Source organism: Bacillus sp. FG16, assembly GCF_057809515.1.
Genome location: NZ_JBMDKC010000040.1, coordinates 1 through 47,753 on the forward strand (window position 1 = coordinate 1; position 47,753 = coordinate 47,753).

Sequence of the window (47,753 nt, forward strand, 5' to 3'; positions counted from 1 at the left end):
AAAAAGAGGTTCAGACACAAAAACAGGCTGTAGAGAAGACTTTCTCCACAGCCTGGAAAAAAGAGTGCTTTTATGCACTCTTTTTTTGTGCATAAAAATATTTTCTAATTAAATACTACTTAGTATTAAGTTTGTTATTAAGGGGCTGTAAACATGAATATAAAGCAATCGTTCAAACTTGTAGCTATGTTTTTAAGTGTCTTATTTGTATTATTCCCACTTCAAAAAGCATTCGCAGAAGTTATGGACCATACAAAGTATGAAATGGATTGGAGTTATAGTAAGTCAAAGAAGAAACCAATTCGAACAGAACTTATTAAAACGGCAGATGGAAAAATTGCATTTTGCTTAAATGTAGATTTAAAATCTCCGAGTGGTCAAGATTTACCAGAAATGGGTAAAGTGGATATTAATGTGTACCGTGTACTGTTGAATGGATATCCACAAAAGAGCCCACAAGAATTAGGAGTATCTGATTGGAGAGAGGCGCATTACGCAACGCAGCTGGCAGTGTGGAATGCGTTAAAACAAATTGATGTTAATGATTTAGATTTCCGCAATAAAAATGTAGAGAAAGTAACGAAAGACATCGTTGCAAAAGCAAACGCTAGTGAAGAGTTACAAGAAATTACGATGAGTGTAACTCCTACAGAAGAACAAGAAGCAGTATTAAAAAATGATTTCTTTGAAACAGGTTTATATACAGTAGAAACAAATGCAAAAAGCGGAACATATAAAGTGCAAGCAACAGGTGCACCAGCGGGCGTGAAATTTGCAAATGAAAAAGGCGAAACAAAAACAGAATTTAATGTAGGAGAAAAGTTCCGCATTTTAATTCCGAAACAAACACCAGCTGGTGGATTTAGCTTTAAAGTATCAGGAAATTTAACGAAACTACAAGGGATTGCGCATAAAGGTACACCGACTATTCAAAATGCAGTAGTATTACTTGAGCGTAGTGAAGAAAAAACAAGTCCAGAGTTAGCGGTAAGTTGGAAAAAGGCTGAGGCTCCAAATAAACCAAATAAGCCATATACTCCAAATGAACCGCATAAACCGAATCAAAAGAGATAATGAGAAAGCATTGGCGTATGCCAATGCTTTTTGTATGTGAGGATTAAAATTATATTAAAAAAATAATAAAAGGGATAGAAATAGTGTTTTTACAGAGTAAATTATATTTGAAAATAATATAAATATAATAAAATCCTAACGTTACGATTAACAGATTAAATTCACAAAATTGTAATATTATTCTTGGGGGGAGGCTATTAAATGCAGGTAAAAGCGTGTAAAATTCATTTGGAAAAACTACCTATAGATGGTCATATATGAAGAAAATGTAAGGTTTTATTGCTATTTTTATTTTTAGATGTATAGATGACGAGACTGAAATATATCTTTTACTATTTTTCCTTTTATGTAAGAAGAGAACTCATCACAAGTAGAGAGAAGTGAGGGGGCGTAATACATAAAAAATTTTACAATATAAGAAAGCGAATATATTTAGAGAAATGCGGTAGTAATTGATATAGGTGCGAGAGGTATTAGTCTATTCATTAAATGTTTTTATAAAAATAATAGGATTTCTTATTAAATGAATATATAGGGTGGTTTGTCTAAAAAAAGGACAGGGGACACAGATTATGTCAAAGCAGAAAAAGAGTAGGGTATTGGTAGCTGGTATTTGTATATCTACATTATTATCACCAGTAGCTTTCGAAGCATCGAAAGGATATGCGGCGCCTTTGGAAGAGAATAAGGGCGGGCAGTTGGAAGAGAGTAAAGAGAATCGTTTGGAGCAGAGAACGTTTCATTTGCCTGGGAAAGGTAGTATTGAAGAAGAGCAAAAACGCTTGAAAGTACGTTATGTACTTTCAGCGAATGAACCAACTGGAATTTATGCTAGTCCAAATGAAGAAATTAAAATTGAAATAAAAGGAACGCAATCTATTAAAGCGTTCATAGGAACGAAGTCATACGATGAAAAAGGGTTTGAAGAATTTGAGTTAAAACCTGGTGAAAATAATATTTCATCTTCAAGAGGTGGAATACTGTATTTTTATAATATGAATAATGATGGCGAAGTAGCGGCTTCAGTTATTCATGGAGGAAGTCATTTTCCATTATTTATCTTAGGAAAACACACAAAAAAAGATTGGGATGCAATGTTAAAGAAGTATAAAAATCCTTATGCAGTTGAATTGAAGGGTGAGAGAAGTTTAATTACTGCAAGTCCTGAAGCAGTGGAAAACTATATGGGAGAGACGGATCCAGTAGAATTAATGAGGCTACATGATAAGATTATTCGCTTTGAAAATTCTGTAGCAGGATTATCTGAAGATGGTGTAGGGTTGTCAAAAGCTCCAAACCACTATATCCAATTTGTTGAAAAGAGAAAACCAGATAAAGATGATTGGATGTTTGCTACTCATTATCATACAGGGTATGTTCCAGAGACTATGGATAGGGTTTTAAATATAAAGAGATTACAAGGAGATGGCTGGGGACCGTGGCATGAAGTAGGGCATTTACATCAGCAAGCTCCTTGGTTTTGGTCAGGTGTAGGAGAAGTAACAGTAAATATATATTCATTATCGGTTCAAAGGATGTTAGGCAATAAATCAAGTCTAGAAGAAGATGGTCATTATAAAAAAGCTTTTGCCTACTTAGATAATCCTGATGCTCAAAAAAAGATGAAAGAATTTGAGAAACTAGTAATGTTTTGGCAACTTGATTTAGCTTATGGAGAGCATTTTTACCCTAATTTACATCAAATGTATCGCTTATTACCAGAATTTGAAATGCCTGCTTCAGATGAAGATAAAAAGCAAATGTTTATTTATATGGCATCGAAAGCGGCTGAACAAAACTTAGTGCCGTTTTTTGAGAAATGGGGATTAAGTCCAAATGATGAGGTTAGAGAAAAAATCGGAAATTTAAATTTGCCTAAATTAGAAAAAGAAATATGGAAAGCAACAGATAGTAATATTATTCGTGAAAAACAAGTGAAACCATATGGCGGGCTTCCTTATGGTGAAGCGTCTAATGTGGTACAAAATCTCATCGTTGGTGCGAATTTTAATGAAAATCTAGCGAATAGTCTTGTTCGAAATTTGGGTGAAAATGTAAAAGTAACAGGTAGAATTATGTGGCCGGATTTAGAGGTTGGAAAAAGAGCGGTATTAGTAGAAATTGAGGATGAGAAAGGACAGAGGAATTTCATTTCTGTTCCAGTTAACAGTCTTTATGGAGATACTATGGTATTTAAAGGTTACGGTGATGAGGTAAATTCTGTTATAACACTCCTTCATGATGAAAAGAAAATCAACGTTTCTTTCGTTGGTAATGAGTTCCATGAGCGCTTTAAAAATGAAAAGTATGTAGGGATTACCTTATATGATAAGGATGGAAATGAAAAGAAAAATATTTCTATAGAAGGGCAAGAAAATTCTAAAAAAGTTGCTTTGCAACTTGAAGGTGTTGAACTTCAATATGGCGATATTATGAAAGTATATCATGCAGAACCAAGTCGCTTCGATTGGTATCAAAGTAATAAACTTGTAGAGCAAGGTGGAGCTAAGAATAAAAAAGAAAAGTTCTTTAAGATTACTCCACAAGGATATGAACTAATAGACGGTATACAGGAAGTAGAAGCAGTACCACAAAAAGTGGTAATCGGGGCAGACGCTGAAAAATTAGAAGCGAAAAACTTTGTTCAAGTAAAAGGTGGAGAAGTAATTGGTTTTGTAGAAAAACCGAATACAATGAAAATCGGTGAACAAAAAGTAAAAGTGGAAACGAAAGATCGTTTTGGAAATAAGAAAGTGACGGAAGTTCCATTAGAAGTGACATATGGAGACAGTTTAGTATTTAAAGGGCTTAAATATAATACAGATATTAAATCAATTGTAACATTGCAACATAATGAGAAAAAATTTAGTGCGACAGCTGATTTAAATCCAGTGCACCACTATTTTAAAGAAGAGACGTATTTTGAATTTACATTACTAAATCAAAATGGGATTGAGAAAAAGAAAGCAACTGTAAAAGGTATTGAAAAGGCAAAAGAATTTGCGAATGCAATTAATGGGCTAGAATTCGAGTACGGTGATGTTGTTAAAGTATATCATGCAGAATCAGATCGCTTTAATTGGTATCAAAATAATGACTTTATCGGACAAGGTAAGGCGAAGGTAGAGAAAGAATTATTATTTAAAGTAACAGAAAAGGGCTTTGAGAGAATGGAAGCCCAGCAAGAAGTAACAGCAGTACCGCAAAAAGTAATAATCGGAACAGACGCTGAAAAATTAGAAGCGAAAGACTTTGTTCAGGTGAAAGATGGAGAAGTACTCGGATTTGTAGAAAAACCAGATACAACAAAAATCGGTGAACAAAAAGTAAAAGTAGAAACGAAAGATCGTTTTGGGAATAAGAAAGTGACGGAAGTACCTCTAACAGTAACGTATGGAGATAGCCTACTTGTATACGGACTAAGCTATGGCACTGACGATATGAAATCAATTATAACGTTACATCATGATACAAAGAAAATGAGTGCGACAGATACGAGTAATTTGATCCATGATTACTTTGGAGATGAGAAGTATTTTGAATTCACAATGTACAATAAAGAGGGAAAAGAGAAGAAAAATATAGAGGTAAAAGGTTTGGAGAATACAAAAGCTTTTGCCAAAGAAGTAAATGGATTAGCATTTGAGTATGGAGATGTGTTGAAAGTGTATCATGCAGAATCTTCTCGCTTACATTGGTATCAAAAAGGTGTATATGGGGGAGAAGGGAAAAATAAAGAGATAAAGGAACTGCTTTTCAAAATTACTGAAAACGGATTTGAAAGATTGGAATCTGAGCAAACAGTAACAGTAATTCCACAAAAAGTGACAATCGGAACTGATGTTGCAAAATTAGATGCAAAAAACTTTGTTCAAGTGAAAGATGGAGAAGTGGTTGGATTTGTAGAAAAACCGAATACAACAAAAATCGGTGAACAAAAAGTAAAAGTAGAAACGAAAGATCGTTTTGGGCACAAGAAAGTGACGGAAGTACCGTTAGAAGTCATTTACGGAGACAGCATTATGTTCTTCGGTACATGGGATGATGAAAGTAATATTAAGTCAGTTGTCACGTTAAAACATGAAGAAAAGAAATTCAGTACAACAGATTCAGAAAGTCCAATGCATACGTCATTTGCAGATGAGAAGTATATGGGGATGACTGTATACGATAAAGATGGAAAAGAGAAGAAAGCTCTATCAGTAAAAGCATCTGAGAATACAAAAGGATTTGCAGAACAATTCAACGGAATGGCGTTTGAATATGGGGATATGGTAAAGGTATACCAAAAAGAGTTTGATAGATTTAAAGTGTATAACAAGAATGAACTAGTGAATACAGAGTACGGTGTTCATGAAGTAATCTTTAAAGTGACAGAGCGTGGTTTCGAGAGAATGGAAGCGCAACAAGAAGTAACAGCAGCAGTACCGCAAAAAGTAGTAATCGGAACAGATGTCGAAAAATTAGAAGCGAAAAACTTTGTTCAAGTGAAGGATGGAGAAGTAGTTGGATTTGTAGAAAAACCGGATACAACAAAAATCGGTGAACAAAAAGTGAAAATAGAAACGAAAGATCGTTTTGGAAATAAGAAAGTGACGGAAGTGCCATTGGAAGTCATCTATGGCGATAGCTTAGTCTTCCAAGGTGATGGTAATAATACGCGTTCTATCGTAACTGCGGATCATAATGCGAAAAAGCTACAGGCAACATTTACGGATGCTAAAGTTCATTATCGTTTTGAGAATGAAAAATATATGGGAATCACGCTATATGATCAAAATGGAAATGAAAAGAAGGTTGCTTCGGCAGAAGGGCAAGAGAGTTCGAAAAACTTTGCAGAACAGTTAAATGGTGTAGAATTCGCTTATGGTGATGTTATTAAGGTATATCATGCAGAATCAGATCGATTGAAGTGGTATCAAAAAAATGAGTTTGTAAGTAACGGTAAAGGGAAACGAGAGTTGTACTTTAAATTAACGGAAAAAGGTTTCGAGAGAGTGGAAGCGCAGCAAGAAGTAACAGCAGTCCCACAAAAAGTAGTAATCGGAACGGACGCTGAAAAATTAGAAGCGAAAAACTTTGTTCAGGTGAAAGATGGAGAAGTACTCGGATTTGTAGAAAAGCCGGATACAACAAAGATTGGCGAACAAAAAGTGAAAGTAGAAACGAAAGATCGCTTTGGGAATAAGAAAGTGACAGAAGTATCTGTGGAAGTTACATATGGAGATAGCATAGTATATCAAGGTGTGTCTAATGTAACACGTTCAATTATTACGTTAAACTACGCTGAAAAGAAATTACATGCAACATTTACAAATGATGAGATTCATTATCGCTTTGTAAATGAACAGTATATAGGCCTTACGATTTATGATCAAAATGGAAATGAGAAAAAGCATGTAACGGCAGAAGGACAAGAGACTTCAAAGAATTTCGCTGAGCAAGTAAATGGAACGGCATTTGAGTATGGAGACGTGTTGAAAGTATACCATGCGGAACCGAGTCGTTTGAATTGGTACAAAAAGAATGAGTTAGTTAAAAAAGAGGATGCGATGAAGGGGCAAGAAATATTCTTTAAGATTACTCAAAATGGATTAGAGCAAGTGCAATAATAAGAAAAAGCTCGTAAAACATAATGTTTTACGAGCTTTTTCTATTATTCAGCTTCAGAAACTACTGTGAAGCGTTCGTTTACGTGTTTTGGGTTTTCAATTTCATCAAGTGCTGCAACTGCGAAGTCTTCGTAACTTACGTAGCTATCACCTTTTGAGTTAACAAGAAGATTGTCTTTGCCAGCTTTGTAAGAACCAGTGCGTTTTCCTAATGCAAATAGTGCAGAAGGGCTGATGAATGTCCAAGTGATATCATTTGTTTGTTGCAAGATTTCTAAGTTTTTACCTTGGTTTTGAGCTGTTGCAAGGTATTCGCCCGGGAAACCTGGTGTATCAAATACACGTGTTGTTTTTTCTTCGTCTACAAATAAGCTTCCTGCTCCGCCAACTACAAGTAATTTTGTATTTGGTGCACCTTTCACAGCTTCAATAAGTACGTTTCCTGCATCTACGTGAAGGTGTTCTTGTCCTGCTGGAGCACCGAATGCATTTACAACTACATCGAATGCTTGTAGATCGTTAGATGTAAGAGAAAATACATCTTTCTCTAAAACTTTTACGTTTTCTTCTGTAATTTTTGCAGCATTTCTTACGATTGCAGTTACTTCATGTCCGCGATCTAATGCCTCTTTTAAAATACGACTTCCAGCTTTACCAGTTGCTCCGATAATTCCAATTTTCATAATAAATCCCTCCAAAGTGTTTTGTTAAAGTGTATATCTGAAAATGAATGAATGTATTGTAATTAGGTTTGTTACAACCCGTTGTAACCATTATAGTTACAGTTATGTATTTTTGTCAATGGTGTTGTTTATGAAATTATTTTTTGTTTAGTATGCACAGCTTGTGAAAGTAAAATCACAAAAGAACAATGCATCCATTGGAAGGGACCTAATATTTGGAAGTCGCAAGATGTCGAAAAATGTTGATTTTTGAATATTTTTTGAATATAATTCGATTTATGGAGAAAAGGAGGGGTTAATTGTATGAATATTTTGGAACAATTCGTTTCGTCGACGAATACGATTCTTTGGTCATATATTCTTATTGCAATGTTAATTGGTTTAGGGCTTTATTTTTCTATTAAATTAAAATTCGTACAACTTACTCATTTAGGGGAAATGATTCGTTTAATGAGTGATGGACTAACTGGCAAGACACGTAAAAAGGGCAGCGTATCATCGTTCCAAGCGTTCTGTATGAGTTCTGCAGCTCGTATTGGTATCGGGAACTTAGCTGGTGTAGCGTTAGCTATTTCTATGGGAGGACCCGGAGCTGTATTTTGGATGTGGGTTATTGCGATTATCGGTGCGTCTTCAAGTTTCGTAGAAAGTACGCTTGCACAAATTTATAAAATAAAAGATGGCAGTGGCTTCCGTGGTGGTCCTGCTTACTATATGGAAAAAGGTTTAAATAAACGTTGGATGGGGATTTGGTTCTCTATTCTGATTACAATTAGTTACGGTTTAATTTTCAACTCAGTACAAGCAAATACAGTAACATTAGCGTTTGAAAATGCATTTGGCTTAGAGCGTTATATTGTTGGTATTGTATTAGCTGCATTAGTTGGGGTTATTATTTTTGGTGGTGTAAAAAGTATTGCACGTATGTCGGAAATGATTGTTCCGCCAATGGCGCTTATTTATATTGCGGTAGCTATTTTTGTTGTCATTAAAAACTTCTATTTAATACCAGATGTGTTTACGGAAATCTTTAAAGGTGCATTCGGATTAGATTCAGCTGTAGGTGGCGGTATCGGTGCTGCGATGAAATATGGTATTCAGCGCGGATTATTTGCGAACGAAGCAGGTATGGGTAGTGCGCCGAACGCGGCAGCAACAGCTGATGTAACGCATCCAGCGAAACAAGGTTTTATTCAAACAATTGGAGTATTAGTAGATACATTCTTAGTATGTACATCAACAGCATTTATCGTACTATGTTCTGGTGCATATAAAGCAACGAATTTAGAAGGTATTGAATTAACACAAAATGCATTAAGTTCACAAATTGGCCCATGGGCGAGCAGTTTCTTAGCGATTATTATTTTCTTATTTGCATTTAGTTCACTTCTAGGAAACTACTATTATGGTGAAACAAATATTGAATTCATTAAGCAAAGCAAAACGTGGTTAACGATTTACCGTATTGCGGTAGTTGGAATGGTATTATTCGGTTCTGTTGCGACGCTTCAAGTTGTATGGAATATGGCAGACTTATTTATGGGTCTAATGGTAATCACGAACTTAATTGCGATTACACTTCTTGGTCGATTTGCGTATGCTGCATTGGCAGACTATGTAAGGCAAAAGAAACAAGGGAAAGATCCAGTCTTCAGTGCAGATTCTATTCCTGGTTTAACGAATACAGAGTGTTGGGATAAGTCAGCGGTAACAGATAAAGAAAAAGCAGTGTAATTGAAAAGGTGAGCATCGAGGTAAATTCGATGCTCGCCTTTTTTGTTGTAGTAAATGATGAAAAGGATGAGAGGTAATTATTAATATAACGTTTTTGTTTATTTCTCTCTCGTTATTTGTAGGGAACGTACTGTTTTAAAAGTATGACTGGTCGAAGAGGATAAATGCATGTAATGGCTAGATTTTTATGTAAAAAAACACGTATGTTAATATAAGTGACATACTCATGTCACGAAACCTAACATAAAGTTCTTGATTACTTAAAGTTTTTAGAATATAATTTTCTTATTGTTAGGAAGAGGGGGCAATGCAAATATGGATTTTTTAACTAAGGTAATTGGGGATGTAAATAATGTCCTTTGGTCATATGTCATTATTGCGATGTTAATTGGGTTAGGACTCTATTTTTCATTTCGTGTGAAATTTGTCCAAGTTCGTTACTTCGGTGAAATGATTCGTTTGCTTGGGGATGGGGCAAGCTCGAAAACGAGAAAAGCGCAAAAAGAGAAGAGCGGTGTATCATCATTCCAAGCGTTTTGTATGAGTACAGCTTCTCGTGTAGGTACTGGTAACTTAGCTGGTGTAGCTATTGCGATCTCAGCAGGTGGTCCAGGAGCAGTATTTTGGATGTGGTTAATCGCGGTAATTGGGGGTGCTTCTGCATTTGTAGAGAGCACATTAGCGCAAATTTATAAAGTAAAAGATGGGAATGCATTCCGTGGGGGCCCAGCATATTATATGGAAAAGGGTTTAAAGAAACGCTGGTTAGGTGTTGTGTTCTCTGTTCTAATAACAGTAAGTTTCGGATTGATTTTTAACGCTGTACAGTCTAATACTGTAGCAGCTGCCTTTGATGGTGCATTTAAAACAGATAGCAGATTAGTAGGTCTTGTTATGGCTGGTTTACTTGCAATTATTATTTTCGGCGGAGTAAAACGAATTGCTCGCGCGGTTGAAATGATTGTTCCAGTAATGGCAATTATTTATGTAACAGTGGCATTATTCGTTGTTGTAACAAACATTACGGCAATTCCATATGTATTTAAAGAAATTTTCTTACATGCTTTCGGAATTAAAGAAGTAGTAGGCGGAGGATTAGGAGCTGCGATTTTATTAGGGGTAAAACGTGGATTATTCTCAAATGAAGCAGGTATGGGTAGTGCGCCAAACGCAGCAGCGACTGCGAACGTAACGCACCCAGTTAAACAAGGTTTCATTCAAACTTTAGGGGTATTTACAGATACATTATTAATTTGTAGTTGTACAGCATTTATCATTCTTTTATCAGACGTGCATAATGCAGCTGATTTAAATGGAATTCAATTAACGCAGCAGGCGTTAAGTCAACATATCGGTCCATGGGCTTCTATATTTGTGGCAGTGGCAATCTTCTTGTTTGCATTCAGTTCATTAGTAGGTAACTACTACTATGGTGAAACAAATATTGAGTTCTTAAATGGAAGTAAAGTGTTATTAAATGCATACCGCATTGCTGTACTTGGTATGGTTATGCTAGGGTCTGTAGCGACAATTCAAATCGTTTGGGATTTAGCAGATTTATTTATGGGAATTATGGCTGTTATTAACTTAGTAGCAATTGTATTCCTTTCTAAGTACGCTTTCGCAGCGTTATCAGATTATATTAAGCAAAAGAAACAAGGGAAAGATCCAGTCTTTTATGCGGAGTCTATTCCAGGTTTGAACAATACAGAGTGTTGGGATAAGCCAGCGGTAGCTGATAAAGAAAAAGCGGTATAATGAGGTGAGCATCAAGTGAAACTTGATGCTCATTTTTTGTTGGTTCAGCTATTTGTGTGAAGTGAAACTTCTGCTCATTAAAGTTTCGCTTTATAATGAAAAAGACGAACATTCATGAATGTTTCATAATAAAATGTATTTTTTTAAGAAAAGTGCGGATATGAGTTGTGATTTATGTTAGAATGGAAAATGCCTTTGAAATAAGAGGTTTTATGATCTTTCCTATCCGATTGAAGATTTTGGAGGAGAAATGGAAAGTTCGGATTATTTCTTGTTTTGAATGGTCAGACGTTCAACGTTAATGAAGAGTTAAATGGAGGATTTTATTAATGAAGTTTGTTATGTTCCTTGTAGGATTACTCGTTGTATTTGTACTCGGTTTTCTTATAAGTGCCGATCGAAAGAAGATTAAGTATAAACCAATCGCAATTATGCTTATTATTCAGCTAGTATTATCTTATTTCTTATTAAATACACAAGTTGGTTATATTTTAGTAAAAGGAATTTCAGATGGATTTGGCGCACTTCTTGGATATGCGGAAGCTGGAATCGTTTTCGTATTTGGTGGTCTTGTTAATAAAGGAGAGGTTTCATTCTTCTTAACAGCGTTATTACCAATCGTATTCTTTGCGGTTTTAATCGGAATTCTGCAACACTTTAAAATTTTACCGATATTTATTCGTGCTATTGGTACGTTGTTAAGTAAAGTAAATGGTCTAGGAAAACTAGAATCATATAACGCAGTAGCAGCTGCCATTGTTGGACAAGCAGAAGTATTTATTACAGTAAAAGATCAATTAAGTAAAATCCCAAAACATCGTTTATATACATTATGTGCATCTTCTATGTCGACAGTGTCGATGTCAATTGTTGGTTCTTATATGAAAATGATTGAACCGAAATATGTAGTAACAGCACTTGTATTAAATTTATTTAGTGGTTTCATTATCATTCATATTATTAACCCGTACGATATTACAGAAGAAGAAGATACACTGAAATTAGAAAATAAGAAAAAACAATCATTCTTTGAAATGCTAAGCGAGTACATTATGCTTGGTTTCACAATCGCGATTACAGTAGCAGCTATGTTACTTGGTTTCGTAGCATTAATTACAGCAATCAATAGCTTGTTTGATTCAATGTTCGGTATTACATTCCAAGCTATTTTAGGATATATTTTCTCACCATTAGCATTCGTAATGGGTATCCCGCAAGCGGAGATGGTAACAGCGGGACAAATTATGGCAACAAAATTAGTATCAAACGAGTTTGTTGCGATGCTTGATCTTGGAAAAGTAGCTGGTGATTTATCGGCTCGTACAGTTGGTATTCTTTCTGTATTCCTTGTATCATTTGCGAACTTCTCATCTATCGGAATTATCGCAGGTGCAACGAAAGGTATCGATGAAAATCAATCAAATGTTGTATCATCATTCGGTCTACGCCTTGTGTACGGTGCGACATTAGTAAGTATTCTATCAGCAATTATCGTTGGTGTTATGTTATAAAAAAGGATGGCTCTAGCTCATAGCTAGGGCTATTTTTTTATGGTAAATTTGCATGAAAAAACCAATTAATTAGGAATATATTAACATATAAAAATCTTTTAAAATTTATATTGCATTTCACCTAGATAACGCTTACAATTTGATTTGTAGGTGGTATCAATTTCAGACTTTCAAGTATGGTAGGAGAGAAGAAGCTACCTTTTATAAATTGCAATTTATGTAAACGCTTACTGATTTTAGATGACAGTTGAATAGTTTTAGGGGTTTTAAATTTTTTTAACAACAATGGTCAGACGTCATTCGTTATACGTTATACGACCAACAATTCGTGGGAGAAGTGGGGGATTCACATATGAAAATAGTAATGTTTCTAGTCGGTTTACTTGTAGTGTTTGTACTAGGTTTCCTTATCAGTTCAGATCGTAAGAAGATTAAATATAAACCAATTGCACTTATGCTTGTCATTCAATTGGTACTTGCGTATTTCTTACTAAATACAAAGGTCGGATTTGTATTAGTAAAAGGAATCGCAGATGGATTTGGTTCTATTTTAAAATTTGCGGAAGCTGGGGTTAATTTCGTATTTGGTGGTCTAGCAAACGATGGACAAGCACCATTCTTCTTAACAGTATTATTACCGATTATTTTCTTAGCAGTATTAATCGGGATCCTGCAACATATTAAAGTTTTACCGATTATCATTCGTGCAGTCGGTTTCCTATTAAGTAAAGTTAACGGTTTAGGAAAACTAGAATCATATAATGCGGTAGCAGCTGCAATCGTTGGTCAAGGGGAAGTATTCATTACAGTAAAAGATCAACTAAGCAAATTACCGAAAAATCGTTTATACACACTTTGTGCATCTTCAATGTCTACAGTATCGATGTCAATCGTCGGTTCTTATATGAAAATGATTGATCCAAAATATGTAGTAACAGCACTTGTATTAAACTTATTCAGTGGATTCATTATCGTTCATATCATTAATCCATATGAAGTAAAAGAAGAAGACGATATTTTAGAATTACAAGAAGACAAGAAACAAACATTCTTTGAAATGTTAGGCGAATATATTATGCTTGGTTTCTCTATCGCTGTAACAGTAGCGGCGATGTTAATCGGTTTCGTAGCATTAATTACAGCAATTAATGGTGTATTCGATTCAATTTTCGGAATCACATTCCAAAGCATTTTAGGATATATCTTCTCACCATTAGCATTCGTAATGGGTATTCCAACATCAGAGATGTTACAAGCAGGACAAATTATGGCAACAAAATTAGTAACGAACGAATTCGTTGCAATGCTTGACCTTGGAAAAGTAGCTGGCGATTTATCAGCTCGTACAGTAGGTATTTTATCTATCTTCCTTGTATCATTTGCGAACTTCTCATCTATCGGAATTATCGCAGGTGCAACGAAGAGTATTGATGGCAAACAAGCAAACGTTGTCTCATCATTCGGTTTAAAACTTGTATACGGTGCAACGTTAGTAAGTATATTATCAGCGATTATCGTTGGGGTTATGCTTTAATAAATTAAGAAAAGCAATGAGCGTAGGCTCATTGCTTTTTTTGTTTAACTTGCTTTATCCAAGTTTCTTTTAAAACGTGGTTTCTCTAAATAAGTTCCCAGTCTCCACACATATTCCACTGGCCCCATTCGGTATTTCTGGAGCCAATAGGTGCTAACGAATAATTGAATTGTATAAATTCCGATGGTTAAAAGAATACCGAAGAAATATCCGATTTTCCCGTATAAGCCAAATCCATATGCGTAAAAAATGGTTGTTGCGATAATAGATTGTGCTAAGTAATTACTAACGGACATTTTCCCCGTGTTCGCCATGTATGTTAGTAGACGGGTTGCTTTTTTGTAATGGAATAATAAAATGATTGTGCTTCCGTAAAAGAAGGTCATAGTTACTGGTGTAAGGCCATCTTGTAACATAATTAAAAGCGGGTGCTTTACGAACATAGCTAAGATTTTAATTGTAAAAGAGAAGAGACCGGTGGCAAACCATATTTTTTTGACAGCAGGTATATGTTTACTGACCTCAAATAGCCAGCCTTTTTTCCCTACATACATTCCGAGTAGGAACAGTGGAGACATAAAAATTATTGCGAAAACTGATATAAAAAATAATCCGAATGCACCGTCAATTCCCATGTAATCAAAAGGATTTTCAGTCAATCTAAAGTTGACGTGATCCATATAGCTTCCAGTTTGATGGACTTTATGTTCTTTTTCAGTATAAGGTGCGAAATCATTTATATTTGTAGATGGATCAGTTTGATAAGACATAAGTGTAATAAGTGCGAGTAGAATAATCGCCCAAATGAGCAAAGTTTTCGGTTTTCGATTGATGAATATCATTAAAAAAATCCCGATTATTCCGTATGCAAATAAAATATCTCCCTCCCAAACAAAAGTGCCATGAATGTAGCCGAGTAGTAAAAGAATGATAATACGTCTTATGTATGTGGGGAAGAATTTTTTTCCTTTTGCGATAATACTTTTTTGTAACAAAATAATGCTAAGTCCAAATAGAAAAGAAAATAGGGATATAAAGTTATGTGTGCCGAAAAATTGAATAAACCAATTAGCACCTTTATCAAGATCGCCAAATAGATAAGTGGGTTTTTCACTGGTGAAGAACCCAAATTGAATTAATGTCATATTGACTAGTAAAATGCCAAACAAAGCGAAACCACGAATTGCATCAACAGATTCTACACGTTGATTCATTTTTCCTCTCCTCGTATATTCGTTTTTATATTGAAAATAATACCATTTTATATCTGGCACTATGTCAAATATGAGGAAATTTAAGGTGATTTTAAGATAGAGAGCAAACAAAAAAATCACCTTAATACATGTATTAAGGTGATTGAAATATTACTCAGTTGGAGGCGTAAATGTACGTTTCTCTAATTCAGCATCTAGCATAAACAGTGCGTTTGAATCGCTTGTAATACGTTTTAGTTTTTGGATGATGCTATCGAATGAAGCTTCTTCTTCTACTTGTTCGTCAACGAACCATTTTAAAAATGTAATTGTTGCATGTTCACGCTCATCCCAAGCGATATCAGATAAGTTGTAAATACGTTTCGTTACTTCACGCTCGTGCTCAAGTGCGACTTCAAAAGCGTTTAATACAGATTCGTATTCGTTATTCGGATTATCAAATCCAGTAATAATAGCGCGCTCTCCGCGGTCATTAATATAGTTGTAAAGCTTCATTGCGTGGAAACGTTCTTCTTCAGCTTGTACAAGGAAAAAGTTAGCGAATCCATCATAGCTCTCAGCTGTACAGTAAGCAGCCATTGCCATATAAGCATGGGCAGAGTAAAATTCAAAGTTCATTTGTTCATTTAATGCGTCGTGCAATTTTTTTGATAACATAAAATCCCCCTTAGTATTGTGACAATAATATTATACCATAATTGATAATATTCTCATTTAGATGCTTCGAATCTTTTCGAAAGCTTTGTGACGTGTGCGTCCATAATGTCTTGTAAATCTAAATCATATTTTTGCGAAAGAATAATAAGGTTAGATAGTACATCGCCAAGTTCTTCTTTTAGTTCTTGTTTTAGCTCTTCTTCTGTTTTCGCATCTTCATCAGGGCGATCGCGGCCGATTTCAATAGCGCGAACGACTCGTGAAACTTCCCCAACTTCCTCAGTTAAGAAATTTAAGCGAATAAAGGCATTATACTGTGACCAGCTTCGTTTTTCGTAAAATTCCTCAACCCATCTTTGGAATGCAACGATATCCATTTCTTCCTCATCTCCTCAATATGTTGTACAATGTCAATTGTATCATAACAATATATAGTTTCGGGGTGTAGGAATGAGAAAGATTTGTGTGTTTGCAGGTTCTAATTTAGGGGAGAGACCAGAGTTTAAAGAGCAGGCAATTCAGTTAGGTAAAATGTTTGTTGAGAACGAGTATGAGCTCGTATACGGTGGTTCATGCGTTGGATTAATGGGAGAAGTAGCAAACGAAGTTCTTCGTTTAGGTGGACGTGTAACAGGTGTTATGCCACGCGGTCTATTTCGAGGAGAAATTGTACATACAGGATTAACAGAATTAATTGAAGTAGAAACAATGCACGAACGTAAAGCGAAAATGGCAGAGCTTGCAGATGCTTTTATTGCGCTTCCAGGCGGATACGGAACGTTTGAAGAACTATTTGAAGTTGTATGTTGGTCACAAATTGGTATACACAATAAGCCAGTTGGTTTATTAAACATAAAAGGTTTTTATGGACCAATTCTGCAAATGGTTGAACGTGCAGCAGAAGAAGGATTTATGAATCCATCAAATAAAGAATTGATCGTTTCAGCTGAGACGGCAGATAAACTAATTCATGCAATCCAAAATTATGAGCGTCCTGTTTTGGGAACGAAGTGGAAGCAACTATCATAGCAAATACGGAAACACATGTCGTTTTAATTGAAAAAGGCATGTGTTTTTAATTTGGTTAAATATGTTAATGTTTAGATGTAATGTTTTTGGGAAAGGAGAAATAGATGGAGGAGTTTGTGTATTTACGTCCGGTTTTTAAAAGTATTTTAGCAGCGTCTATTCTTGTTATGCTAATTGTTTCAACACAGAAGAAAGAGCTAATTAATGAATTTTCGCTTTGGTTTATTTCGATATTGTGTATCGGTGTTTCGGCGATAACGCTCTTTATGATTGGTTTTATCGTTGATGAGTATAATCTAGGTGGAGATCCACAATCGTTTTGTATGTTTATTGCGATTGGTTGTATTAGTGGTCTGAATTTCATTATTTATTACAGAAGGCAATAAAAGAGGCATTCCATATTACTTTGGAATGCCTTTATCATTTTGATTGCTTTGTTTTTTATAGATGTCTTTGGAAACACATGTAAGTTTATTTTAAAAAAGCATGTGTTTTTAATTTGGTTCAATATATTGATAATGAGATGTGGAAGCGTTTGAAGAGGGGAAGTAGATGGAGAGATGTTTTGATGAATTAAAAAAGAACATCTGAATAAAGGGTGAGTAAGGAATTATTGAGTGATATATAATTGTTCCGTTAAAGGGTCAGATTTTGGAAGATACCGAATGTTTTTATGAAGTTAGTAGAGGTTTTTTTAATCGAAATCAGAATAAATTTTATAGATGTAATCCTTTGGAAATTTTTAATCAGCTATGTATCATAATCTAATCATTAAAGTGAAAATTGGAGGAGAGATGAGCATGGGGCGTTCTGTATTAAAAATGTATAATTACCACTTATGGGCAAATGAAGTTATTTTAAATCGCTTAAAAGAACTACCGCAAGACATTTTCCATAAGGAAGTTAAGAGTGGTTTTTCTTCGGTGGCAAAAGTAATGTCTCACATATACCTCACAGATTTAGCCTGGTTTGAGATTATTTCTGGTAAAAGCATGAGTGATGCAATGGTACACACAGACCAATTGAGAGAGCAGCTGGAAACAAAAAATATTGAGGAAATGAAAACTAGTTTTTATGAATTATCTAAACGATATAAAGTACTTTTAAGTAGTCAACAAGATTATGAAAAAGTGGTTGAGGTTGATAATCCATATGCTGGGCACCTAGATACGACGGTTTCTGAAACAATACTACACGTGGTCACCCACGGAGCATATCACCGTGGGAATATAGCCACAATGTTGCGGCAAATGGGTTATACCTCTGTTATGCAAGATTTTGGACTGTTTCTATATTCAAAATGAATTCTTTTTATTTACCATAGAATATGGGTTTTTATGATATTTTTTGGGGACTACTTTTATTATTGGTTTAAGTTTAATTATGTAATATAGAATAAAGGCATTCCATATTATTTCGGAATGCCTTTATTGTTATTTTTATTTTGTTTTTTATACAGGTACCAGCCACCCCATCCGCCACCAATTGCTACGACAACGAGGAAAGCATAGTCTTTAACCTCGACACGTATATTGAAAATATTAGCTATAAGTAAGAGAACCCCAACTGTTATCAACGCAAAAAATGCTCTAATTAAGTAGTCTTTCAACTGAACCACTCCCGTCATTTAAGTAGTAAATGATGAATTTGGAAAAGCTTTTTGGATCTATGATACTAAAGGGTGTTTCCTATATTTTAACATAGATGAGATTGTAATATATTGATAAAAGTAGGGGAGAGGGGCGCTGATATTGTCGTGATTTGTCGGCAAATTGATATCCTTTGTCAAATCGTTGATATATTGCGAGTTATGATCGATATATTTGAAAAATCGTTGATATAATTTCGTGTACCGTTAAGTGCGACCATTACATAAAAAAGCGACTCTAAACGAGCCGCTTCTGCTTTTAATGATATCCAGCTCCAGTGACTAGAACAGTCGGTCATTTCGCGCCTTCCTGTGAGGCAAAAAACGCCTCTTCGTCAGGAGCTCCAATGCCCTCCTGTTCTGAGCAAGTCACCTCCGCTTTAAATTAATATCCAGCTCCAGCGGCTAGAACAGTCGGTTGTTTCACTCCTTCATTCGAGGCAAAAAGCGCCTCGTAATCAGGAGTTCCAACACCCTCCTGTTCTGAACGAGCCGCTTCCGCTTTAAAGTCTATTATTGATTCAAGAACGCACGTAGCATCCAAGCGTGTTTTTCTAGTTCTGTGTAGATACCTAGTAGTAGGTCAGATGTCATTTCGTCGTCAGAGTCTTGAGCGATTTCCATGCCTTTTTTCAGTTCGACTAGCATCATTTCGTAGTCTTTCATGATTGCTTCGACCATCCCTTCTGCAGTTTCTCCGTATGCAGCTTCTTGAATAGAAGATAGTTCTAAGTATTCTTTCATTGTTGCTACTGGTTTGCCACCAATTGCTAAAATACGTTCTGCAATTTCATCGATGTGAGTAGCTGATTCTGTGTAAAGTTCTTCGAATTTCTCGTGTAATGTGAAGAATTGAGGTCCTTTTACGTACCAATGGAAGTTGTGAAGTTTTGTGAATAAAACGCTCCAGTTTGCTACTTGTTTGTTTAATACTTCGATTACTTGTTTGTTCATTATGATCAATCTCCTTTTGAGTTGTTATGTGATATCAATTACTAATTTATAATTATTATAATCTAGTAATCTCTATAAATCAACCCTTTTGCTGGAATTAATTTGAACAAATTATGAACTGTTGTAAATAAAAGGCCCTATTACGGTGAAGTAATAGGGCCTTTGTTTGAGATATGGCTCTTGTTCTAAATGAGCCGCTTCCGCTTTTATTTGTTAAACAGCTTTTTGCTTTTCTTCTACATCCGGTCCATCCCAGCACTCTGTATTCTTTAAGCCAGGGATAGAGTTTGCAACGAAGACAGGATCTTTTCCTTGTTTCTTCTGCTTCAAATAGTCTACTAATGCAGCGTAAGCAAATTTGCTAAGGAATGAGATGGCAATTAAGTTTGTGAATACCATTAGTCCCATGAATAAATCAGCTAAACTCCAAACTGTTTTAAGAGCAGCGATTGATCCGAAGAATACCATTCCGACAACTGCAACACGATAAATCATTAACCATGTTTTACTTTCTTTAATGAATGCAATATTTGTTTCACCATAATAGTAGTTTCCTAGTAGAGAACTGAAAGCGAATAGGAAAATAATAATCGCTAAGAAAGTGGTTGCCCACGGTCCGATTTGTGAACTTAATGCGTTTTGTGTTAATTCGATACCTTCTAAATTCGATCCTTTGTAAAGTCCAGAACATAATACGATAAATGCTGTTGATGTACATACTAAGAATGTATCTACGAAAACACCTAATGCTTGAACGAATCCTTGTTTAGCGGGGTGAGATACATCTGAAGTTGCAGCGGCATTAGGAGAGCTACCCATACCTGCTTCTGTCGCAAATAAACCGCGCTGAATTCCGTATTTGATTGCTGCACCAATACCACCAGCGATGGCTTGATCTAATCCGAATGCACCATTAAATATTTCCATGAAAATGCTTGGTAACATATTGAAGTTTTTTATAACAACAAAAACAGCCACACCGATATAAACGATTGCCATTGGAGGAACAATCATTTCGGTAATACGTGAAATACTTTTAATACCACCAAAAATAATAACTGCAACTAATACAGCTAATAGAGCTCCTACGATCGTTCGCTCTAGACCAAAAGCATTTTCAAACGCTATTGTTACTGTATTGGCTTGAACTGAATTGAAAATTAATCCGTACGTAACTGTAATAAGAAGTGAAAACCAGACACCCATCCAGCGTTTGTTTAACCCTTTTTCCATGTAGTATGCTGGGCCACCACGGAACCTGCTTCCATCTTTTACTTTATAAATTTGCGCAAGCGTACATTCTACAAAACTAGTAGCTGCTCCGATAATCGCGATAAACCACATCCAAAATATTGCGCCAGGTCCACCCATTGAAATTGCTAGTGCTACACCGGCTAAGTTCCCGATACCGATACGTGCTGCTGCACTTAAGCAAAATGCTTGGAATGGAGAGATGCTATCTTTCTTCTTTTCTTTTCGATTGAATCCTTTACTAATTAAACTGACCATCTCACTGAATTGAGTAATTTGGACAAATTTTAATTTAAAAGAAAAATAAAGACCGAAGCCGATTAGCATTGCAATAAGAATATATGACCATAAAATATTATTCGTTACCTCAAGGAATCTGCTAAAGATATCAACCATATAATACACTTCCTTTTTTTCGTAATAAGAAAATTATATGCAAAAAATATACGAGAATCAATTTTTCTAAAAAGTTATGTTACTTAAATCATTTTTGTGTTATGATTATGTTACATCATAATATTTTTAGAATTATTTACATTTTAAAAAACTAAATTTAAAGCGAGAAAGTGGGGATAATTTGAGAGAAGAATCTTTATTGAAAGTAAGCCTTGAGAGTTTGAAAATGAGAAGCAATATATTTTTTATCATTACATCTTTAAGTATCTTTTTAGGGGCCACTTATTATTACAATAAAAGATTTCCAAACCACAAATATCCTGAGTGGTTAGAATTTCTAAAGTTGATTGCATGAATAAAAGACAGAAAAACAGAAAATTAAAATAAAAAAGTTGTGGAGGAGCTAAAAATGAATATTAGAGAAAGTGAACTTCCGGGTATTGGTTATAAGTTTCAAATCGTTACGAAAGGTAACGAAAAGATGGTAATTGTCATTCATGATGATGGACGTAGAGAAATGTATCATTTTGATTCAGACCATGAAGAAAGCATCTCAAGTATTTCACTACGTGACTCAGAGGCAAGACAAATCGCAGCAATATTAGGTGGAATGGTATATAAGCCTAGGGCGTTAGAAAATGTTGAGATGGTTTTTGAAGGTTTAGCGATTGAGTGGTTTAAAGTGGAGAATTCAGCTCCAGCAATCGGAAAAACAATTGGCGATCTTGAAATAAGAAAAACATATAGCGTAACGATCATCGCAGTTATGAAGAAGAACATGAAGAAGCTATTTAATCCAGGACCAGAAACAGTAATTGAAGAAGGAGATATGCTTGTAGTTTCAGGTGAGAGAGAAGAAATTAAAAAAATCATTAATGAATTACTTTCAAATAGGGGGGACTGACTAGATGGATACGTTAATTTTTGAAGTTGGTACAGCTTTAGTTTTAGTGGCAATTGCAGCGGTAATTGCAGGGAAATTTAAATTCTCAGTAATTCCTTTTCTAATCGTTCTTGGAATGTTAGTGGGACCGCATGCACCGACAATAGGTGTTATCGATCTCAAATTTATTGAAAGTGCAAGTGTAATTTCCTTCCTTGGACGGATTGGGGTTCTATTCCTTCTATTCTATCTAGGATTAGAATTTTCAATGAAAAAACTAATTAAATCTGGACGCTCTATTGCGATTGGCGGAACGATTTATATTTTAATTAACTTTTCACTTGGTTTGTTATACGGATTTATAATGGGATTCCCATTACTAGAAATCTTAATTATTGCGGGTATTATTACGATTTCTTCTAGCGCTATCGTTGCTAAAGTGTTAGTGGACTTAAGAAGAACTGGTAATAATGAAACCGAATTAATTTTAGGAATTATTATGTTTGAAGATATATTCCTTGCTGTATATTTATCAGTTGTTTCTGGTTTAGTACTTGGGGATCACGCTTCCTTCTTAGGTGCCCTTACTTCAATTGGAATTGCTTTAGGATATATGCTTCTATTCTTTATAGTAGCTAGAAAGGCTACACCGTTATTAAATAAATTGCTCAATATTAGCTCAGATGAAATCTTTATTATTGTAGTATTTGCTTCTTTATTCTTCATTGCTGGTTTTTCAGAAACAATTCACGTTGCAGAAGCAATTGGAGCACTTCTTCTAGGATTAGTTTTCTCTGAGACGGAGCATAGTGACCGAATTGAACATCTTGTTGTTCCATTTAGAGACTTTTTCGGAGCTATTTTCTTCTTCAGCTTCGGGTTAAGTATTGATCCGTTCTCATTAGGCGGAGCGATATGGTTAACGTTAGGTGCTGTCCTTCTTACGATAATCGGTAACTTTGTAGCGGGAATGATTGCAGGAAGACAAGCTGGATTATCTCATAAAGCATCAACAAATATCGGATTAACAATCGTTTCAAGAGGAGAGTTCTCCATCATTATGGCTAATATCGGTATCGCCGGTGGTTTAATGTCAGTCTTAAAACCATTCTCAGCACTATACGTGCTTATACTATCCATTTTAGGACCACTCCTGACAAAAGAGTCGAAGAATGTATATAAATTCTTAAATAAAATCTTTAAGTGGGATACGAAGACTAACTAAATTTAAAAAAATAAAAGTACAAGATATTTCCTGCTTGTACTTTTATTTTTGCAATGAAAACAGTAAAGAGAGGTAAATGATGCTAGGAGAGTTGATTCATTCAGTTTTAGTTTTTTTAGAAGGACTTGGTTATTGGGGAATTATGCTGGGATTAATGCTAGAGGTTATTCCAAGTGAAATCGTATTGTCTTATGCAGGTTATTTAGTATCAACAGGAAGCATTACATTTTGGGGCGCTGTCGCGTTCGGTACAATTGGTGGTGTAATCGCACAACTATTCATTTATTGGATTGGTCGATATGGAGGAAGACCTGTTCTTGAACGATATGGAAAATATATTTTAATTCAGAAGAAACATATTGATTATGCTGAAGATTGGTTTAATCGTTATGGAACTGGCGTTATCTTTACTGCACGTTTTATTCCGGTTGTGCGTCATGCTATTTCGATACCAGCGGGTATTGCGAAAATGTCACATGCTAAGTTTATTACGCTAACTACATTAGCTGTTATTCCGTGGTCGATTGTGTTTGTATATTTAGGTTTTAAATTAGGAACAGAGTGGGAAAGCATTAATAAAGTTGCGGGGCCATATGTGAAATACTTTGCACTTGCTGCTATTGTTTGTGCAATTGGTTATTTTGTATTAAAAAAAGTGATGAAAAAAAAGTGATTACGGAAAAGGAATCTATGTCGACATAGGTTCCTTTTTTATTGGTATTTTTTCAAGGATGAAAGAATACGTTTAATATTTACCATATTGTGGCATACATATAGAAAAAGGGTGCTTGGAAAGGGGATTATAGAAAAATGGAACTCCAGTTTCAAAATGTATATCAACAGGTAGAGAATTGGTATGTGTTGGATTCGGAGCTTCCTTGGGATGTCAAAAAGCTGAGAGAGGATTTGTTTTCTCTTATTGAAGCATGTAAAACGCCCGTTATTTTTTGTGATACGTGTGATGCAAACGATGTGCTTCTATCATTAGGGGAAGAGGAAGAAGAGTTCTTATTTCCAGTAGGTGGTTTTTATCATAAAGAAAAGCAATTAATTTTCGTTTGTATGTGGGAAGAGTATGAACAAGTTCTCAAAACGCTACTGCATGAATTTCGCCATGCGATGCAGCATAAGAGAGATATATTGTATGTGGGAAGTGAACGGTACGAAGAGCGGTGGATTGAAAAAGATGCGAGGAAGTTCGCGGAGAGGAAATTGGATGAATATAAGAATAGAAAGTTAATGTAAAGCATAGTGGAGAAATAGCGCTGTGCTTTCTTTGTGCTTATTAAAAATAAGTATTTGACTTTTATAAAGTTTAGTTCTAAACTAATGGTATAAAACGAGCGAGGTGATGAAATGAAAACAGGAGATAGATTAGGGCTACTATTATGGTTTCGTTTATCACGTTTTTATAATAAGAGTATTCGTGAGACGAATCAGCATTTGAAGAAATGGAATGTATCTGCCGCCCAGTTTGATGTGTTAGCTCAAGTTGGAGGACATGATCGTTTAACGCAGCAAGAACTTGGAAATAAGCTATTTGTTACGAAAGGAAATGTAACGCAGCTTTTAAATAAAATGGAGCAGCTTGAGTGGATTTCGCGTGAACAAGAGGGTACTACGAAATATATTTCTTTAACAGAAAAGGGAAGAGCTTTATATGAGGAAATCGTCCCACCTCAAGAAACGTTCCAAGCAGAGAAGTTTCATAATTTAAATATAGAGGAACAAAAGCAATTATTAACATTACTAAAAAAGTTACAGTAAGAAGAAATTTTAAAATAAATCTCGAATTCGAGATAGTATGAGGTGAAGGGTATGTTTAGAAAAGTTGATCATAAAAATATGGGCAGAGCAAATCATGGCTGGTTAAATACACATTTTCATTTTTCTTTTGCTAATTACTATAACCCAAATAACATGAACTTCGGAGCGTTACGTGTTATTAATGATGATCTAGTAGCAGCACAAACTGGTTTTGATATGCATCCGCACCGTGATATGGAGATTATTTCTTACGTTGTAGATGGTGCTTTAACACACGAAGACAGCATGGGAAATCGCGGAACGATTGAGCGTGGACATGTTCAATATATGAGTGCTGGCACGGGTGTATTTCATAGCGAGCATAATTTAGGCGATGAAACGCTGCGTTTATTACAAATTTGGATTTTACCAGACCGTGCGGATCATAAACCAAACTATGGTGAGTTTAAATTTGATTGGAGCAAGCGCGAAAATGAATGGTTTCATATGGTATCTTCAGTAGAAGGAAATGCACCAATTCAAATTCACCAAGATGCGAATTTATACTCCTTATCATTAGAGGCTGGAAAAGAAATTCATTTTCCAGTGAAAGAAGGCCGTCAATTGTACCTTGTACAAATTGAAGGAAGCAGTGTAATCAATGGTGAAAATCTTGTTATGCGTGATGCAGCAGAAGCGGTAGAAGAAGATATTCATATTGAAGCAAAAGAGCAATCTCATTATTTAGCAATTGAATTGAAAAAACAATAAAATATGTAAAAAAGAGGATATCCAATAGGATGTCCTCTTTTTTGATTGGAATTGTCTGAAAAATGTTTCTCAAATTTTCGGTGGAGGTATCGGCTGAAAAAATCAGAATTTTATAAAAGTGTCAAAAATCTTTATGGGAATGGGGAATGTTATAGTGAAAAAGCAAGTCATTTCATCAGCATTAGCGTTAACTGTTATCGCCGGGGGATTTGGAGCGTTTGGGGCAACGACAACGAAAGCGGAAGAACAAAAAATTCAATATCATCAAGAATTTAAAACACCTGCATACATAGGTGAAGAATGGAAAGCACCGGAAGGACTAGATAAAAAAGAGACGGTCTTTCAATACTTAGAGAGTAAGAAAGATATGTTTAAATTAGCAGGAAATATTGAAAAGCATTTTAATATCGTTGGGGAAGAAAAAGACGCTGAATCTGATACGACACATGTGAAGCTAGTTGAGAAACATAATAACATTCCTGTGTACGGTTCTGATCAAACTGTTACACTTGATAAAGAAAATAATGTAAAAGCATTCTTCGGACAAGTTATTCCGAATTTAGATGATAAAAATATTCCTGCAGCTGCAAGTATTACTGCGGAACAAGCAGAAACAATTGCAAAGGCAGATATTGAGAAAGAAATTGGTAAAGTAAAGAGTTATGACGGTGTGAAAAAAGATTTATTTGTATATGAAAAGGACGGTAATTACTACCTTGCATACTTAGTTAAGGCATCGATTTCAAAACCAGCTCCAGGGTATTGGCATTATTTTGTTGATGCAACGAATGGAAATGTTATTGAGAAATATAACGCTGTAGATAACATTACTGGATTTGGTTACGGAGTATTAGGAGCTAGACAATCATTTGAAATTGCTCAAGATACGAAAACAGGACAATTCAACTTGTTTGATGGTAAACGAGGACAAGGTATCCATACATTTGATGCAGAGAATATGGACGAGAACTGGTTTAATTTATTCTCGCAATGGCTTGGATATACAGGAGAAGAAGTTGAAAGTAAATCTAAGTTCTTCGAAGATAAAGCTGCAGTTGATGCGCATGTAAATGCAGGAAAAGTATATGATTACTACAAAAAGACATTTAATCGTAACTCTTTCGATGATAAAGGTGCGAAGCTTATTTCTACTGTTCACGTAGGAGAGAGCTGGAATAACGCGGCTTGGAATGGTGTACAAATGATGTATGGTGATGGCGATGGAAAAACATTCATTCCATTATCTGCTGGACTTGATGTTATCGGTCACGAATTAACGCATGCTGTAACTGAACATACAGCAAACCTTGTTTATAAAAATGAGTCAGGGGCGTTAAATGAATCGTTATCTGATATTATGGGTGTTATGGTTGAGAAGAAGAGCTGGGATTTAGGTGCTGACATTTATACACCTGGTAAACCAGGCGATGCACTTCGTTCATTAAAAGATCCAGCGTCTATTCCAAACCCATTAAAACCAGGTGAAGGTTACCCAGATCACTATAATAAACGTTATACTGGAACAGCTGATAATGGCGGCGTTCATATTAACAGTAGTATTAATAATAAAGCTGCTTATTTAGTATCTGAAGGCGGAGATCATTACGGCGTGAAAGTAACTGGAGTGGGCCGTGAAGCGACAGAAAAAATTTACTACCGCGCTCTTACGAAATATTTAACTGCAAACTCTGACTTCAAAATGATGCGTCAAGCTGCTCTTCAGTCAGCTGAAGATTTATATGGTAAAAACTCTAAAGCTGTACAAGCTGTAACGAAAGCTTATGATGCAGTAGGCGTAAAATAATAAGAGAAAAAACCTGACTAAAGTGTCAGGTTTTTTTTCTTTATCCCGCTAGTCGCGAATACCTAATGCGATTTTCGCCATACGTGACATACGTTCTTTCGACCACGGTGGGTTCCAAACGACATTTACTTCTATTTCATTAACTTCAGGTACGTTCGTTGATAATACTTTTTTAACGTCTGATACGATTTGCCCAGCCATTGGACAACCGATAGAAGTCATAGTCATCGTAATGACAGCATTATTATTTTCATCTGCTGTAACATCATACACTAATCCAAGATTAACGATATCAACACCTAGTTCAGGGTCAATAACAGCTTCTAAATTGGTAAATAATTTATTTTCAAATGCTTCTTGTGACATAAGCAGCCCCTCCTACAATTTAATGATATCGATTCTCATTATAACGGAAATGAGCATAATGTGCAGGAAATGAGCTCAAAAAAATATCCCTCTTTGAAAGGGGGATATTTTTTGAAAAGCTATTCTGTTTTAAAATGAGATACGAGTTGATCTAACTCTGCAACTGTTTGTTTCATTTTTCCAGCAGTTACTGTCATTTCATTCATAACGATAACTTTCTGTTCAGCAGATTGTGCTGTTGCGGCGGTTTCGCTGGATACTTCAGTCGAGATAGAAGCGATGTTATTAAGTGAAGCGTTCATTTCTTCAGCACTTGCAGCCATCTCTTCAGCAGTTGCTGATATATCTTGCATTTGAGTAGATACTTTATTTACTTGTTCTACAATTGTTGAGAAAGAAGTACCAGCTTCACGAATAACATTAATGCCTTCAAATGCTTCAGAACGGCCTTGAGACATCATAGAGCTAGCAGTTTCTGTATCATTTTGAATTTGATGTAGTAATTGATTAATGTCTGTTGCAGCTGTTTTAGATTGTTCAGCAAGTTTTCGAACTTCGTCAGCTACGACAGCAAAACCTTTTCCTTGCTCGCCAGCACGAGCTGCCTCAATAGAAGCATTTAAAGCAAGTAAGTTTGTTTGCTCAGCGATATTAGAAATAGATTGTACAGCAGTATCAATATATTTCGTATGAGTGATTAGACGTTCAACCACTTCTGACGTAGCATTTACAGCTTCGTGTATTGTTGTCATTTGTGAAACAGATTTTTGGATAACGGTACTTCCATCGCTAGCATGTTCAGATGTGGCAACAGCAAGTTCCGCTACAGATGAAGCAGATTCAGCAATACGCTGAACACTTACTGCCATATCATCCATTGCAGTTGAACTTTCTTCCATACTAGAAGTTTGTGATTGAATACTTGCATTTAAGTTGGACATCGAGCTTTGGACTCTTATTGTCGCCTCGCGTGATGTATTCGTTTTTTCTAGCATATTTTCAGAAGCGGTTTGTACTTCCACTGATGTTTTTTGAACACGATTAATGATATGTTGTAGGTTTTCTAACATTTTATTAAATGATGCTGCGATAGCACCGATTTCATCGTTGCTATTTACTTGTAGACGTGCCGTTAAGTCACCTTCTTGAGAGGCTAATTCTTTTAGTTTCGTGTCAATTTGTTGAATTGGTTTCACAAGTTTACCAGAGAACCACCATGCAAGAATAATTGCAACGACGATACAAATAACAAGTGATAGAAAGACTGCATATTCAATTCCTAGTGAAGATTGATCAATTTTTTCAATAGATTGATCACGCAATTTAGCTTGCTCATTACTGTAATTTGTGAAATCACCAATTACTTTATAAACAGAGCCATTTTCTGAAGAAGCTACTTGTAAAGCTTCTTCCCATTTTTGCTCTTTTGCAAGAGTGAATACTTTTTCTTCAATGAACTTTCTCCAAGTAGACCCTAATTCCATTGTGCTTTTTACGGAGGAAGAAGCATTTGGATTAGAAAGAAGTTTATCTTTTGAATCCTCAAGACGTTTACTCATCTCATTAAACTTGTCTAATTCGACTTGATCATGTTGTAGTAAATAACCTCTTAAAGCAGAGAGCTGTACTTGATAGGCGTCTCCACGCTCTTTTAATTCTGTTGCCAGTGGAGAAATTTCTTTTTGTAATGTTTCAGCTTTACGAGATTGGTCAATAGCAAAAAATAAAATAAATGTTAAGGCGATACCGAATAAAGCGCAAATCGTTCCCATCATGAACATAAGTTTTTTTCTGATACTTACAAAATTCATATAATAAAAAGCCTCCTTTGTGAAATCTTAGTATTAGAATTAATAAATGTAAAAAATTGAAAGAAAGCTTTACTCCAGTTGGAATAAAGCTTTCTTATTTCCTTTAGGAATTATAGCAGACGGAATGAGAGATAGAAAGAGATATTTTAAAGTGAAAAAAGAGAGACTGTAAAACTTGCTTTCCTATACCTTTGAGCTCGTGTCATTTTCACTTTAAGCGTTTGTTTTGAAATGAGAAACGAGAACTTCAAGTTCTTGTACGATTGTTTTCATTTCAGATGATTTGTTAGCCACGATACTCATTTTGTTTACTTGATCACCAGCCGAATGTGCTGTTTGTGATGTTTCTGCAGCAACTTCGTTTGAAATAGAAGCGATATTATTTAAAGCTGCGTTCATTTCTTCAGAGCTTGCAGCCATCTCTTCAGCAGTTGCAGACATTTCTTGCATTTGCGTAGAGACTTTGTTAATGTGGTTAACAATTTCTGAGAATGAAGATCCGGCGGTACGAATAACCGTAATTCCTTCAGAAGCCTCTGCTTGACCTTGTGTCATCATGTCATTTGCTATTTTTGTATCGGCTTGAATTTGATGCAGTAAATGGTTAATGTCAGTTGCGGCTAGTTGAGATTGTTCAGCAAGTTTTCTAACTTCATCGGCAACAACAGCGAATCCTTTGCCGTGTTCACCAGCACGAGCTGCTTCAATAGAAGCATTTAAAGCGAGGAAATTTGTTTGCTCGGCGATATTCGAAATAGATTGAAGTGCAGTATCGATATGATTTGTATGTGTAATGAGTCGCTCAACTACTTGTGATGTAGCGTTAACGGCTTCGTTAATTGTATGCATTTGTGTAATAGATTTCTCAATGAATTTATTCCCATCATCTGCTTTTTCTGAAGTTGTGACAGCTAAACTAGTAACAGAAGAGGCGGACTCAGCGATACGCTGAACACTCGTTGCCATGTCATCCATTGCGGTTGAACTTTCTTCAATGCTAGACACTTGTGAACGAATATTGTGTTCAAGAGCATTCATAGTCTCTTGTGTCCTTGCGGTATTTTCCATAGAAGCGGTTGTTTCGATAAATACATTTTCGGAAGCTTCTTTTACACTTGTTGATGTTTGTTGAACTTGTTTTATTATATGCTGTAGGTTAGTGAGCATTTGATTAAAGGAATTTGCAATGTCACCAATTTCATCTTTACTCGTTACGTGTAATCTACCCGTTAAATCTCCATCTTGAGAAGCTAATTCTTTTAACTTCTCATCAATTTGTCGAATTGGTTTAACGAGTTTACCAGAGAACCACCATGCTAATAAAATAGACGTTAATGTACATGTAATGAGTGAGAAGAAAATAATATATTGAATAAGTGATGAAGAAGACTCGACATCAGCAATTAATGCGTCACGTTTCTCATTTTCTTCATTTGTATATTTATTAAAACGACCTAAAAGATCATTTACATAATCTGTTTGTGCTAACGCAATTTTAGATGCTTCGTCCCATTTTCCTTCACGCGCAAGAGGTAGTACCTCATTATCTATGATGCTACGCCATTTTCCTCCCATTAAAATGGCTTCTTTCATTCCTTCTGGGAGCTTTTTGTCACTTGTTACTTTTTCTCTAGTATCAGCTAATTTTTTCCCTTCTCGGTTGAACTTATCTAATCCTTTTTGATCATGTGATAGCAAATATTCTTGTAAACCAGCAACTTGTGCTTGGAACCAATCGCCACGTTCTTTTAAAATCGTCGCTCTTTTCGATACATCATTTTTTAACGTTTCGATTTCACTTGCTTGATTCATGGCGAATGAAAGAATAACAATAAGAGCAATGCTAAATAAAGAAGAAATGCTTAAGAGTGTGAACAGTAGTTTTTTTCGAATACTAACATATTTCATCGTTACCCCTACCCTCATTTAAACTATTTATTATGATTTATAGATATTAAAAACAAAATTAATAAAAACATTATTATGAAGTTATTAATCTGTTCAATGAAAATTATAGCAGATAATGGAAGGGGTCAGATTGGTATTAGAAAAAGTTCTTAAAATGTATACATTTGCATATCATAAAATTCATAAATAAATATTAGAAATGCTATTGAAATTTGAAATAACATCATGTATACTTCTAATTAGTTGATAACGATTATCAATATCAACTAAAACATTACTCTTCGTTATGTTGGTCATACCCCTTTTTGACGACGTAAGTCAGAGACGAAATGTTGAAATATCTTGTGTCCTATTCTACAGAATTATGGTAATCTCCAACCTCAACTTATATGCGTGAGCATGCAAAAAGGATCCTATCCGTGAAGGGATCCTTTTTTGCATGCTGTCGCAATTATTGTATATAGACCAGGGATACGTTCTTCGATTCCTTCTGGTGCAGTAGAAGGGAAGACCCATCTTTGATGAGATCCATGTTCTTCAACTAGTTTTTCAATTTTAAAATGTTCTTCCGCGAGCGTTGTAATAATTTCTCCTAACGTCCAGCGACGGATGGTTGTTTTCGGTAAAGACTCTTTCTGCGCTTCTGTAAGAAGAATACTGTAAGCAACATCATCTTCAATCAATTCTTCATCGAAATAATTTCCGCTTGCTCGAAATGATGGGTGATCTACTCCTAATAGCTTTGTGTATATTGGATGGTAATCGCGAAGGATAAGTATACCACCAGGCTTTAGTAGTTGAGAGATTTTTGTGAAAAGTGGTTTTAAATCTAGAAAGTAATGAAGTACACCAAGCTCCAGCAATACGATATCAAATGATTTTGAGAGATTTACATTTAGTACATCAGAAACGATGTAATGAATAGAAACGCCTGCGGCATCTGCAAGTTCATTTGCATATTTTGCATTACTCGCTGAAATATCAACAACTGTTACGTCAGAGCCTAAAATGGCGAGAGCAACAGCTTTATTTCCTTTTGAGCCGAGTAAATTAATAATACATTTTCCTTTTGGAGATTGTATGTAAGGTAAATAATGTGCTACTTCGCGTGTGGGATCTTCCATGATTTTTTTCGCATAATCCTCCGGTGCCCCATGGCGATTCGTCCAAGTTTCATAAGCAGCTGTATTCCAGCTTTTTTCATTTATAGTGCTTAGTTGTTTTTGGTTCAATGTTATCACTCCTTTTGTGAACGTATAGGTATTCGGCGGGAGGATGGGATTTCCTGTTTTTTTGATTTAAAGTTTGATTTTTCTGTTAGTTAGTCGTAAAATACGTGTTATACGTAAAAGCGTTGAAAAGGAAAAGTAGAATGAAAATATTCTTTCCAGAGAGCTTCGGTAGCTGAAAAGAAGCAAGAATATTCATTTGAACAATGGCCTTTGAGCTTCGTCCTGAACTTATCAAATGATAATAGTAGGCGGCGACGAGAGTTGGTACTCGTTATCAAAACCACAGTATAAGAGCATAGAGCTCCGTACTTGTTAAGGCTAATTATGTGAGTAATTGGCGAAATAAGGTGGTACCGCGACTGTTTATACAGCCCCGCCCTTATCTTTTTTAAGATAGGGGTGGGGCTTTTTATATTTTAAAGGAGGAATGTAAGATGAGTATTTTTATTGGAGGCGCTTGGCCGTATGCAAATGGTTCGTTACACCTTGGCCATATTGCGAGTTTATTACCTGGAGATATTTTAGCGCGTTATTACAGGGCAAAAGGTGAGAATGTGCTGTATGTTTCAGGGAGTGACTGCAATGGAACACCGATTGCAATTAGAGCAAAACAAGAAGGTGTGACAGCGAAAGAAATTGCTAATAAGTATCATGAAGAATTTCAGCGATGTTTTCGTGATCTCGGTTTTACGTATGATTGCTATACACGTACCGATAGCGAGCATCATCATGAAACTGTTCAAAAAGTTTTTTTACGTTTATTAGAAGAGGGCTATATTTATAAAAAAACAGTGGAACAAGCGTATTGTGAAACGTGTACGCAGTTTTTACCGGATCGTTATGTAGAAGGAATATGTCCACATTGCCATGAAGCAGCAAGAGGAGATCAATGCGATGCTTGTTCTGCTATTTTAGATCCTCTTGATTTGTTAGAAAAGAAATGTAAGTTATGTGGTAGTACGCCATCTGTAGAGGAAACAGAGCATTTCTATTTTGCATTGCATACATTTCAGGAGCAAATTAAACAAGCTGTAGAAATCGCAAAAGAAAAAGGAACATGGCGTGATAATGCAATTCAATTAACGGAAAGATATGTAAAGGAAGGGTTACAAGATAGGGCTGTATCAAGAGATTTACCAATCGGGGTACCAATTCCAGTGAAAGGGTATGAAGATAAGAAAATTTACGTATGGATAGAAGCAGTGGCAGGATATTATTCAGCGAGTAAACATTGGGCTGAAGAAACAGGAAAAGATGATCATGAGTTTTGGAATAGTGATGCGCAAACATATTATGTACACGGCAAGGATAATATTCCATTTCACTCCATCATTTGGCCAGCGGTTTTACTTGGAATAGGAGAGGAAGCAATCCCGCGTCATATCGTTTCGAATGAGTATTTAACAGTAGAGAAAAGAAAGTTATCTACAAGTAAAAATTGGGCAGTATGGGTACCTGACATATTAGAACGTTACAATCCAGATTCTATCCGTTACTTTTTAACAGTAAATGCACCAGAAAATCGTGACACTGATTTTTCATGGCGTGAATTTATTTACAGTCATAATAGTGAATTGTTAGGAGCATATGGAAACTTCGTGAACCGCACATTAAAGTTTATTGAAAAATATTATGATGGCACTGTACCAAAGGTGACTATTAATATAGAGCTGAAAGATAAAGTAGAAGGATTATATAAAAATGTAGGAGAGGCGATTGAGCAAACTAAATTTAAGGTGGCGTTAGAGACAATATTTGATGCAGTACGTTTTGCAAATAAATATTTTGATGAAAAGCAGCCGTGGAAACAAAGAGAAGATGATCCAGTTTCATGTGAAGAAACGATTTATAACTGTGTTTATCTTATTGCTAATTTTGCAAATCTCCTTGAACCATTTTTACCATTTTCAAGTGAAAGAGTTCGAAATACATTGTCGATTGTTAAACGAAATTGGGAACCTCAAAATACGTTGCCGAATAGAATTGATAGCGTACAGCCATTATTTGAACGAATTGATGTAAAACAAATTGAGCATGAGATAGAGAAGTTATATGGAGCGGTAAAATGAGAGATAACAAAAGACCTTTCAAGTAAATGAAAGGTCTTTTGTTATGCAGTATGATTCTCTTTCTTATCTTTCAAAAAGAAAAGTACAGCAAGGATTACAAGAATAATAGCTGCAATATCATACGTTATTTTAAATGTAGTATTAAAGTTTAAGTACTCTACGAAAGGAGTTTTCACTGCTCCTGCATATATACAAACGGGAATGAGAAGTAAATCGTAAAATTTCTTTTCTTTCATATATCTTATTAGGAAGAAGATGCACATAATAGCAAAAAATATGATGCTTAAAATAGTCATTTATACCTCCAGATAAATTCTGCATTTTTTTCAAGCGCTATGCACGCGATTATGTTTCCTTTCTTTTCTAGCTGTAAGCAGCTGAGGAGTGAAAATCCCAATCAATATAAAAACAATCCCAATCCACTGCATGAATGTTACGACTTCATGTACAAGTGTAATAGAAGCGATAATAGCAGTTGGTAATTCAGCTGCACCTAATATTGTACCGAGTCCTGTTCCAACCTTTGGTACACCGATTGAAAAACAAATGACAGGTACAACAACGCCGAATAATCCGAGGAAGAAAGCATATTTCCATAAACCGGCTTGCAGGGCACCATCTGTTAAAAAGGTCGGCGGGAAGAATAGGCATACGATAAGAGTCGCACTTGTTGTCATAAGAAAGCTTTTCGTATAAGGGGGAACATCTGTAGCAACGCGTCCGCTTGCAAAAACATAGAATGAAAAAGAGACAGCAGCTAATAGTCCAAAGGTAATCCCTTTCGTAGAAAAACTTTGTCCGAGGCCTTCAAATACACCACCTGCAAACAATGTACCAGCAAATAAAATAAGGATAGATATGATCTTATCGCGGCTTGGAAATGTTCGATTTGCAATTGCTTCGATAATGACACCAATCCAAGTGAACTGAAAGAGTAGGACGACAGCGATAGATGCGGGTAGTTCTTCTACAGAAATAGCGTAGAAAATCCCAGTCATACTCATTGTTGTTCCGACGGTTAGTAATGAAAAGAATTGTTTTTTTGTTACTTTATGACGTGAAAAGAAAAGAACGAGTAGAAATAGTCCAATCCATCCGAAGACATATTGTCCCCCTAGTAGTTGATGTGCTGAAAATCCACTTAGGAATCCGAGTTTGAAAATAGTTGAAAGTATGCCGTAGCTGCAAGCACCGAATAAAACGAGCAATGAATATTTAAACTTATCCATGAAAAATCCTCCTTTTAAGTAATAAAAAACGCCCGCTATCCAAATAAGGATAACGGGCGAACGAAACAGAGTAAGACACTCTACAAAATTCCGCCACTCACACATGAAGTATGAGTTTGGGGTATGTAATTATAGCGAATGTTACATTGCTTTTGGGAATACAATAGAGCATTTTACACCTTGAGCTGTGTTTTGTATCCCGTAAGGAAACTGATGTTTATCTAATATTTGTTTCACGATATATAATCCAAGACCACTACCTTGTACTAAACCGTGTTTATCAGGGTTTGCGCGATAGAAAGGCTCAAATAAATGAGCAAGTTTATCTTCATCAATTTGTGAACCTGTATTTAATACTTCTAATGCGTAACCGTTTGGTTTTTCATAAAGCTTTATATATACGTGCTGATGGTCAATTGTATAATGAATTGCATTTGAAATAATGTTAAAGATAGCAGTTTGAATAAATTTAGGATCAGCTAAAATTTGTACGTCGTGTTTAATATTAGATTGTACATTTAATTGTTTTACAGATACAAAGTAATCTACTTTCTTCATAACATCCTCAATAATATTAGATAAAGAAATGACTTCTAAATTCGGTTTAAATTGAGGGTTTTGTATTTTGGATAATTCCGACATTTTTTCCGTTAATATGTTAATGTCTTGCATCATCTCGTAGGAACGTTTCAAATACTTATCTCTATCTTTATAAGCTCCAATTCCGTGAATCATGCCATCTAGTTGTCCCATAACGGCTGCGATTGGTGTTTTTAATTCATGGGATACCATAGACATAAATTCTTTACGAAATTGTTCTAATTGTTGTTCCTTCTTGAGCTCATTTCTTAAATCTTGATTGCTTTCATGTAAATTCTTCACAATATTTGGTACTTGTGAAGCGGCTACTGACAAATTAAAATCTGTTTGATCTGAATTTTTGTTAAGGAGCTTTTTATCTGAGAAATCAAGATTCATAATATCTTTTAAAGCATCGCTCATATATTGAAAAGGTTTAGCAATTAGTTTTGCGTACATTAAAGATCCGAGTAGAGATAATGCAAGCATTGTCGCGCCAACCTGTGGAGCTAACTGCTGCAACGCATCTGCTAACTTTGGATTATCATTTGTATCATTTGTTTTACTTGCTGCATTTTGTGTATGTAAGGCATCATTATTAGCGGCTTTCTTTTCTGCTTCTGTAAGCTGATTAGAAGTGCTATTTTTCCCCGAAAGGTTTTGTGTATGTTCTTTTGCTTTTGCAGTTTGGCTAGGCTGCAAAAGGTGATTGATAGCTGTAGAAAGAGATTTATAATCTACAATAGAAGATTGGAAATTAGAAATGTTCCCTTCTGACACAGCTTTATCTTGATTCGTTTTACTTTGATCGTTTTGCTTATCTGAATCCGCCTGTTCTGTAGTCGGCGTTCCATTTTCTTTCGCAAAACGTTCTTTATCGTAGTTTGAAGCTAGAAAGTAAATAATTTGATAAAGACAAAGTGATAAAAGAATACAAAATAATAAGGTTTTGATGAAAATATTTTTGGTGATGTTGTCTTTACTACGATTCGATTTTGTAGCCAATACCTTTCACCGTTTTAATATAAGTAATTCCTAATTTTTTTCTTAAGTTTTTAATATGTGTATCTATAACTCTTACATCACCATAATGTTCATAGCCCCATACCTTATTCAACAAATCACTTCTTGATAATACTTTTCCTCGATTTTGCAGTAAAGTATAAATAATTTCAAATTCTTTTGTTGTCAATTCAATTTGATTACCATGAACATAAGCTGCATATGCTGTAGAGTTTAACATCAATTCATGGAATTGTAGTATAGTTGCAGCTTCTGCTTCTGCTTCCTTCGTTGCTGCTCTTCTTAATACAGCCTCTACACGCTTAATAAATACAGTGTAATGGAACGGTTTCGTAATATAGTCATCAATACCTAACTCAAATCCTTTAATTTCACTTTCTTCATTATGTAAGCCTGTTAACATAATGATTGGTACATCAGATTGTCCTCGCATAATTTTACAAATACTATAGCCATCTATATCTGGTAACATTACATCGAGGAGGACAAGATCATATGAATTTTTTTGGAAAAGAAGAATACCTTCTGTTCCAGCACCAACTACATCAACGGTAAAGTTTTGTGCCATTAGAAATTCACGAATAAGTTCTTGTATATCTGGGTTGTCTTCAATCACCAGTATATGCGTCATAGTAACACCTCCTAAATAACGCTTTTTACTGCAATATTCGAATTCATCATTTTTCGAGTGACTCAGATTGTTTATACATATAATAAGCCCCCGCTATAAAATAATCATGAAGGTAGCAAGGGGAATAGTTTAGTGTTACTGAATAGTTCAGAATTACAGTAGTTCTATTATAGTATGTATTATAAAATTTATAAAATATTATAACTGTATAATTTTAATATCTACGTTTATCAATGTTTAGATATTAGCTAATCAAATCTATTCCTATTATATATGTAAATACAGTTGTTTTGCTACTGTAAATGAATAAATAAAATAAGCCAAGACATAAAATTCTTGGCTACACATAAATCTTGTTTTTAGGCTATTTTACAGTGACAGTAGCTTGCTGCTGAACGCGCTCAAATAACCAGTGTATATCATTATTATACATACGAATACAACCAAGTGTTGTCCATTTGCCGATTGCTTGATTATTGTTAGTTCCGTGAATCGCATAAGTTGTTCCGTAAGTTCCTGCCATATTTAATCCAAGCCAACGGTCACCAAGTGGATTACGTGGATCGCCGCCTTTAATTTTGCCTGTATAATAAGGGCGGTTTTTAATTTTATTTACGATTTGAAAAGTGCCTTTAGGTGTAGGCGTTGCAGCTTTTCCAGTAGCGACAGTAAAACTTTTTATAAATTTTCCATCTTGATAATAATCCATTTTATTTAACTGAGTGTCTACGATTAATTGATCTTTCGTTGTAGCAGCCTCTGCGCTAGCGAATGGAAGAGTTAAAAATCCTAATGATAATAGTGCGCTTAATAATAATTTTTTCATTGTTATTCTCCTTTTACTATCGTAATAGTCTTACATACAATGAAGTTGTAATCCTCGTAATGCTTTATTTACATTTTCATCTAATGTTTCAAAGAATGTAGTGATTTTGCTGTTGTGTTTGTTGTTTTTATCAATAAGTAATCTTTCGTTTAATAAAAGCTCACCACGTAGTCCAAAACTTTGAACTTGAATATTTAGCTCATCTTCATTTTCAGAAATAATTGGTAAGAAATAGTGAAAAGCTTTCGTTGGAATGATGTAGCTTTTGCCAATCATGCTTTCTTGGTTTGAGTTAGTCCATTTTTTCGTGACAATTTTAATATTCTTTTTTGAAACGATAAAAGATAGTGTTGTAGATTTTGTTAAACTTACGTCAAATTCACTTGTTTCACATATGTGTAAATTAAAAACGGTTTCATTTTGATGAGATTCAACATTTGTATTAATAAAATCGTGCATTTTATATGCTTCCATTTCGTATTCACCCTTTTTTCAATTTCGAAAAACGACTTATATTTATTCAAATTAATGCTTAGTCATATATTAGTTAAATTTTTCAACAAATTCCGATATAATCTTACAATACGTATATGAAGCTAATATGAAGTTAGCATGAGTTTGTGGTGGTTTTTTATTGAGAACAAAATAAGAAAGGTTTTTCAGTGTTAAAAAATGGATAAAATTTGCATATTATTAATGCGTCTTTTTGTTATTTCGACTTAAAAAATGCTTTTAGCTACTTAATAAAGAACGGAAATCATTAGTGTGACCCTTACAAAAATGTAATAAAAATGTAAGCTATTGTGATAGTTATTTCGACAATTTTTTTATACAATAATAGTAAGAAGTTGTACGTGATTGAAAGGAGAGATGACATGGAATGGATTCATGAATTATTTCAGCAATACGGGTACTATGTTGTACTTGTAGGTTTGCTGTTAGAATATATTGCACTTCCGTTTCCGGGAGAGCCAACGTTAGCATATGCGGGATTTTTAGCACATAAGGGTGATTTAAGTTTACCGATTTTAATTATTCTATCCTTTATTGGGACAAGTGTAGGAATGACGATTCAATACTTTTTAGGAAATAAATTAGGTATGCCTTTCATTCAAAAGTATGGGAAATACGTATTTTTAACACAAAGAAAAATTGACTTAACGAGAATGTGGTTTGATAAGTATGGGTACTTCTTAATTTTTATTGGTTTCTTTATTCCTGGTGTACGTCATTTCACAGGATACTTTGCAGGAATTATTAATTTACCATTCCGTCGTTTTGCCATTACAATTTATTCAGGCGCTCTATTTTGGGTATCATTCTTCTTAATCGGTGGTTACTGGTTAGGTGGAAACTTACATGATATCTTTGGAGTGCTAGAAGGTCATATCGGTAAAATCATTTTTGGAGTTATTGTGATTGTAGCGGTTACGTTAGGTATTCGTTTCCGTAAGCAGTTAAAACGAGTATTACTACAAAACGCAAGCTAATATGAAATCCATTCTATGTCAGAATTTAGGAAGGCAGTGCAAAAGCACTGCCTTTTTTATTTTATGTTCCAATTTATTTTTAACTTTCCTTTTAGCTGATTTCCGCTAACTATAATGTAATAAGTTCCTGTCTTAATTGCTGCGAAATGATATGTATTAGGGCCAGTTGGGGCTAAATAATTTTCTTCCTCTTGAAACTCACTGGCCATTTTTACTTCTTCCATGTAGCCATCCGGATTTTCAGCTCGTGATTCAATGGTAAATTCTAATATGTCACCTCGTCTTAGCTCAATGGGGACTCTATGTTCACCGCTAAAATGTTGAAAAGATGCTTCGAAAGAGTTTTCTGTTTTTGTTTCGATCCATTGTTCTTTTGATGTTCCAACCTTTTCTAAATCGATAAAGTTGATTGTGATAAATATAATAAGCATAATGCCTGGCACGACATATTGTATCCACTTAAATTTTGTTGCTATAACTGTACATAGGTAGAAAAAAAGAGAACACAATGCTCCAATTGATCCGAGAAACAAGAACTGTATTAGACTAGCTTCTTTAAATATTAGGAATGGAAGAGAAAATAAATAGCCGCAAAAAATATAAAGGCATAATGTCTTCAGTCTTGTATGTGTTTTTAATTTCAATTTATCGATGCAAATAGAACAAAAAATTGCATATGCCGCAAGAATAGGAACGAAGGGAACATATAGTAGTTCTCGTAATCCAGCTAAGAAACTATATAATGTCTGTTGATTAGTTGTTAAGAGAAGCATACTAATAAGTAATAATAACAAGAAAGTCGCTGTAAGCTTAGTAAGAATATAGGGAAAAGTAGATATTTTATTCATATGTCACTTCCTTTGTTTAATATTTCACATTCATTATATAGGTTATTTCCAACATAATACATCTTTATAATTGTCAATTATTAACGTCAAAATGACAATTATAATTGACAAGTATAAGGATATTATTTACAATTTTAATTAAATAAATGAAAAAGAGGGAAGACATGAAGCTTCAAAATCGAGTGAGGGAATTGCGAGCAAAGCATCGTTTATCACAAGGGGATTTAGGAAAAGTGATTGGATCATCACGGCAAACGATTAGTTTAATTGAGCGTGGGGATTATGCACCATCTATTGTATTGTCGTTAAAAATCGCACAAATTTTCAATGTACCAGTGGAGGAAATATTTACGTTAGTAGAGGGGGAAGAGGACGATGAAGAGTAAGCGAAAAAAACAATTTGATTCTGTGGGGAAAATAGCAGTAAGTATGATGGGTGGCTTTTTAACGTCTTATATAGCTTTAAATTTACTCTCGGATGAACCGAGAAAATTATCATCTAATACATTTATAGGTATATGTATTATTTTTGGAATCTTAATGATGTACTATACTTGGAAGAATACACGTATGTTAGCAGAGGCACGCGATGAAGAAGAGAGCGTACAAGGTAGGAAATTAGGCATTATAAGTATATATTTACGTGTAGGTGATATAGTTACGCAGGCATGGTTTGTATATGCAGTTATTACATGTAGACGTGCATTGTTGCAGGATACAAATGTTTCATTTGCGGTGTGGAATTTAGTAGTTTCTATTCTTTGTTTAACTACTGTAGTAATTATCGGACTCATAACAAAAAATCGTTATAACAAGCTATATCCTGAACAAGGTGTAACGTATATGGAATCTATGAAAATGTGGACGAAAAACGCAGATGAAGGATTAAAGCACATTGTGCATGAGGCTGGATATAAAGCGTATGAATTTACGAATACAATATTGGCATATGTATGGTGGGCGGCCGTTATATATACAGCGGCTAGTGATATCGATTTTGTGTTAATTGGTTTAATCTCATTTATTTGGATATTGCATCTCGGAAAATTCATGTACGAAATGCAGAGAAAAATGATTTATTAAGGGGAGAAAAAGGTGGATATTTTAAGAAGGCCAGCTGGTTCCATGACGGCGGCGTTAGTTTTGTCCATTTTATACGTAGTAATTCGAACTGAGAAATTAGAAGTAATTTTGAACCTATGGGCAATAGTTGGAATTTCATGGTTAGTGTTAGCCATTCATGAGCTAGGACATGTAGTATTTGGTGTAATAGGTGGTTTGACATTTAAATTTATGACAGTAGGACCTATTACTATTCAAAAAGAAAAGGGGAAATTACGCATTCGAGAAAATAAATTATGGGCGTACTTTGGAGGCGTTGCAACACTAGTACCACCTTCTATAGAGACACCGAATCTTTCGAAAAAGTGGGCGTGGCTCACTTTAGGTGGACCGATTACGAGTTTACTATTTGGTATTACTTCCGGTTACATATACATGGTGAGTTATTATCAATATCTTTTATATTTTTCCTTTTTCCATTTTGCAATCTTTGCGGTTACAATTGTGCCGATAAAAGGAATGCTTATGAGTGATGGGATGCAATTTCTTATTTTAATTAAAGATGATGAAAGAGCTAGAAATCACTTATATGAGATTCAAATATCGAGTGAGTTATTTAGTTATAAAAGACCGAAAGATTGGGATGAAAGATTAGTAGAATTGAGTGAGGAGAAAATAAAAGAGAATAAAGGGATAAGAGAGATAATGAGTAGACTTATGCTCGTCTTTTTTGCTCGTGCAGATCAAGAGGGAATGGAAAGAGCGATACCGTATATAGAACGAATTGTTCAACTACCTGTAACGAAAGAAAATAAGTTTTTCGTTAGTAGTTTTCATAGTTGGTATCTTTTATATAAAGCCCTTTATCAGATGGATAGTCTTTCTTTGCAAGAAGCAAAGGAACATGCAAAGGCTATTACAAAAATGGACCTAAGTGGATATTACCGTACACAAGGAATTATTAAATATGTAGAGGGCAATATGGAAGCGTCCCGTACTTATATGAAGAAAGCTGATCAAGAATTAAAGAGCGCCGAGAAGAGTGAGATGGGATATTTACAATTAGAAAGAGAATGGTTTAAGCAGCTGAAAGAGAGGGTATCTTACGATGGGTGAGGTATCCTCTTTTTTATATGTCATCTTATGCCGTTCCATAAACAGCCTAGGGCGAGTAAAATGAGATAAGAAGAGCAAAGCTTGGAGGAAGTAAATATGGAAATTTTATCAATTATTTTGATAGTCTTGCTCATTTATGTTGTTTTTAAAGTAGCATATGTAGCATTAAAGATACTCGCGATCCTATTAATTATCTTTTTAATCGTAGAGTTCGGCAGTAAGTTGCTTGGGGGCTAGGGTATGTTGTGCGTTTTGAGTGTCGAAGAATGTCGGTAAATCGATATCTTGTGTCGAAGCGTCGATATAATGAAAAAATCGTTGATATAAGTGGAGAAACGATCGATATATTTGAAAAATCGTTGATATATTTTAGTGAATACGAAGTGGGGTATGTGGAAAAGAAGTTGCCGTGAGGGTAACTTCTTTTTATCGTGATGCGGGGTATGCAAACCAATCAAAAAAAGCTGGAAGAGTACCTTCCAGCTTAAGAGTTACTTTCAATTTGGCGACCGCTATCCTCTTCATTGTCTTGTAATAGGTTGAATACGTCTGCTAGGCAGAATGCAATGAACCAAGTCCATAGACCGTGGAAGAAAGCTGAGCTTAATTGAAGTGGTAATGTATAGTTTGTCATTGAGTAGGAAATACATCCACCAACGATTCCGATCATTGTTAATAACATTGTTTTTTGAGCATTTTCTTCTGGATTGAAGAGGAAGTAAATGTATCCACCTAAAATTGAAGCGCTTACAAGCGTTTCGATTCCATTAAAAATGATATTCTCTCCAAGCTGAGTGTTTGTCCAGAAGCAGATTGTTCCGCCGATAATAGCAAACAGGACAGCTATTGTATATCGTATATATTGATTCATATGTTCATCTCCTTATGTAATAAGATGATTTGGAAGTCAAAAAGGTAGGTATAGTATATTGAAGTGAGTTTTAATTGTACGTATCTTTTTATAAAAAGATCATTGAAGAGTAACTAAGATGATCGGTTGTTTAAACCGTTACGTGTATGGTGTCTGAAATATACCCGACTGCTCGTTTCTTTTTGCTTGTAAAATAAGAGAAACTTCCAAGTCTATATACTCTTTTTTTGTGAGTCTGCTTTCATTATAACACATTTAAGGACATAATAATAGAATTATCTGATTTTGTAATAAGTGTAAAAAATAAAAAGCGCAAGGAACACTAGCTCCTTGCGCCTTTTTATATGCGTTTGAAACGGCCGACAATTTCAACTGTTTCAGTAATGTTCATAAATGCTTTGTTATCCACTTGGCGGATAATACGTTTCATTTCGCCTAACTCATAGCGAGTCACGACAGTGTAAATCATTTTTTTCTTATGGTTTGTATAGCCGCCGACAGCGTCTACCATTGTCACCCCGCGTATGCCGTGATGTAGTAGTGCGCTTTTTATTTCCTCACCTTTTTCTGTAACTGTCATTATCGTTAATTTAATATGTTTCGTGTGCACAGCATCGATAACTTTGCTGACTACAAACCGGCTAATTAACGTATAAAGTGTAATATCCCATCCGAAAATAAAACCTGCTGCAACAAGTAAGATTAAGTTGAATACAAAGATGATTGCTCCAATTGAAATATCTCGATGTTTCGCTACAATCAATCCAACAACATCAAAGCCACCTGTTGAAGAAGCAAATCGGAATATGATTCCGGAAGCTGCTCCGCAGATTACACCACCGAATACAGAAGATAGTAAAATATCGTCTGAAACCTGGTGTACAGGGATAATGTTCATCGCTAACGATGATACAGCTACAAAGTAAGCTGTTAAAAAGGTTGTCTTCTTGCCTAAGTAAAAGTGACTTAAAATAAGAAGAGGAATGTTTAGTAAAAAGATAAGTGCACCGATATTGTAGTGCATTAAATAACCGATAATCATCCCTACACCAGCGAATCCACCGCTAATCATGTTATGCGGGATAAAAAACATATTCATAGAAATTGCATACAAAATAGAAGCTATAAAAATAACAACCAACTGTATCATAAATTCTAAGTGAAATGTTTTAGCTGCTGGGAAGGATAAAAAGGCGGTGTCGGGAACGTAATCGGCGTCTCCTAGTTGACCCATAGTATGTTTCATCTCCATATTCATTTTTGATTACAAGAAGAGAATAAAGGTTTTTTCAAAAACTGGCAATAGTTTTATTATAATGCAAAAATTTTATAAATTTCTAATAAATCAAGCCTATTCATTGATGTGTGTGAATATACTAAAGAAAGCGAATACAACGTTTCTTAATTATTGTTTTCTTGAGAAAATATGCAAAATACTTTTTTTGAAAATAAAAGGAAATAGAGAATGTTTGTTGAATGTGCTAAAATGACCTTATTAAGGATGTGAAGCGATGGAATTTTTATTGCAGGATGCAATTCTATATATATCGTTTGTAACGACGGCACTTTGTTTATTAGAAGTTTTCTTCCTTGCTAATGTTTCTCGCTTTGTGCGTCAACAAGCATCAAGCGGTAGACAAAGAGCTTTTGCGCTAGTTGATACATGTGAAGATAGTGCGGGAAATGTACCGCTATTTTCTATTTTTTATAAATATGGAATGATTCGTTCTGTACGCAGACAAGAATCAAGTGAAGAGAATGACGAGGTCGGTCCGTATACACCAATGTTTCGCTAAATAATTACGAAACATTGGAGGAATGAACATGTTAAAATCATACCGAGCTGTGCTCGTTAGTTTATCATTATTACTTGTTTTTGTTTTATCTGGTTGCAGTAATGCAGCCCCAATTGATGCACATAGTACTGGGATTTGGGATCATTATTTTGTATATCCAATCTCGTATATGATTCAATTTGTTGCTCATCATATACCTGGAGCTAGCTTTGGGATTGCTATCATTATTATGACGCTCGTTATTCGTTCAGCAATGATTCCATTAGCTGTTTCGCAATATCGCAGCCAAGCGAAAATGAAGAAAATGCAACCTGAATTGCAGAAGCTAAAGAAAAAATACGGTGATGTAAGCAAAGACCTTGAAAAACAAAAGCAGTACCAAAAAGAAATGTCAGAACTAATGAAATCAGGCGGTTGGAATCCACTTGCTGGTTGTTGGCCAATTTTTATACAAATGCCGATTTTCTCTGCTTTGTATTATGCGATTAGCAGAACGGAAGAGATTCGCACATCTTCGTTTTTATGGGTGAACCTAGGACATGCAGATCCATATCATATATTACCGATTATTGCAGCGTTAACGACATTTATTCAAATGAAAGTTTTCCAATCGAATATTACACCTGGAGAACAAGTACAGATGCTAAAGATGCAGCAAATTATGATGCCGGCAATGATTCTATTTATGGGGTTTGCGGCGCCATCAGGACTTGTGTTGTACTGGATAACAGGTAACTTATTTACAATGACACAAACAATTGTATTAAGAAAAATAATGGAACGTGAAGAGTTACAATTACAAAAAGCATAGAGAAACACCGCTCATTACGAGCGGTGTTTTTTATTTGCATCGTTAAGGAAATTTTAAGAAACCAACATTACTATTGGCATTGTATACGAAAGTGTACATGCTTTAGAAATATGAAGGAGGAAATTTCCTATGAAGAAGAAAACAGTTGGGTATTTAGCAATTGCAGGTGCTTTATCATTCGGAATCATTGGAGGAGTCGGTATTCCGGCATTCGCGGCAACGAATACTCCAGCAGTGGATCAGCCTGCAAAAACGGCGAAAAAGGATTTAGATGACGCTACAAAACAAAAAGTAAAAACAATTATGGACGATACAAAGAAACAGTTAGAGGAAATAGGTGTAAAGCTTCCGGAGAAAGAGAAGCGTAAAGACATGTTTGTAGGATTAGATGAACAGGCGAAAGCAAAAGCGAAGTCAATTTTAGAGCAAGAGAAATCCGGCAAACTAACACGTGAACAAGCAAAAGAGGAATTAACAAAGTTAGGCGTAAAAATGCCGGAGAAAGGTAAGCGTGGAGACATGTTTGCTAACTTAGATGAACAGGCGAAAGAGAAAGCGAAGTCAATTTTAGAGCAAAAGAAATCTGGAAAATTAACGCATG

General features: G+C 35.1%; 47 protein-coding genes and 1 other annotated feature. Of the genes, 25 read left to right on the top strand and 22 right to left on the bottom strand.

What is annotated here, in order from left to right; translation table 11 throughout:
- The first annotated feature begins 153 nt into the window (after positions 1–153).
- Both ACODS7_RS15930 and ACODS7_RS15935 read left to right on the top strand, forming a co-directional pair.
- The gene (locus tag ACODS7_RS15930; protein WP_029443556.1) at positions 154–1,074 is read left to right on the top strand and encodes a thioester domain-containing protein; all 921 of its coding nucleotides are present in this window, start codon (positions 154–156) and stop codon (positions 1,072–1,074) included.
- 572 nt (positions 1,075–1,646) lie between these two features.
- Entirely contained in the window at positions 1,647–6,686 is a 5,040-nt protein-coding gene (locus ACODS7_RS15935; protein WP_243169253.1) for a putative mucin/carbohydrate-binding domain-containing protein, read from the top strand.
- A gap of 44 nt (positions 6,687–6,730) precedes the next feature.
- Here the strand turns inward: ACODS7_RS15935 and ACODS7_RS15940 are convergent, their stop codons facing one another.
- A complete protein-coding gene (locus ACODS7_RS15940) occupies positions 6,731–7,369 on the bottom strand; it encodes an NAD(P)-dependent oxidoreductase (protein ID WP_000689910.1) in 639 nt (212 codons plus the stop codon).
- A 303-nt stretch (positions 7,370–7,672) separates the two neighbouring features.
- On the opposite strand from ACODS7_RS15940, the gene ACODS7_RS15945 reads away from it, so the two are divergent.
- The 4 genes from ACODS7_RS15945 (at position 7,673) to ACODS7_RS15960 (ending at position 13,906) form a co-directional block, all read left to right on the top strand.
- Positions 7,673–9,103 (top strand): alanine/glycine:cation symporter family protein, encoded by a 1,431-nt coding sequence (locus ACODS7_RS15945; protein WP_016079792.1) that lies wholly within the window; start codon positions 7,673–7,675, stop codon positions 9,101–9,103.
- A gap of 315 nt (positions 9,104–9,418) precedes the next feature.
- Positions 9,419–10,861 (top strand): alanine/glycine:cation symporter family protein, encoded by a 1,443-nt coding sequence (locus tag ACODS7_RS15950; protein ID WP_243169254.1) that lies wholly within the window; start codon positions 9,419–9,421, stop codon positions 10,859–10,861.
- 329 nt (positions 10,862–11,190) lie between these two features.
- A complete protein-coding gene (locus ACODS7_RS15955) occupies positions 11,191–12,372 on the top strand; it encodes a NupC/NupG family nucleoside CNT transporter (RefSeq protein ID WP_000673845.1) in 1,182 nt (393 codons plus the stop codon).
- A 352-nt stretch (positions 12,373–12,724) separates the two neighbouring features.
- Positions 12,725–13,906 carry a NupC/NupG family nucleoside CNT transporter gene (locus ACODS7_RS15960; protein ID WP_000706853.1) on the top strand — a complete coding sequence of 394 codons (1,182 nt, stop codon included), beginning with the start codon at positions 12,725–12,727 and terminating at the stop codon, positions 13,904–13,906.
- Between the two features lie 44 nt (positions 13,907–13,950).
- On the opposite strand, the gene ACODS7_RS15965 is transcribed toward ACODS7_RS15960, so the two are convergent.
- The 3 genes from ACODS7_RS15965 to ACODS7_RS15975 form a co-directional block, all read right to left on the bottom strand.
- Complete coding sequence (locus ACODS7_RS15965) at positions 13,951–15,120, bottom strand: DUF418 domain-containing protein (protein WP_243168262.1); 1,170 nt, start codon at positions 15,118–15,120, stop codon at positions 13,951–13,953.
- A gap of 150 nt (positions 15,121–15,270) precedes the next feature.
- Positions 15,271–15,777 carry a ferritin gene (locus ACODS7_RS15970; RefSeq protein WP_029443553.1) on the bottom strand — a complete coding sequence of 169 codons (507 nt, stop codon included), beginning with the start codon at positions 15,775–15,777 and terminating at the stop codon, positions 15,271–15,273.
- Positions 15,778–15,830: 53 nt separating this feature from the next.
- On the bottom strand, positions 15,831–16,154 hold the full coding sequence (locus tag ACODS7_RS15975; protein ID WP_000355746.1) for a MazG nucleotide pyrophosphohydrolase domain-containing protein: 324 nt from the start codon (positions 16,152–16,154) through the stop codon (positions 15,831–15,833).
- 73 nt (positions 16,155–16,227) lie between these two features.
- On the opposite strand from ACODS7_RS15975, the gene ACODS7_RS15980 reads away from it, so the two are divergent.
- The 3 genes from ACODS7_RS15980 to ACODS7_RS15990 all read left to right on the top strand — a co-directional run bounded on the left by ACODS7_RS15980 (position 16,228) and on the right by ACODS7_RS15990 (position 18,110).
- Complete coding sequence (locus tag ACODS7_RS15980) at positions 16,228–16,806, top strand: LOG family protein (protein ID WP_001225756.1); 579 nt, start codon at positions 16,228–16,230, stop codon at positions 16,804–16,806.
- Positions 16,807–16,910: 104 nt separating this feature from the next.
- On the top strand, positions 16,911–17,192 hold the full coding sequence (locus tag ACODS7_RS15985) for a hypothetical protein (RefSeq protein ID WP_016079795.1): 282 nt from the start codon (positions 16,911–16,913) through the stop codon (positions 17,190–17,192).
- Between the two features lie 414 nt (positions 17,193–17,606).
- Positions 17,607–18,110: a DinB family protein gene (locus ACODS7_RS15990; protein WP_016079796.1), complete on the top strand. Its 504-nt coding sequence runs from the start codon at positions 17,607–17,609 to the stop codon at positions 18,108–18,110.
- A gap of 107 nt (positions 18,111–18,217) precedes the next feature.
- Here ACODS7_RS15990 and ACODS7_RS15995 read toward each other — a convergent pair whose 3' ends face one another.
- The 5 genes from ACODS7_RS15995 to ACODS7_RS16015 all read right to left on the bottom strand — a co-directional run bounded on the left by ACODS7_RS15995 (position 18,218) and on the right by ACODS7_RS16015 (position 21,055).
- Entirely contained in the window at positions 18,218–18,415 is a 198-nt protein-coding gene (locus tag ACODS7_RS15995; RefSeq protein WP_016079797.1) for a hypothetical protein, read from the bottom strand.
- A 176-nt stretch (positions 18,416–18,591) separates the two neighbouring features.
- Complete coding sequence (locus tag ACODS7_RS16000; protein ID WP_243168261.1) at positions 18,592–18,753, bottom strand: hypothetical protein; 162 nt, start codon at positions 18,751–18,753, stop codon at positions 18,592–18,594.
- Between the two features lie 86 nt (positions 18,754–18,839).
- Positions 18,840–18,998, bottom strand: coding sequence for an NADH dehydrogenase (locus ACODS7_RS16005; RefSeq protein ID WP_080990856.1), 159 nt, complete (start codon positions 18,996–18,998; stop codon positions 18,840–18,842).
- Entirely contained in the window at positions 18,968–19,408 is a 441-nt protein-coding gene (locus ACODS7_RS16010) for a Dps family protein (RefSeq protein WP_016079798.1), read from the bottom strand. The genes ACODS7_RS16005 and ACODS7_RS16010 overlap by 31 nt, the downstream gene beginning before the upstream one ends.
- Before the next feature lie 213 nt (positions 19,409–19,621).
- Positions 19,622–21,055: an alanine/glycine:cation symporter family protein gene (locus ACODS7_RS16015; protein ID WP_029443550.1), complete on the bottom strand. Its 1,434-nt coding sequence runs from the start codon at positions 21,053–21,055 to the stop codon at positions 19,622–19,624.
- A gap of 409 nt (positions 21,056–21,464) precedes the next feature.
- Here ACODS7_RS16015 and ACODS7_RS16020 point away from each other — a divergent pair, with 409 nt between their 5' ends.
- From ACODS7_RS16020 to nprB, 7 genes are all read left to right on the top strand, one after another.
- Entirely contained in the window at positions 21,465–21,959 is a 495-nt protein-coding gene (locus ACODS7_RS16020; protein ID WP_016079800.1) for a cation:proton antiporter regulatory subunit, read from the top strand.
- A gap of 4 nt (positions 21,960–21,963) precedes the next feature.
- On the top strand, positions 21,964–23,163 hold the full coding sequence (locus ACODS7_RS16025) for a cation:proton antiporter (RefSeq protein WP_000380223.1): 1,200 nt from the start codon (positions 21,964–21,966) through the stop codon (positions 23,161–23,163).
- Between the two features lie 79 nt (positions 23,164–23,242).
- A complete protein-coding gene (gene uptA / locus ACODS7_RS16030) occupies positions 23,243–23,836 on the top strand; it encodes an undecaprenyl phosphate transporter UptA (RefSeq protein WP_000900216.1) in 594 nt (197 codons plus the stop codon).
- Positions 23,837–23,973: 137 nt separating this feature from the next.
- Positions 23,974–24,408, top strand: coding sequence for a DUF3920 family protein (locus tag ACODS7_RS16035; protein ID WP_043935782.1), 435 nt, complete (start codon positions 23,974–23,976; stop codon positions 24,406–24,408).
- Between the two features lie 111 nt (positions 24,409–24,519).
- Complete coding sequence (locus tag ACODS7_RS16040) at positions 24,520–24,930, top strand: MarR family winged helix-turn-helix transcriptional regulator (protein ID WP_016079803.1); 411 nt, start codon at positions 24,520–24,522, stop codon at positions 24,928–24,930.
- A 51-nt stretch (positions 24,931–24,981) separates the two neighbouring features.
- Positions 24,982–25,680 carry a pirin family protein gene (locus ACODS7_RS16045; protein WP_000488928.1) on the top strand — a complete coding sequence of 233 codons (699 nt, stop codon included), beginning with the start codon at positions 24,982–24,984 and terminating at the stop codon, positions 25,678–25,680.
- Between the two features lie 154 nt (positions 25,681–25,834).
- Entirely contained in the window at positions 25,835–27,484 is a 1,650-nt protein-coding gene (gene nprB / locus ACODS7_RS16050; protein WP_042969179.1) for a neutral protease NprB, read from the top strand.
- 48 nt (positions 27,485–27,532) lie between these two features.
- Here the strand turns inward: nprB and ACODS7_RS16055 are convergent, their stop codons facing one another.
- From ACODS7_RS16055 to ACODS7_RS16070, 4 genes are all read right to left on the bottom strand, one after another.
- Positions 27,533–27,850, bottom strand: coding sequence for a metal-sulfur cluster assembly factor (locus tag ACODS7_RS16055; protein ID WP_000076420.1), 318 nt, complete (start codon positions 27,848–27,850; stop codon positions 27,533–27,535).
- A gap of 119 nt (positions 27,851–27,969) precedes the next feature.
- Complete coding sequence (locus tag ACODS7_RS16060) at positions 27,970–29,661, bottom strand: methyl-accepting chemotaxis protein (RefSeq protein ID WP_243168260.1); 1,692 nt, start codon at positions 29,659–29,661, stop codon at positions 27,970–27,972.
- A gap of 213 nt (positions 29,662–29,874) precedes the next feature.
- Entirely contained in the window at positions 29,875–31,569 is a 1,695-nt protein-coding gene (locus tag ACODS7_RS16065; RefSeq protein ID WP_243168259.1) for a methyl-accepting chemotaxis protein, read from the bottom strand.
- Positions 31,570–31,982: 413 nt separating this feature from the next.
- Positions 31,983–32,801: a class I SAM-dependent methyltransferase gene (locus ACODS7_RS16070; protein WP_098629814.1), complete on the bottom strand. Its 819-nt coding sequence runs from the start codon at positions 32,799–32,801 to the stop codon at positions 31,983–31,985.
- A 113-nt stretch (positions 32,802–32,914) separates the two neighbouring features.
- Positions 32,915–33,185 (top strand) — a binding site (T-box leader).
- A 50-nt stretch (positions 33,186–33,235) separates the two neighbouring features.
- Between ACODS7_RS16070 and metG the strand changes: the two genes are divergently transcribed.
- Positions 33,236–34,870 (top strand): methionine--tRNA ligase, encoded by a 1,635-nt coding sequence (gene metG / locus ACODS7_RS16075; protein WP_029443546.1) that lies wholly within the window; start codon positions 33,236–33,238, stop codon positions 34,868–34,870.
- A 41-nt stretch (positions 34,871–34,911) separates the two neighbouring features.
- Here the strand turns inward: metG and ACODS7_RS16080 are convergent, their stop codons facing one another.
- The 6 genes from ACODS7_RS16080 to ACODS7_RS16105 form a co-directional block, all read right to left on the bottom strand.
- A complete protein-coding gene (locus ACODS7_RS16080) occupies positions 34,912–35,166 on the bottom strand; it encodes a hypothetical protein (protein WP_000154123.1) in 255 nt (84 codons plus the stop codon).
- Positions 35,167–35,196: 30 nt separating this feature from the next.
- Positions 35,197–36,099, bottom strand: a complete 903-nt coding sequence (locus tag ACODS7_RS16085; RefSeq protein WP_016079809.1) for an EamA family transporter — start codon at positions 36,097–36,099, stop codon at positions 35,197–35,199.
- Between the two features lie 141 nt (positions 36,100–36,240).
- The gene (locus tag ACODS7_RS16090) at positions 36,241–37,683 is read right to left on the bottom strand and encodes a sensor histidine kinase (RefSeq protein ID WP_243168258.1); all 1,443 of its coding nucleotides are present in this window, start codon (positions 37,681–37,683) and stop codon (positions 36,241–36,243) included.
- Positions 37,661–38,332 carry a response regulator transcription factor gene (locus ACODS7_RS16095; protein ID WP_243168257.1) on the bottom strand — a complete coding sequence of 224 codons (672 nt, stop codon included), beginning with the start codon at positions 38,330–38,332 and terminating at the stop codon, positions 37,661–37,663. The genes ACODS7_RS16090 and ACODS7_RS16095 overlap by 23 nt, the downstream gene beginning before the upstream one ends.
- A gap of 364 nt (positions 38,333–38,696) precedes the next feature.
- On the bottom strand, positions 38,697–39,158 hold the full coding sequence (locus tag ACODS7_RS16100; RefSeq protein WP_000735058.1) for a L,D-transpeptidase: 462 nt from the start codon (positions 39,156–39,158) through the stop codon (positions 38,697–38,699).
- 30 nt (positions 39,159–39,188) lie between these two features.
- Positions 39,189–39,632 carry a DUF3978 family protein gene (locus ACODS7_RS16105; protein WP_000388762.1) on the bottom strand — a complete coding sequence of 148 codons (444 nt, stop codon included), beginning with the start codon at positions 39,630–39,632 and terminating at the stop codon, positions 39,189–39,191.
- Positions 39,633–40,033: 401 nt separating this feature from the next.
- Between ACODS7_RS16105 and ACODS7_RS16110 the strand changes: the two genes are divergently transcribed.
- Positions 40,034–40,648: a DedA family protein gene (locus ACODS7_RS16110; RefSeq protein ID WP_000454754.1), complete on the top strand. Its 615-nt coding sequence runs from the start codon at positions 40,034–40,036 to the stop codon at positions 40,646–40,648.
- Positions 40,649–40,704: 56 nt separating this feature from the next.
- Here the strand turns inward: ACODS7_RS16110 and ACODS7_RS16115 are convergent, their stop codons facing one another.
- Positions 40,705–41,496 (bottom strand): hypothetical protein, encoded by a 792-nt coding sequence (locus ACODS7_RS16115; protein WP_050844676.1) that lies wholly within the window; start codon positions 41,494–41,496, stop codon positions 40,705–40,707.
- A 164-nt stretch (positions 41,497–41,660) separates the two neighbouring features.
- Here ACODS7_RS16115 and ACODS7_RS16120 point away from each other — a divergent pair, with 164 nt between their 5' ends.
- The 4 genes from ACODS7_RS16120 (at position 41,661) to ACODS7_RS16135 (ending at position 43,911) form a co-directional block, all read left to right on the top strand.
- On the top strand, positions 41,661–41,882 hold the full coding sequence (locus ACODS7_RS16120) for a helix-turn-helix transcriptional regulator (RefSeq protein WP_000776173.1): 222 nt from the start codon (positions 41,661–41,663) through the stop codon (positions 41,880–41,882).
- Entirely contained in the window at positions 41,872–42,579 is a 708-nt protein-coding gene (locus ACODS7_RS16125; RefSeq protein WP_224980619.1) for a DUF3169 family protein, read from the top strand. The genes ACODS7_RS16120 and ACODS7_RS16125 overlap by 11 nt, the downstream gene beginning before the upstream one ends.
- Before the next feature lie 42 nt (positions 42,580–42,621).
- Positions 42,622–43,674, top strand: coding sequence for a zinc metalloprotease (locus ACODS7_RS16130; protein ID WP_243168264.1), 1,053 nt, complete (start codon positions 42,622–42,624; stop codon positions 43,672–43,674).
- A gap of 96 nt (positions 43,675–43,770) precedes the next feature.
- Entirely contained in the window at positions 43,771–43,911 is a 141-nt protein-coding gene (locus tag ACODS7_RS16135) for a DUF3985 family protein (protein WP_000404758.1), read from the top strand.
- A 247-nt stretch (positions 43,912–44,158) separates the two neighbouring features.
- Here ACODS7_RS16135 and ACODS7_RS16140 read toward each other — a convergent pair whose 3' ends face one another.
- Both ACODS7_RS16140 and ACODS7_RS16145 read right to left on the bottom strand, forming a co-directional pair.
- Entirely contained in the window at positions 44,159–44,545 is a 387-nt protein-coding gene (locus ACODS7_RS16140; protein WP_001077773.1) for a DUF3938 domain-containing protein, read from the bottom strand.
- Positions 44,546–44,885: 340 nt separating this feature from the next.
- Positions 44,886–45,779, bottom strand: coding sequence for a YitT family protein (locus tag ACODS7_RS16145; protein ID WP_016079813.1), 894 nt, complete (start codon positions 45,777–45,779; stop codon positions 44,886–44,888).
- A gap of 277 nt (positions 45,780–46,056) precedes the next feature.
- Here ACODS7_RS16145 and ACODS7_RS16150 point away from each other — a divergent pair, with 277 nt between their 5' ends.
- The 3 genes from ACODS7_RS16150 to ACODS7_RS16160 all read left to right on the top strand — a co-directional run.
- On the top strand, positions 46,057–46,341 hold the full coding sequence (locus ACODS7_RS16150; protein ID WP_000394930.1) for a hypothetical protein: 285 nt from the start codon (positions 46,057–46,059) through the stop codon (positions 46,339–46,341).
- A gap of 28 nt (positions 46,342–46,369) precedes the next feature.
- A complete protein-coding gene (gene yidC, locus ACODS7_RS16155) occupies positions 46,370–47,152 on the top strand; it encodes a membrane protein insertase YidC (protein ID WP_016079814.1) in 783 nt (260 codons plus the stop codon).
- Between the two features lie 129 nt (positions 47,153–47,281).
- On the top strand, positions 47,282–47,753 hold a 472-nt coding region (locus tag ACODS7_RS16160; RefSeq protein WP_488827073.1), incomplete at its 3' end, for a hypothetical protein.

Coding starts and splice junctions, on each gene's coding strand:
- ACODS7_RS15930 (WP_029443556.1), top strand. CDS start 154: ATGAATATAAAGCAATCGTTCAAACTTGTAGCTATGTTTTTAAGTGTC.
- ACODS7_RS15935 (WP_243169253.1), top strand. CDS start 1,647: ATGTCAAAGCAGAAAAAGAGTAGGGTATTGGTAGCTGGTATTTGTATA.
- ACODS7_RS15940 (WP_000689910.1), bottom strand. CDS start 7,369: ATGAAAATTGGAATTATCGGAGCAACTGGTAAAGCTGGAAGTCGTATT.
- ACODS7_RS15945 (WP_016079792.1), top strand. CDS start 7,673: ATGAATATTTTGGAACAATTCGTTTCGTCGACGAATACGATTCTTTGG.
- ACODS7_RS15950 (WP_243169254.1), top strand. CDS start 9,419: ATGGATTTTTTAACTAAGGTAATTGGGGATGTAAATAATGTCCTTTGG.
- ACODS7_RS15955 (WP_000673845.1), top strand. CDS start 11,191: ATGAAGTTTGTTATGTTCCTTGTAGGATTACTCGTTGTATTTGTACTC.
- ACODS7_RS15960 (WP_000706853.1), top strand. CDS start 12,725: ATGAAAATAGTAATGTTTCTAGTCGGTTTACTTGTAGTGTTTGTACTA.
- ACODS7_RS15965 (WP_243168262.1), bottom strand. CDS start 15,120: ATGAATCAACGTGTAGAATCTGTTGATGCAATTCGTGGTTTCGCTTTG.
- ACODS7_RS15970 (WP_029443553.1), bottom strand. CDS start 15,777: ATGTTATCAAAAAAATTGCACGACGCATTAAATGAACAAATGAACTTT.
- ACODS7_RS15975 (WP_000355746.1), bottom strand. CDS start 16,154: ATGGATATCGTTGCATTCCAAAGATGGGTTGAGGAATTTTACGAAAAA.
- ACODS7_RS15980 (WP_001225756.1), top strand. CDS start 16,228: ATGAGAAAGATTTGTGTGTTTGCAGGTTCTAATTTAGGGGAGAGACCA.
- ACODS7_RS15985 (WP_016079795.1), top strand. CDS start 16,911: ATGGAGGAGTTTGTGTATTTACGTCCGGTTTTTAAAAGTATTTTAGCA.
- ACODS7_RS15990 (WP_016079796.1), top strand. CDS start 17,607: ATGGGGCGTTCTGTATTAAAAATGTATAATTACCACTTATGGGCAAAT.
- ACODS7_RS16000 (WP_243168261.1), bottom strand. CDS start 18,753: ATGACCGACTGTTCTAGTCACTGGAGCTGGATATCATTAAAAGCAGAA.
- ACODS7_RS16010 (WP_016079798.1), bottom strand. CDS start 19,408: ATGAACAAACAAGTAATCGAAGTATTAAACAAACAAGTAGCAAACTGG.
- ACODS7_RS16015 (WP_029443550.1), bottom strand. CDS start 21,055: ATGGTTGATATCTTTAGCAGATTCCTTGAGGTAACGAATAATATTTTA.
- ACODS7_RS16020 (WP_016079800.1), top strand. CDS start 21,465: ATGAATATTAGAGAAAGTGAACTTCCGGGTATTGGTTATAAGTTTCAA.
- ACODS7_RS16025 (WP_000380223.1), top strand. CDS start 21,964: ATGGATACGTTAATTTTTGAAGTTGGTACAGCTTTAGTTTTAGTGGCA.
- uptA (WP_000900216.1), top strand. CDS start 23,243: ATGCTAGGAGAGTTGATTCATTCAGTTTTAGTTTTTTTAGAAGGACTT.
- ACODS7_RS16035 (WP_043935782.1), top strand. CDS start 23,974: ATGGAACTCCAGTTTCAAAATGTATATCAACAGGTAGAGAATTGGTAT.
- ACODS7_RS16040 (WP_016079803.1), top strand. CDS start 24,520: ATGAAAACAGGAGATAGATTAGGGCTACTATTATGGTTTCGTTTATCA.
- ACODS7_RS16045 (WP_000488928.1), top strand. CDS start 24,982: ATGTTTAGAAAAGTTGATCATAAAAATATGGGCAGAGCAAATCATGGC.
- ACODS7_RS16055 (WP_000076420.1), bottom strand. CDS start 27,850: ATGTCACAAGAAGCATTTGAAAATAAATTATTTACCAATTTAGAAGCT.
- ACODS7_RS16060 (WP_243168260.1), bottom strand. CDS start 29,661: ATGAATTTTGTAAGTATCAGAAAAAAACTTATGTTCATGATGGGAACG.
- ACODS7_RS16065 (WP_243168259.1), bottom strand. CDS start 31,569: ATGAAATATGTTAGTATTCGAAAAAAACTACTGTTCACACTCTTAAGC.
- metG (WP_029443546.1), top strand. CDS start 33,236: ATGAGTATTTTTATTGGAGGCGCTTGGCCGTATGCAAATGGTTCGTTA.
- ACODS7_RS16080 (WP_000154123.1), bottom strand. CDS start 35,166: ATGACTATTTTAAGCATCATATTTTTTGCTATTATGTGCATCTTCTTC.
- ACODS7_RS16085 (WP_016079809.1), bottom strand. CDS start 36,099: ATGGATAAGTTTAAATATTCATTGCTCGTTTTATTCGGTGCTTGCAGC.
- ACODS7_RS16095 (WP_243168257.1), bottom strand. CDS start 38,332: ATGACGCATATACTGGTGATTGAAGACAACCCAGATATACAAGAACTT.
- ACODS7_RS16100 (WP_000735058.1), bottom strand. CDS start 39,158: ATGAAAAAATTATTATTAAGCGCACTATTATCATTAGGATTTTTAACT.
- ACODS7_RS16105 (WP_000388762.1), bottom strand. CDS start 39,632: ATGGAAGCATATAAAATGCACGATTTTATTAATACAAATGTTGAATCT.
- ACODS7_RS16110 (WP_000454754.1), top strand. CDS start 40,034: ATGGAATGGATTCATGAATTATTTCAGCAATACGGGTACTATGTTGTA.
- ACODS7_RS16115 (WP_050844676.1), bottom strand. CDS start 41,496: ATGAATAAAATATCTACTTTTCCCTATATTCTTACTAAGCTTACAGCG.
- ACODS7_RS16120 (WP_000776173.1), top strand. CDS start 41,661: ATGAAGCTTCAAAATCGAGTGAGGGAATTGCGAGCAAAGCATCGTTTA.
- ACODS7_RS16125 (WP_224980619.1), top strand. CDS start 41,872: ATGAAGAGTAAGCGAAAAAAACAATTTGATTCTGTGGGGAAAATAGCA.
- ACODS7_RS16130 (WP_243168264.1), top strand. CDS start 42,622: ATGACGGCGGCGTTAGTTTTGTCCATTTTATACGTAGTAATTCGAACT.
- ACODS7_RS16135 (WP_000404758.1), top strand. CDS start 43,771: ATGGAAATTTTATCAATTATTTTGATAGTCTTGCTCATTTATGTTGTT.
- ACODS7_RS16140 (WP_001077773.1), bottom strand. CDS start 44,545: ATGAATCAATATATACGATATACAATAGCTGTCCTGTTTGCTATTATC.
- ACODS7_RS16145 (WP_016079813.1), bottom strand. CDS start 45,779: ATGGGTCAACTAGGAGACGCCGATTACGTTCCCGACACCGCCTTTTTA.
- ACODS7_RS16150 (WP_000394930.1), top strand. CDS start 46,057: ATGGAATTTTTATTGCAGGATGCAATTCTATATATATCGTTTGTAACG.
- yidC (WP_016079814.1), top strand. CDS start 46,370: ATGTTAAAATCATACCGAGCTGTGCTCGTTAGTTTATCATTATTACTT.